The organism is Streptomyces sp. NPDC014891 (genome assembly GCF_043081085.1).
GTDB lineage: Bacteria > Actinomycetota > Actinomycetes > Streptomycetales > Streptomycetaceae > Streptomyces.
Window position 1 is genome coordinate 115,038 of record NZ_JBIBWF010000014.1, and the last position, 57,671, is coordinate 172,708.

The following is a 57,671-nucleotide window of genomic DNA, read 5'->3' on the forward strand; positions in this document are numbered from 1 at the left end:
GCCCAGCTCTTCAGGGCAGGTGGGGCCACTCTCCTCAACCCGCCGATGCTGCGCCCCGAGGTCTGACGGACCGGTGTCCCCGGCGCCCTCCGCGCCAACCCTGCGTGGAAAGTCCGAAATGTAGCGTTATCTTGCTGCGGTAGCGCCGCCCTGCCGCGGAGCGGTGTCACCTACCGCGAGAGAAGCGATGCTCCAGGCCATCGGACTGACCAGCACTCCCCGCCAAGACCGTCCGCCCGCGGTGGACGATCTGACCTTCGAGGCCCGGCCGGGTGCCGTGACCGCTCTTCTCGGCTCCGCGGGCTCGGGCAAGACCACCGCGCTCCGGCTCATGCTCGAACTCGAGCCGGGGCGCGGGACCACCTACTTCCGTGGGCGGCCGCTCCACCGCATCGCCCAGCCGCAGCGTGAGGTCGGCGTCCTGCTCGGCGACATCCCCGGCCACCCCTCCCGCACCCTCCGGGGCCAGTTGCGCATGCTCTGCGCCGCCACCGGGGTTCCCGCCTCGCGGGCCGAGGAGCTCACCCGAGCCGTCGGCCTCGACGGACTGGAGCGGCGCCGGATCGGCACCCTTCCGATCGGCGCCGATCGTCGACTCGGCCTCGCCTCGGCTCTGTTGGGCGACCCGCACACGCTGCTGCTTGACGAGCCCGGCGCCGGCCTCTCCGCGGCCGAGTGCGGCCGGCTGCACGAGTTCCTGCGGGCGCACGCGGACGGCGGCGGAACCGTGCTCTACACCACGGCGGACCCCAAGGACGCCGTCCGCAACGCCGACCGCGTCGTCACGCTGCACGCCGGGCGGCTCGTCGGCGACCAGGACGTGACCGAGTTCGCCCGTACCCGGCTGCGCCCCCGGGTCTCCGTCCGCACCCCGCAGGCCGCCCGGCTCGCCGCGGTGGTGACCCAGGAGGCCCGGGCCGCCCGGCGCCCCGTCGAGGTCGTCGCGGAGGACGGGAACCGGTTGTCCGTCTACGGGAGCGACTGCGCGGCCGTCGGCGACACGGCGTTCCGGCACGGCGTCCCGATCCACCGGCTCGCGGCCGAGACCGGCGACTCCGGTGCCCCGGCCGGCAGCGGTCGGGCCGCACCGCGCACCGCGCCGGGAGGCGGTCGTCCGGAGCCCGGCGGCTCGAGCCGCGGGGCCGGGACCGCCGACCCCGCATCGGCCGACGTGTCGCCTCGCGGTGCTGTCTCCCGCGACGCATCCCGCGACATCGGGGCGGGGGAGCCGGGCGTGGCCCGCCGGCCCGCCCGCTCCCCCCTGCGACCGCTGCGGTACGAGATCCACCGGCTGCTGGGCGTGCCGTCCACCCCGCTCGTCCTGGCCGCCGTCCTGCTCGTCTCGGTGACGCTCGCCCTGCTCCTCGGGCGAGGCGGGCGGGCCGCGCTGCCCGCGGTGCTGGCCGGCTGGCCCGCCCTCTCGCCGCTGCCGCCGGCGGCGCTCGGCGCCGGACTGCTCGGGGCCTTCTCCTTCGGCGAGGAGTACCGCTACCCGGCGCTCACCACGGGCCGGGGAGCCGTCCCGCGCAGGCCCGGTCTGCTGCTGGCGAAACTGGCCGTGGCGGCGGTCGTGGCGCTGCTGCTCGGCGTGGCCGTCGTCGTGGTGGATCTGGAGGTCCTGCGGTTCGTCTACGGCGGCGAGTTGATCGCCGTACCAAGGAACTGGCCGACTCTTGCGGCGAGTTGGCTGGGACTCATGGTCGGCTGCGCCTGGGCGGGCGTGCTGGGCGCCGGGGTGTTCCGGGCGGCGGCGGCCGGGGTCGCGGCGGTGCTCGCGGTGCCGGTCGCGTTCGTCCCGCTGATGCAGCTGGTGCTGACGGGGCCGTCGGTGCGGTCGGCCGCCGGACTTCCCGCGCGACTGCGGGAGTTCGCCGGACCGCAGTGGTCCCCCGCGGCGGACCGCTGGCTGGCAGGAGGGCTGAGGGTGCTCGGACAGCCCTCGGGGGTGGCCCTCTCCCTGACGTTGACAGGGTTGCTCTGCGCCTATGTGTTCACCGGCCTTCGCCGGAAGGCGCGTTGGTGATCACTTGCGGACCGAAAGCTTCCGGATCGCGGTCAACTCCCCCGGAAACTGACCGATATGTCCGATTCATCGTCAATTGTGTAGAGGTCGCCGATCACCCTTTCGTGTGCTTTTCACCAAAGACCTCAAGGGCCACGGAGGCAACGCCGACAAAGGATGCGTGAGTACCCTTGCGCACACCATGATGACCGCCGCCCGCTCCGTCGACTCCGGCCTCGGCGCCCCGGGCGATCTCGACCGCTACTCCTACGCGGAGGCGCCCGGCGCCGGCCGCGTGGGCCCGCCCTCCTGGGAGGGGGTGGACACCGACCTGGGCCGGGTCGGCCGCAGGAGCGCCGGCAACCGGGGCCGAGGCCTGCACGGGCAGCTCGTCCAGCAGCTCGGCCAGATGATCGTCTCCGGCGACCTCGGCGCCGACCGTCCGCTGGTCCCCGAGGAGATCGGCCAGCGGTTCGAGGTCTCGCGCACCGTCGTCCGCGAGTCGCTGCGCGTGCTCGAGGCCAAGGGGCTCGTGAGCGCCCGCCCGAACGTCGGCACCCGCGTCCGGCCCGTCAGCGACTGGAACCTCCTCGACCCCGACATCATCGAGTGGCGGGCCTTCGGCCCCCAGCGGGACGACCAGCGCCGCGAGCTCAACGAGCTGCGCTGGACGATCGAGCCCCTGGCCGCCCGCCTCGCCGCGGGGCACGGCCGCGAGGACGTCCAGCAGCGCCTCTCCGACATGGTCGAGATCATGGGCCACGCGTTCGCCCAGGGTGACGGCATCACGTTCTCGCGCGCCGACACCGAGTTCCACTCGCTCCTCATCCAGCTCGCCGGGAACCGCATGCTGGAGCACCTCTCCGGCATCGTCGGCGCGGCGCTCCAGGTGTCCGGCGGCCCCGCCACGGGCTGTGACCGCCCGAGCGAGGCCTGCCTCGCGCACCACGCCCGGATCGTGGACGCGCTGGCCGCGGGTGACGCCCTCGCCGCGGAGACGGCCATGCGGGCGCTGCTCACGGTCCACCCCGAGGTGGAGCGAGTCGTCCCCGCCCCCCGCGAACACTGACCCGCGGGCCGTGGCCGGGAGCGCGCAGGCGCGGACATCGCGTGCCGCCGGGTCCGAGCGGCGTCCGGGGAGCCCGGCAGGGCCTCCCCGGGCGGTGCCAGGATTCCGGCGGTGTGAATGTACGCTGATATACCCCTCTGCGTTGATGTGTCGCACATGAGGTGTGACTCGGGCCACGAAGATTGGGCGTAACACTCCTCCGAGCCGTGCGATGACCTAAGAGGTGACAGCCGAGGAAGGAATACAGCAGCCGATGGAGGCGCTGTGCAGTTCCCCGGTCCAGCCCGCGCCGTCGGCACATTCCCCGTCGACGGTCGTCGGCTCCAGCCCGATCCCGGGCGGGGCCGGAAGCCGTTTTCCATCGTTCCGAGAGGTTGTTCGTGTCGGCCAGCACATCCCGTACGCTCCCGCCGGAGATCGCCGAGTCCGAGTCTGTGATGGCGCTCATCGAGCGGGGAAAGGCTGATGGGCAGATCGCCGGCGATGACGTGCGTCGGGCCTTCGAGGCTGACCAGATTCCGCCAACCCAGTGGAAGAATGTTCTGCGCAGCCTCAATCAGATCCTCGAGGAAGAGGGTGTGACGCTGATGGTCAGTGCAGCGGAGTCGCCGAAGCGCGCCCGCAAGAGCGTCGCCGCGAAGAGCCCGGCCAAGCGCACCGCCACCAAGACCGTCACCGCCAGGACGACCGTCACGAAGACGACCGTCACGGCCGCCGCGGCGGCCTCCGCGGCGGAGGGCGCCGACCCGGCCGACGAGGCCGGATCCGCCCCTAAGGCGGCCGCGAAGAAGACCGTCGCCAAGAAGGCGGTGGCCAAGAAGACCGTCGCCAAGAAGGCCACGGCCAAGAAGGCCGCGTCCAAGAAGGACGCCGACGAAGCCGTCGAGGGCGAAGAGCTGCTCGAGGACGTCGCGGCCGGCAAGGGCGAGGAAGAGGAGCCGGAGGGCGAGAGCAAGGGCTTCGTCCTGTCCGACGAGGACGAGGACGACGCTCCGGCGCAGCAGGTCGCCGTCGCCGGTGCCACCGCCGACCCGGTCAAGGACTACCTGAAGCAGATCGGCAAGGTCCCGCTTCTCAACGCCGAGCAGGAGGTCGAGCTCGCGAAGCGGATCGAGGCCGGCCTGTTCGCCGAGGACAAGCTCGCGAACTCGGACAAGCTCGCGCCGAAGCTCAAGCGCGAGCTGGAGATCATCGCCGAGGACGGCCGCCGGGCCAAGAACCACCTCCTGGAGGCCAACCTCCGTCTGGTGGTCTCGCTGGCCAAGCGGTACACCGGCCGCGGCATGCTCTTCCTGGACCTGATCCAGGAAGGCAACCTGGGTCTCATCCGCGCGGTCGAGAAGTTCGACTACACCAAGGGCTACAAGTTCTCCACGTACGCCACCTGGTGGATCCGTCAGGCGATCACCCGCGCCATGGCCGACCAGGCCCGCACCATCCGTATCCCGGTGCACATGGTCGAGGTCATCAACAAGCTCGCGCGCGTGCAGCGTCAGATGCTCCAGGACCTGGGCCGTGAGCCCACCCCGGAGGAGCTGGCCAAGGAGCTCGACATGACCCCCGAGAAGGTCATCGAGGTCCAGAAGTACGGCCGCGAGCCGATCTCCCTCCACACCCCGCTGGGTGAGGACGGCGACAGCGAGTTCGGCGACCTGATCGAGGACTCCGAGGCGGTCGTCCCGGCCGACGCGGTGAGCTTCACGCTCCTCCAGGAGCAGCTGCACTCGGTGCTCGACACGCTCTCCGAGCGTGAGGCGGGCGTCGTCTCGATGCGCTTCGGCCTCACCGACGGTCAGCCGAAGACGCTGGACGAGATCGGCAAGGTCTACGGCGTGACCCGTGAGCGGATCCGCCAGATCGAGTCCAAGACCATGTCGAAGCTGCGTCACCCGTCGCGCTCGCAGGTGCTGCGCGACTACCTCGACTGATCCGTACCTCGGCAGGTCCGTGAGGGTGACGGACACGAGGCCGGAGCGGTACGCGGAAGGGCCCGGTTCCCCCCAGGGGAGCCGGGCCCTCCGGCTGTCCGCGGGGTGCACGGCGGCGCCGCGTGCTGGACGCTGGGTGAACGAACATCACCGGAGAGTCAGGAGGCTCCATGCGTGGTTCTCTCAGCCGAGCAGTGACGGGTGCTGTGGGCCTGATCGCGGCGGTGGCGGGGCAACTGGCCACCGCCGTCCCCGCGGCCGCCGACAGCGTCGTGGTGGGCGGTCAGCCGGCCCAGATCACGGACGCGCCGTGGGTGGTGGCGCTGTCCAGCCGTGACCGGTTCGGAGGTACGCGCGCGGGGCAGTTCTGCGGCGGCGTGCTCGTGGCGCCGAACAAGGTGCTCACGGCGGCCCACTGCCTGGGGCGCGAGGTCCTCGGCGGCGAGCCGTGGGAGGTGCGCGACTTCGTGGTCATCGCGGGGCGTGCCTCGCTGCGCGGGCAGGGCGGGCAGGAGGTGCGGATCTCGGACACCTGGGTCAACCCCGACTACGACCCGACGACGAACTCGGGCGATCTCGCGGTGCTGACGCTCGTGAGCCCGCTGCCGCAGTCGTACGTGGTCGGCGTCGCCCGGGCGGGGGACGCGGCGTACGCGCCCGGTACGGAGGCGGACGTCTACGGCTGGGGCGACACGACGGGCAGCGGGACCTATGCCTCCGCGCTGCGCACGGCGCGGGTGCAGGTGCTTCCGGACAGCTCGTGCGAGCGGGCCTACCCGGGCGGCTTCGGCGTCTCCTACCGGAGCGACACGATGCTGTGCGCGGGCGATCCGCAGGGCGGCAAGGACGCGTGCCAGGGGGACAGCGGCGGTCCCCTCGTGGCGAAGGGGGTGCTCGTCGGCCTGGTCTCCTGGGGCAGCGGCTGCGGGCAGGCGGAGAACCCCGGGGTCTACACCCGGGTCTCGGCGGTCCTGCCGGAGAGCTTCTGATCCACAGCGGACAGTGGCGGTACGAGAACGGGCGGCCACCCCCCTCGACTTACGGGGGTGGCCGCCCGCCGTCCGGTCAGTGGCCGGATCTGGGCTCGTCGTGGATGCGAGGCGTCAGTGGTCGTCGCCCTGGGTGCGGGCCGGCACGTCCGTCAGGCGGTCCGTCTCATCCTGTATCTCAACGGCGATCTTCTTGAGTTCCGGCTCGAACTTGCGACCGTGGTGGGCGCAGAAGAGCAAGTCACCTCCGCTGGTCAGGACGACACGCAGGTAGGCCTGGGCGCCGCAGCGGTCGCAACGGTCAGCGGCCGTCAGGGGGCTCGCGGGGGTCAGAACAGTAGTCACGTCGCCTCTTCTCTAGCTCGACGAGCTGTCGTACCAGGGTCAACATCCAACCAGGCCGAAAACGTTCCCGCTCGCGGCTTTTCCTTCAAACTTCTTCGCAGGTGGCTGTCTGCTGCCGGTTGGCGGCGAATGAGCCGTATTGCGTCGCTCTACGGATTTCGCGTTGCTTGTGTAGGTCAGTCCTCCCGGCGTGGTTGCCGGTTGTTGATGAGGACGTGCCCGGAGCCTAAATGGTTCATGCCTGGAAGGGAACGTGATGTTCGCGTCACCCCTTCGAGGGATCGAACATCCATACGAGGCTGGACTAGCATGAGGAATCGGGGAGGGTGGCGTGACAACGGCTCTACCAGGCATCGGTACCCTCTGACCGGTGACCGACGCCGGGCCTTACCCCACCGGGCCAGATTTCAAATTCAGCGAGGAGCGAACCGCGTGACCGCCGAAACGTCCGTGCCGTCCAGTGCGCTGCTGACCGCAGACCGTGACGCTTCCAACTACACCGCGCGGCACCTGCTCGTACTGGAAGGGCTCGAAGCGGTCCGCAAGCGCCCCGGCATGTACATCGGGTCCACCGACAGCCGTGGCCTGATGCACTGCATCTGGGAGATCATCGACAACTCCGTCGACGAGGCCCTCGGGGGCTACTGCGACCACATCGAGGTGATCCTCCACGAGGACGGCTCCGTCGAGGTCCAGGACAACGGCCGGGGCATCCCGGTCGACGTCGAGCCGAAGACCGGACTCTCCGGGGTCGAGGTCGTCATGACCAAGCTGCACGCCGGCGGAAAGTTCGGAGGCGGCTCCTACGCCGCCTCCGGCGGTCTGCACGGCGTCGGCGCCTCCGTGGTCAACGCCCTGTCGGCCCGCCTCGACGTCGAGGTCGACCGGAACAGCGCCACGCACGCGATCAGCTTCCGCCGGGGCGTCCCCGGCATCTTCACGGAGCAGGGCCCCGACAGCCCCTTCGACCCGGGCAACGGCCTGCGCAAGGGCAAGCGCGTCCCCAAGACCCGCACCGGCACGCGCGTGCGCTACTGGGCCGACCGGCAGATCTTCCTCAAGGACGCCAAGCTCTCCCTGGAGACGCTGCACCAGCGCGCCCGGCAGACCGCCTTCCTCGTGCCCGGCCTCACCATCGTGGTCCGCGACGAGCGGGACCTGGCGGGGGTCGGCAAGAGCGAGGAGACGTTCCGCTTCGACGGCGGGATCAGCGAGTTCTGCGAGTACCTCGCCCAGGACAAGGCCGTCTGCGACATCCAGCGGCTCACCGGACAGGGCACCTTCAAGGAGACCGTCCCCGTCCTCGACGAGCGCGGCCACATGACCCCCACCGAGGTCACCCGCGAGCTCGCCGTGGACGTCGCCCTCCGCTGGGGCACCGGCTACGACAGCACGGTCAAGTCCTTCGTCAACATCATCGCCACGCCCAAGGGCGGCACCCACGTCTCCGGCTTCGAGCAGGCCGTCACCAAGACGGTGAACGAGGTGCTGCGCTCGGCGAAGATGCTCCGTGTCGCCGAGGACGACATCGTCAAGGACGACGCCCTGGAGGGCCTGACGGCCGTCGTGACGGTCCGGCTCGCCGAGCCGCAGTTCGAGGGCCAGACCAAGGAGATCCTCGGTACGTCCGCGGCGCGGCGGATCGTGGCGAACGTGGTCGCCAAGGAGCTCAAGGCCTTCCTGACCTCGACCAAGCGGGACGCCAAGGCGCAGGCCCGCGCCGTCCTCGACAAGGCCGTCGCGGCCGCCCGCACCCGCATCGCCGCGCGCCAGCACAAGGAGGCGCAGCGCCGGAAGACCGCGCTGGAGTCCTCCTCACTGCCGGCGAAGCTGGCCGACTGCCGCAGCGACGACGTGGAGCGCAGCGAGCTCTTCATCGTCGAGGGCGACTCGGCCCTCGGTACGGCCAAGCTCGCCCGGAACAGCGAGTTCCAGGCCCTGCTGCCGATCCGCGGCAAGATCCTCAACGTCCAGAAGTCGTCCGTCTCGGACATGCTGAAGAACGCCGAGTGCGGAGCGATCATCCAGGTCATAGGAGCGGGCTCGGGTCGTACCTTCGACATCGACGCGGCCCGCTACGGGAAGATCGTGCTCTTGGTCGACGCCGACGTCGACGGCGCCCACATCCGCTGCCTGCTGCTGACGCTCTTCCAGCGCTACATGCGGCCGATGGTGGAGGCCGGGCGGGTCTTCGCCGCCGTGCCGCCGCTGCACCGGATCGAGCTCGTCCAGCCCAAGAAGGGCCAGGACAAGTACGTCTACACGTACTCGGACAACGAGCTGCGCCAGACCCTGCTGGAGTACCAGCGCAAGGGAGTCCGCTACAAGGACTCCATCCAGCGCTACAAGGGCCTGGGCGAGATGGACGCCGACCAGCTCGCGGAGACCACGATGGACCCGCGCCACCGCACCCTCCGCCGGATCAACATCGGCGACCTGGACGCGGCGGAGCAGGTCTTCGACCTCCTCATGGGCAACGACGTGGCGCCCCGCAAGGAGTTCATCACCGGCTCGGCGGCGACCCTCGACCGCTCGCGCATCGACGCCTGAGACGCTCCACCCGTGGGTGGCGCCGCACGCGCCACCCACGGGCCGATCCACACGACCCTCGACCACCGGACCGCGGCGTCGCCGGGGCCGCCTCCGGGCGTCGATGGCGTGGGGTCCGCCCGGGACAGCGGCGAGGCCGTCGCCCTGACCGCCGAACCCGCGCCCGACGTGGTCCTCATGGACCTGCGGATGCCGCACCTGTTCGCCAAGACCGGGGTGCGGGACCGGACGCAGGCCGTGCGGTACGCATATCAGCACGGTCTGGTCAGGCCACCTGGGAGGAGAGTCACCTGATGGGGTGAAGAGCAGGAGGAGAAGAGTCCGGGATCTTCCCGCTCTGTCCATCCTTGGGCACGCGGCCGAAACGGTTCGCTCGACAAGGAGAGTTGGTCGGTGGAGCAGGTGGACAAGCAGGAGGGGCTCGACGCTTCGGCGGTGCCCTTCGGGGACCCCTGGTACGGCGCGACGGCCGACGGCCGCGGCGAGCACGCGGGGGACGCAGCCCCCGGTGACGGCCCAGGCGACGCGGTGCCTCGGCAGCGGGTCCACAGCGCGGCGGAGATCTATCTGGAAGTGCAGCGGAGCCCCGCCTTCCAGGAAGTGCGCAGCCGCTACCGCAGGTTCGTCTTCCCGGCCGCCCTCGCCTTCCTCCTCTGGTACCTCGCCTACGTGGTGGCGGCGACCGCCGCTCCCGGGCTCATGGCGCGCCCGGTGGCCGGGGCGGTGAACGTGGCGATGGTGGCGGGCCTCGGGCAGTTCCTCACCACCTTCCTGCTGACCTGGGCGTACGCGCGCCACGCGCGGCTGCGGAGGGACCGGGCCGCGCTCGACCTGCGCTGGGAGACCCAGGAGATGACCCGAGGGGCGGGGCGGCCGTGAACGCGAACCACCAGACCCTGGCGCTGGTGCTGTTCAGCGTCTTCATCGCGGTCACCCTCGGCATCACCACCTGGGTGAGCCGCAACCGGCGGGGCTCGGCGGAGGAGTTCTACGCCGGGGGCAGGCTCTTCTCGCCGCTGGAGAACGGGTTCGCCATCGCGGGCGACTACATGTCCGCGGCCTCGTTCCTCGGCATCTCCGGACTGATCGCTCTCTACGGTTACGACGGCATGCTGTACTCCGTCGGATTCCTCGTCGCCTGGCTGGTCGTGCTGCTGCTCGTGGCCGAACTGGTCCGCAACTGCGGACGGTTCACCCTCGCCGACGTCGTCGCCGCGCGGATGGCCGAGCGCCCGGTGCGGATCGCCGCCGGCACCTCCTCGGTGGCCGTCTCCGTGCTGTACCTGGTGGCCCAGATGGTGGGGGCCGGAAGCCTGGTCGCACTGCTGCTGGGCGGGAGCAGCGAGGCGGCGCGCTCCTGGACGGTCATCGGCGTCGGCGCCCTGATGGTGATCTACGTGTCGCTCGGCGGCATGCGGGCCACCACCTGGATCCAGATCGTCAAGGCCGTCCTGCTCATGGCGGGCACGATCACGCTCACGGTGCTCGTCCTGCTGCGCTTCCACGGCGACGTGAACAGCCTGCTCTCCACGGCGGCCGAACGCAGCGGCCACGGCATGGACTTCCTCGCGCCGGGGCTCCGGTACGGGGGCGACTGGACGGCCCGCCTCGACTTCATCAGCCTCGGACTCGCCCTCGTCCTGGGCACGGCGGGGTTGCCCCACATCCTGTCGCGCTTCTACACCGTGCCGACCGCCCGGGCCGCCCGGCGCTCGGTCGTCTGGTCCATCGGGCTCATCGGCAGCTTCTACCTGATGACCATCGTGCTGGGCTTCGGCGCCGCCGCCCTGATCGGGCCCGACGAGGTCCGGGCCTCCAACGCCTCGGGGAACACCGCCGTACCGCTGCTCGCCCTCGACCTCGGCGGTGGCGCGGGTTCCACCGGCGGCACCGTGCTCTTCGCGATCGTCGCCGCCGTCGCCTTCGCGACCATCCTCGCCGTCGTCGCGGGGATCACCCTCGCCTCCTCCGCCTCCGTGGCGCACGACCTGTACGCCTCGCTGCGGCGCAGGCACGCGAAGCAGTACAGCGAGGTGTCCGTGGCCCGGGTCGCCGCCGCGGTGATCGGCGCCGCAGCGATCGGCCTGGGGCTGCTGGCCCGCGACCTCAACGTGGCCTTCCTCGTCGGCCTCGCCTTCGCGGTCGCGGCCTCCGCGAATCTGCCGGTGCTGCTGTACTCGCTGTTCTGGCGGCGCTTCACGACCAGGGGAGCCGTCTGGTCGGTGTACGGCGGCCTGATTCCGGCGGTGCTGCTCGTCCTCGTCTCACCGGTGGTCTCCGGCAGTCCGGAGTCGCTGTTCCCCGGTGTCGACTTCCACCTCTTCCCGCTGCAGAACCCGGGAGCGGTCTCCATCCCGCTGGGCTTCCTGGCCGGCTGGATCGGGACGGTGACGTCGCCCGAGCCGTCCGACGAGGCGCGTCACGCCGAGACCGAGGTCCGGTCGCTGACGGGCGCCGGAGCCGCCTGACGGCCCGCGGAGCCGGGCCGCGACGCCGGGAGGACGGGGCGGCGCGCCACTGGCCGACGGCCCCATGGACGCCGCTGCTCCCGGCCGGCTGCCGGGGGCGGCTCAGCCGGGGGAGGTGGAAGCCGTCCAGGCGTAGCGGTGCTCGGGGCGGCCCGTCTCGCCGTACCGGAGCGAGAGGCGCACCCGGCCGGTACGTTCGAGGAGCTTGAGATAGCGCTGCGCGGTCTGGCGGCTGACGCCGGACCGCTCGGCGATCTCCTGGGCGGACAGCGGCCCACCGGCGGCGAGCAGCACCTGGCGGACCAGCTCGGCCGTGGTGGGGGAGTGCCCCTTGGGCAGGTCCGGGGCCACGGAGCCCGCCGACAGCACGCCGAAGATCCGGTCCACCTCGGCCTGCTCGGCCTCGCCGCCGCTCTCCAGGGTGCTGCGGAGTGTCGCGTACGCCTCCAGCTTGGCGCGCAGCCCGGCGAAGTTGAACGGCTTGACCAGGTACTGGAGGGCGCCGTGCCGCATCGCCGCCTGCACGGTGGCCACGTCACGGGCGGCCGTCACCATGATCACGTCGCACTGGTGGCCGCGCGCGCGGAGCTCCCGTACGGCGGCGAGACCGTTCTCGTCGGGCAGGTAGTGGTCCAGCAGGATCAGGTCCACCGGGTGGGCGTCCAGGGCGGCGAGCGCCTCGGCGGTGGAGTGGGCGGTGGCGGTGACGCGGAAGCCGGGCACCTTGGCGACGTAGGCGGCGTTGATGCGGGCGACCCGCGTGTCGTCGTCGACGACCAGGACGTCGATCACCGGGCCTCCTCCACGGCCTCCGGAAGCGGTCCCCGGGCGGCCGGGGCCTGCCCGGGCTCCGACTCCCGCTCTGGCGGGTCCGGGAGCGGCTCGGGCTCGTTCAGGGCGTCCGGGAGGACGACCGTGAACTCCGCACCGCCGTCGGGCCCGGCCGCGACCCGTGCCGTGCCGCCCCGGCGCTCGGCGAGCCGGCGCACGAGGGGCAGTCCGAGGCCGCGCTTCCCGTGCGACGGAGGCTCCTTCGTCGACCAGCCCTCGGTGAAGATCAGCTCCCGGCGCTCCTCGGGGACCCCGGGACCGCTGTCCGTCACCCGCAGCAGGACCGTGTGCCCCTTGGTGCGGAACGAGACGTCGATGCGGGCGTCGGGGGTGCCGGCGACGGCGTCCAGGGCGTTGTCGACGAGGTTGCCGGCGACCGTGACCAGCTCGCGCGGGTCGACGAGCCGGTCCGGCAGCAGGGAGTCGGGGGCGAGGCGCAGCGAGGCGCCCCGCTCGGCGGCGACCGTGGCCTTGCCGACCAGCAGGGCCGCCAGGAGCGGGTCGTGGATCTTCTCCGTGACCTGCTCGGCGGTGGCCCGGTGCACCCCGACGACCTCCGTGACGTACTCGACCGCCTCCTCGTGCATCTCCAGTTCCAGCAGCCCCAGGAGGGTGTGCATGCGGTTGGCGTGCTCGTGGTCCTGGGCCCGCAGGGCGTCGATCAGGCCCCGGGTGGAGTCGAGCTCGCGCCCGAGCCGCTCCAGCTCGGTGCGGTCGCGGAGGGTCGCCACGGCGCCGCCGTCGTGCGTCGGCATCCGGTTGGCGATGAGCACCCGGTGCCCGCGGACGGTGAGCAGGTCCTCGCCGGTCACCCGGCCCGCCAGGACGTCGGCGGTGCGGCCCCGCCCGAGCACCTCGTCCAGCGGCCGCCCGGCGGCCTCGGGGCCCAGCCCCAGGAGGCGCTGGGCCTCGTCGTTCATCAGCCGGACGGATCCGGTGCGGTCCAGGGCCACGACCCCCTCGCGGATGCCGTGCAGCATGGCCTCGCGTTCGGCGAGCAGCGCGGAGATGTCGGAGAAGGCCAGGTCGTGGGTCTGCCGCTGAAGGCGCCGGGAGATCAGATAGGCGGCCAGGGCGCCGGCGGCGAGCGCGCCGCCCGCGTAGGCGAGGAGCCCCGGGATCGCCCCGAGGAGCCGGTCGCGGACGCTGTCGTACTCGATGCCGACGGAGACCGCGCCGACGATCCGGCCGTCCGCGTCCCGCAGCGGCGTCTTGCCGCGCGCCGAGCGGCCCAGGGTCCCGCTGTCGATCTCCATCACCGCCCGCCCGGCGAGCACGTCGGTGGGATCGGTGGAGACGCGCCTGCCGATCGCGGCCGGGTCGGTGTGGGACCAGCGCACCCCGCGGGTGTCCATGACGACCACGTACTCCGCGCCCGTCGAGGCCCGGATGCGCTCCGCCTCCGCCTGCACCGGCCCCCGGGCCGACGGCTCGCTGCCGGTGAGGTCCGCCGCCAGCCCGGGCGACGCCGTCGTCCCCGCGATGGCCAGGGCGCGCCGCATCGCCTGGTCGTCGAGCTGGGCGCTGAGAGGGGCCAGGAACAGCCCGGTGGCGAGCACCGTCACACCGGTCGCGATGGCCAGCTGCATCAGCAGGACCTGCGAGAACACCCGCCGCGGCCAGTCGAACCGCCGACGGCGCGCACGCGGGCGCGGGGGGCTGGTCTCTGCGGGGCTCATGCCGGAAACGGTAAGGGGGCGCGCCCCGGGAGCGGAAATGGCGCCGGCCCGGGTGTCCGTGCGGAAACCTATTCTGGGGATCCCACAGCCGTGGGACCCGACGGAACCGGAGGCACGTCCCTTGACCACGCAGCAGATCCCCGTCGTCGTCCTGGCCGGGTTCCTCGGGGCCGGGAAGACCACACTCCTCAACCACCTGCTGCGCAGCTCCCGGGGGACCCGCATCGGCGTCATGGTCAACGACTTCGGCGACATCGGCATCGACGCCATGAGGATCGCCGGCCAGGTCGGCTCCACCGTCTCCCTCGGCAACGGCTGCCTGTGCTGCGCCGTCGACGCGAGCGAGCTCGACGAGTACCTGGAGGTCCTCACCCGCCCCGAGTCGCGGCTGGACGTGATCGTGATCGAGGCGAGCGGCCTCGCCGAGCCGCAGGAACTCGTCCGAATGGTTCTGGCCAGCGAGAACGAGCGGATCGTGTACGGGGGCCTCGTGCAGGTCGTCGACGCGGCCGAGTTCTCCGCCACCCGGGAGCGGCACCCCGAGACCGACCGGCACCTGCCGATCGCCGACCTCGTGGTCGTGAACAAGACCGACCGGGTCTCCGCGGCCGAGCTGCGCGCCGTCCACGAGACGGTGGGCGGCCTCGCCGGGAAGGCCGTCGTCGTCGACGCCACCCACGGGCGGATCGACCCGGAACTGCTCTTCGACCGGGTCGCCCCCGAGGGGGAGATCGAAGGGCAGATGTCGATCGAGGACATCCTGTACGGCGACGGCGACGGCGACGGCGACGGCGAGGACGTGGGCGAGGGCGATCCGCACGTCCACCCGCACGCGTCGTACGAGACGGTCTCCCTGACCGCCGCGACGCCGCTCGACCCGCGCCGGCTGATGGCGTTCCTGGACGCGCGGCCCGAGGGCCTCTACCGGATCAAGGGCTTCGTCGACTTCGGTGCCGCCGACCCGGACAACCGCTACGCCGTGCACGCCGTGGGCCGCTTCCTGCGCTTCTACCCCGAGCGGTGGCCCGCGGACGAGGAGCGGCTCACCCAGCTCGTCCTGATCGGCTCCGGAGTCGACGCCGAAGGCCTGCGCAAGGAACTGGCGGAGTGCGAGCGCACCGGGCCGCAGGACGCCCCCGACGAGCACGGCATGTGGGGCGTCCTGCGGTACGTGCAGCAGACGGAGGAGGAGCCGGTCTGACCGGACCGCCGCGCGCGGCGCACGAGGCTCAGTAGGCCTCCGCGAGCTCCCCGGAATCCGCCTCGTCGTGCACGGGGCCGTCCGCACCGTCGTCCACGATGACCTTGCCCATCTCGGAGGACACCTGGGCCAGCAGGGCGGCCTTCCGGGCGGCGAAGAAGGCGTGGAAGTCGTCGAGCGCCATGAGTTCCGGCGCGACGAGGTGGGACCGGATGTGCCCGTGCACCACCTCCGGCGCCGACTCCGCGCTCTTGGCGAGCTTCACCAGGTAGTCGGAGGGCGCGTTGCCCCCGATGATCCGGTTCGTACGGGCGGTCAGGGGCGTCTTGTTGACGATGGAGTTGTAGCGCCCGGGGTCCTTGCCCGCCTCCTCGCACCACACCTTGGGGAAGATGTGGTGGATGTCGATCGACTCGTCGAAGTAGCCGGTGATCTCCGCCTTCTCACCGGTGCGCCAGTCCATGGCACCGGCCTTGAGCAGCAGTGCGTAGATGCCCTTGTACGCGGCGCTGTTGCGGGTCCGGAGCGTCAGCAGCCGACTGGGCGCGAACTCCGCGGCCGCGATCGTGCGGGGTTCCCCCGAGGTGCCCCTGATCCACCCCACGACATCCGGCAGGTCGTGGCTGAACCGGGTCTCGGTCGAGCCGCCGTACAGCTCGCCGAAGACCCCGCACCAGTACCAGCGGGCGAGCTTGTGCTGGGCCCCGGCGCTCTGCGCGTCCTCGCCCGCGAGGGCCAGGATCGCCGCGAGCGGGATGAGCTGGGTGCCGTACGGCAGGAACCTGGTGTCGAAGACGAACTGCTGGTGCAGGAACTTCGCCGCCTGCTTGAACCCCTGGACGACCAGCGGCGCGAAGCGCTGGTACTCGTCGAGGCGCAGCTCCAGCATGTCCTTGCGCTTGCAGCCGATGCGGGGAAGACGCTCCTCCGCCACGCCGCTCGCCTCTGCGTCGTCGCGCCGGGCGGCCGTGGCGAGCAGGGTCACCGACTGGAGGAAGTCGGTGTTCGACACGTCCTTGATGATCCGGTACTCCGGGGCCTGCCAGGACGCCCTGACCTCCTTCTCCCAGTGCCGCCTCAGGTCGAACTCGTCCGCGGCGAAGGTGGCGGTGAGGAGCTCGAAGACGGTGAGGGAGACGCCACCGGTGTTGACGTTCTCGAAGACCTGGCACACGGCCTGACGGGCCGTGTTCTTGCCGAGGGAGATGACGGGCACCTGGTAGCGGTCGAAGTTCCTGACGAAGACCTCCTCGAACCGTCCCCAGGCGCGCAGGCTCTCCTTGTCCCGGTCCCACCAGTACTCCTCGAAGCCCCTCCGCCAGTCGTACGGGTCGAGGACGGCGCTCAGCGGGAAGAGCTGGGCCTCGAACTCCTTCTCGCGGGTCGAGTAGTCGTGGAGCACCTCGCCGCGGAAGTTCTTGACGAGCTTGTCCTCCGGCAGGAAGCGGATCGCGTCCTCGCGGTCGGTCTGTCCGTCCAGGACCGCGCGCATGTCGACGTAGAACCAGCCGGTCACCCGGTGCTTGCGCAGGTCCTGGGTCACCACCGGCTTCCCGAGCTTGATCGACTGGAAGAGCGAGGTGAGACGCTGCTGGCCGTCGAGGACGAGGGTCTCCGGCTCCGTGCCCGGGGGCGGTTCCGCGCCCTCGATCGGCCGGTGCTTGAACCGGACGTCCCCGCCGGACTGCAGGGTCATGACCGTCCCGACCGGGAAGCCCTGCGACACGGACGCGAGCAGCGCGGTGATGTTCGGATGCGGCCACACCCAGCCCCGCTGGAACTCGGGGAGCTGCGCTCTTCCCTCCGCGACCTGCCGGAGCAGATCGCGGAGCGGGCGCTTGTCGATGCTGAATGCTTCGTCCGTCAACGCGGCCATCCTTCTCTCGGGCGTCAGACGTGCCGGAGCAGCCCCCCGGCCGGTCACCGGGCCGAGGCTACCCGGAGGCCGGGAGGCCCGTCCGGTGGTCCCGGGAGACGAGAGGCCCGTTCGATGAGGCCCGAGGGGGTGCGGTCCGTGCTCCTCGGACGGACGACAAGAGACCCCGGGCGCGCGGCCGTTCGCCGTGCGTGCGGGGTCTCTCGGCGGTCGGGGCGGTCAGGAGGCCGGGCCGGCCACCACGTCCACCGGGTGGGGGAGCGGGGTGCCCGAGCCGTCGCGGCGGGGGTCGACGGACGGGAGGTCCACCGGGGTGCCGGTCTTCCGGGCGGCGCGGGCCGGGGTGGTGCCCGCCCAGGCCAGGATCAGGACGTCCTCGCCCTTCAGGAAGCGCTGGCAGCGGACGCCGCCGGTCGCGCGGCCCTTGCGCGGGTACTGGTCGAAGGGCGTCAGCTTCGCCGAGGTGCCCGCCGAGGAGTCGAGCGTGCCCGTGGAGCCCGCGACGGTGAACACGACCGCGTCGGCCGCCGGGTCGACGGCCGTGAACGAGATCACGTCGGCCCCGTCCGCCAGCTTGACGCCCGCCATGCCGCCGGCCGGACGGCCCTGGGGCCGGACCTGCGCGGCCGGGTAGCGCAGGAGCTGGGCGTCGGAGGTGATGAAGACCAGGTCCTCCTCGCCGGTCCGCAGTTCCGTCGCGCCGACGATCCGGTCGCCGTCCTTGAGGGTGATGACCTCCAGCTCGTCCTTGTTCGCCGGATAGTCCGGCACCACGCGCTTCACCACGCCCTGGAGCGTGCCGAGGGCGAGCCCGGGGGAGCCCTCGTCGAGGGTGGTCAGGCAGACCACGGTCTCGTCGGCCTCCAGGGAGAGGAACTCGGAGAGCGGCGCGCCGCCGGCCAGGTTCGGCGCCGATGCCGTGTCCGGGAGCTGCGGCAGGTCGATCACGGCGATCCGCAGCAGCCGGCCGGAGGAGGTCACCGCGCCGATGTCACCGCGCTGGGTGGCGGCCACCGACGACAGGACGACGTCGTGCTTGGCGCGCGCGGCGTCCGGGTCGACCGGCGGCAGCTCCGCCGTCGCCGTACGGGCGAGCAGTCCGGTCGAGGAGAGCAGCACGCGGCACGGGTCGTCCGCGACCTCGAGGGAGACGGCCGCGACGGGCGCGCCCGCCGACTCGAGCAGCACCGTGCGCCGGTCCGTGGCGAACTTCTTCGCGACCGCGGCCAGCTCCGCCGAGACCAGCTTCCGCAGCTCCGCGTCGGAGTCGAGGATCCCGGTCAGCTCGTCGATCTCGCCGTTGAGCCGGTTCTGCTCGGTCTCCAGCTCGATCCGGTCGAACTTGGTGAGGCGGCGCAGCGGGGTGTCGAGGATGTACTGGGTCTGGATCTCGCTGAGCGAGAAGCGCTCGATGAGGCGCTCCTTGGCCTGCGCCGAGTTCTCGCTCTCCCGGATCAGGCGGATGACCTCGTCGATGTCGAGCAGGGCGACGAGCAGGCCCTCGACGAGGTGGAGCCGGTCGCGCTTCTTGCCGCGGCGGAACTCGGAGCGGCGGCGGACCACCTCGAAGCGGTGGTCGAGGTAGACCTCCAGGAGCTCCTTGAGGCCGAGGGTCAGCGGCTGGCCGTCGACCAGTGCCACGTTGTTGATGCCGAAGGACTCCTCCATCGGCGTCAGCTTGTAGAGCTGCTCCAGGACCGCCTCGGGCACGAAGCCGTTCTTGATCTCGATGACCAGGCGCAGGCCGTGATTGCGGTCGGTCAGGTCCTTGACGTCCGCGATGCCCTGGAGCTTCTTGGAGCCGACGAGGTCCTTGATCTTGGAGATGACCTTCTCGGGGCCGACCGTGAACGGCAGCTCGGTCACGACGATGCCCTTGCGGCGGGCGGTGACCGTCTCGACGCTCGTCGTGGCGCGGATCTTGAACGAGCCGCGACCCGACTCGTACGCGTCCTTGATGCCGGCGAGGCCGACGATCCGGCCGCCGGTCGGCAGGTCGGGTCCGGGCACGAAGCGCATCAGCGTCTCGAGGTCGGCGCCCGGGTGGCGGATCAGGTGGCGGGCGGCCGCGACGACCTCGCCGAGGTTGTGCGGGGGCATGTTGGTCGCCATGCCGACGGCGATGCCCGAGGCGCCGTTGACCAGGAGGTTCGGGTAGGCGGCGGGCAGTGCCACCGGCTCCTGCTCCTGGCCGTCGTAGTTCGGCGAGAAGTCGACCGTGTCCTCGTCGATGGACTCCGTCATGAGCAGGGCGGCCGAGGCCATCCGCGACTCGGTGTACCGCATGGCGGCCGGCGGGTCGTCGTTGCCCAGGGAACCGAAGTTGCCGTGGCCGTCGACCAGGGGGAGGCGCATGGAGAAGGGCTGCGCCATGCGGACCATGGCGTCGTAGATCGAGGCGTCGCCGTGCGGGTGGAGCTTGCCCATCACCTCGCCGACGACCCGGGCGCACTTGACGAAGCCCCGGTCGGGCCGGAGCCCCATCTCGTTCATCTGGAAGACGATGCGCCGCTGGACGGGCTTCATGCCGTCGCGGGCGTCCGGCAGCGCACGCGAGTAGATCACCGAGTACGCGTACTCGAGGAAGGAGCCCTGCATCTCGTCGACGACGTCGATGTCGAGGATTCGCTCCTCGAACGCGTCGTCCGGCGGCGGTGTCTTCGTGCTGCGGCGGGCCATCGCGGCTGCGGCTCCTTCACCAACAAGGTTGATCTGACGCGGACCATTGTGGACCGTGCCACCGACAACGCCGACCGCGACCCGGAAGAGGGACATCTCCCGGGGTCGGGAACTTCGCCAGGTGTCGGCGCGCTTGCATACAGTGGCAGGACTTTTTCACATCGCGATCGAAGGGACGTACATGCCCATGGGTCACACGGCCACGGCCGAGGCCGGCTCCGGCGGCCTGACAGCGACCGAGCACCGGTTGGCGAACGGCCTGCGCGTGGTGCTCTCAGAGGACCACCTGACCCCGGTCGCCGCGGTCTGCCTCTGGTACGACGTCGGCTCGCGGCACGAGGTCCCGGGCCGCACGGGCCTCGCCCACCTCTTCGAGCACCTGATGTTCCAGGGCTCGAAGCAGGTCCACGGGAACGGGCACTTCGAGCTCGTGCAGGGGGCCGGCGGCTCGCTCAACGGCACGACGAGCTTCGAGCGCACCAACTACTTCGAGACCATGCCCACCCACCAGCTGGAGCTCGCGCTCTGGCTGGAGGCCGACCGCATGGGCTCGCTGCTCGCCGCCCTGGACGACGAGTCCATGGAGAACCAGCGGGACGTCGTCAAGAACGAGCGCCGCCAGCGCTACGACAACGTGCCGTACGGCACGGCCTTCGAGAAGCTGACCGCCCTGGCCTACCCGGAGGGGCACCCGTACCACCACACGCCGATCGGCTCGATGGCCGACCTGGACGCGGCGACCCTGGAGGACGCGCGGAACTTCTTCCGCACGTACTACGCCCCGAACAACGCGGTGCTGTCGGTCGTCGGGGACATCGACCCGGAGCGGACCCTCGCCTGGATCGAGAAGTACTTCGGCTCCATCCCCGGCCACGACGGCAAGCCCGCGCCCCGCTCGGGCGAGCTGCCCGAGGTCATCGGCGAGCAGCTGCGCGAGGTCGTCGAGGAGGAGGTGCCGGCGCGTGCGCTGATGGCCGCCTACCGGCTGCCGCACGACGGCACGCGCGCGTGCGACGCGGCCGACCTGGCCCTGACGGTCCTCGGCGGCGGCGAGTCCTCCCGGCTGCACAACCGCCTGGTCCGCCGCGACCGCACCGCCGTCGCCGCCGGCTTCGGCATGCTGCGGCTGGCCGGCGCGCCCTCGCTGGGCTGGCTGGACGTCAAGACCTCCGGCGGGGTCGAGGTCCCGCAGATCGAGGCGGCCGTCGACGAGGAGCTCGCCCGGTTCGCCGCCGAGGGCCCCACGCCCGAGGAGATGGAGCGCGCGCAGGCGCAGCTGGAGCGCGAGTGGCTCGACCGGCTCGGCACCGTCGCGGGCCGTGCCGACGAACTGTGCCGCTTCGCGGTGCTGTTCGGCGACCCGCAGCTCGCCCTGACGGCCGTCGACCGCGTCCTTGCGGTCACCGCCGAGGAGGTGCAGGCCGTCGCCGCGGCCACGCTGCGCCCCGACAACCGCGCGGTGCTGGTCTACGAGCCCGTGGCGACCGAACAGAGCGACAGCGACGAGGAAGAGGGGGCGGACCAGTGACCGACGCTGCCGCGTCTTTGACGAGCATGGACTTCCACCCGCAGCCGACGCCCGGCGACGCCCGGCCCTGGGCCTTCCCGGCCCCGGACCGCGGTGCCCTGGACAACGGTCTGACGTTGCTGACCTGCCACCGCCCCGGCCAGCAGGTGGTGGCCGTGGAGATCTTCCTGCCGGCCCCGCTGGACGCGGAGCCCGCCGGTCTCGACGGTGTGGCCACCATCATGGCCCGGGCCCTGTTCGAGGGCACGGACCAGCACAGCGCCGAGGAGTTCGCGGCCGAGCTGGAACGCTGCGGCGCCACGCTCGACGCGCACGCCGACCACCCGGGCGTCCGGGTCTCTCTGGAGGTTCCCGCCTCCCGGCTGTCCAAGGCGCTCGGTCTCGTCTCCGAGGCCCTGATCGCGCCGGCGTTCCTGGAGACCGAGGTCGAGCGCCTGGTGCGCAACCGCCTCGACGAGATCCCGCACGAGACGGCCAACCCGTCCCGCCGCGCCGCCAAGCAGCTCTCCAAGGAGCTGTTCCCGGCGGAGGCCCGGATCTCCCGGCCGCGCCAGGGCACCGAGGAGACCGTCGCGGCGATCGACGCCGCCGCGGTCCGCGCCTTCTACGAGGCGTACGTGCGTCCCGGCACGGCCACCGCCGTGGTCGTCGGCGACCTGACCGGTGTCGACCTGGACAAGGTCCTCGCCGAGACGCTCGGCGCGTGGTCCGGCGAGCCGGCCGAGCCGCTCCCGATGCCGCCGATCACCGCCGACGACACCGGACGGGTCGTCATCGTGGACCGCCCCGGCGCCGTCCAGACCCAGCTGCTGATCGGCCGGATCGGGCCCGACCGGCACGACAGCGTCTGGCCGGCCCAGGTCCTGGGCGCCTACTGCCTCGGCGGCACCCTCACCTCGCGGCTCGACCGGGTCCTGCGCGAGGAGAAGGGCTACACGTACGGGGTGCGCGCCTTCGGGCAGGTGCTCCGCTCGGACGGCCGGGGGAACGGCGCCTCGATGCTCGCCATCAGCGGTTCCGTCGACACGCCCAACACCGGTCCGGCTCTTGACGACCTGTGGAAGGTGCTGCGGACGCTGGCCGAGGAGGGCCTGACCGACGCAGAGCGGGAGACGGCCGTGCAGAACCTGGTGGGGGTCGCGCCGCTCAAGTACGAGACGGCCGCCTCCGTCGCCGCGACGCTCTCCGACCAGGTCGAGCAGCACCTCCCGGACGACTACCAGGCGCAGTTGTACGCCCGGCTGGCCGGGACGGGCACGGTCGAGGCGACCGCGGCCGTGGTCAGCGCGTTCCCCGTCGACCGTCTCGTCACCGTGCTCGTCGGCGACGCGTCGGAGATCGCGGAGCCGGTGCGGGCGCTCGGGATCGGCGAAGTGACCGTCGTGACCGGCTGATTCACGCGGTCCGCAGGACGGGGAGGACCCCGACGGCCCGGCCCGTCGGGGTCCTCCCCTTTGTCCGTATTGGGGCAAGGGTTGGCTTTTGCCTTGTGGCATGTCTTACAAAATGCCTGTCCGGTTGGTGATTGAAAGACGATCCGCATAGCGTCAGGCCGTCTGTTCGTCAGTTGCACGTGCCGCACCCGCGGCATCGGACAGACATCGCCGAGTCCCCGTCAGGCGCGAGCCTGGGGAGCCGGGGACCCACACGCAGTCCCTGGGGTGAATCGGGCGCCTTCGTCTCGTACGGAGGGGCTCGTAGGAGACCTTCCTGCTCCGAACCCGTCAGCTAACCCGGTAGGCGAGAGGGAAGGAAAGGACCAGCCCCTACATGGCGTTCACCCGTGCCACCGGGAAGCATCGTGCTCCGAGCCGGATGGCGCGCCGCGGCGCGGGCATCGCCGGCGCGGCGACCCTCGCCACCGCCGGCGTCATCGGCACCCTGGCCTCCCCGGCGCTCGCCGCCGACACGGACGACCGCTCCCTCGAGGACACCGGCCTCACCAAGGTGATCACCGAGGACGACCTCGCCGAGCGGATCGACGCCCAGGCCGCCGCCCAGGAGCGGGAGGCCTACGAGATCGCCGCCAAGGCCAAGGCCGAGGCCGAGGCGAAGCGCAAGGCCGAGGCCCGCGCCAAGGAGATCCGCGAGGCCGAGCAGCGCGCCGCCCGCGAGGCCGAGCGCCGCCGCCTGGCCTCCTTCCAGCTCCCCGTCGACGGCTCGTACGTGTCCACCGGCTACAAGACCGGCGGCTCGCTCTGGTCCTCCGGCAGCCACTCCGGCGTCGACTTCCACGCCGCCTACGGCAGCACCGTGGTCTCCGTCGGCTCCGGCACCGTCGTCGAGGCCGGCTGGGGCGGCGCGTACGGCAACAACATCGTCATCCGGATGAACGACGGCACGTACACCCAGTACGGTCACCTGTCCTCCATCGGGGTCTACGTCGGCCAGACCGTCGAGCCCGGTGAGCGGATCGGCATCTCGGGCTCCACCGGCAACTCGACCGGACCCCACCTCCACTTCGAGGCGCGGACGACCGCCGAGTACGGCTCCGACGTCAACCCGGTCGCGTATCTGCGCGCCCGCGGCGTCAACGTCTGACCCGACGCCCCGGGCGGCTCCTCGCGCCGCCCCCACCGCATCGCAAAAGCCCCGGCTCGTACAGAGCCGGGGCTTTTCGTCGCGCGCGGCACATCGATATTCCGCCGGGGCATCGGAAATTCCGGCGCGCTGCAATAGAGTCGCAGATCGGGCGCAGAACAGGCGCCGGTTAATTGACTCGCGCGGACCAAGGCGGAGGTCGGACATGCGCATTCCCGCGCACTCGGTATGCACGGCGATCCGGGACGACATCGTCACGGGCGTCTTCGAGCCGGGCGCCCGGCTGACCGAGGACCAGCTCGCCCGCCGGTACGGGGTCTCCCGGGTTCCGGTCCGCGAGGCCCTGCGGACCCTGGAGTCCGAGGGCTTCGTGGTCACCCGCCGGCACGCCGGGGCGCAGGTCGCGGAGCCCACCGAGCAGGAGGCCGCCGATCTGCTCGACATGCGGGCGCTGCTCGAACCGCTGGGGGCCGCCCGTGCCGCCCAGCGGCGCACGGAGGCGCATCTCAAGGTGCTGCGCGGCCTGGTCAGGCTGGGGCAGGAGCGGGCCAGGCGGGGGCAGGGCGAGGATCTGCGTTCACTCGGGGGCTGGTTCCACGAGACGCTGGCCCAGGCCTCCGGCAGTCCGGCCCTGACGGCCCTGCTGACCCAGCTGCGGCACAAGATCGCCTGGATGTACGCGGTCGAGCAGCCCGAGCGGCCGGTGGACGCCTGGGCCGAGCACGGGGCGATCGTGGACGCCGTGGCGCGCGGCGACGCCGAGCGGGCCAGGACGCTGACCGCGCTGCACGCCGAGCGCACGCAGCCGCTGCACCGCCTCAGGAAACCGGCCGGCGGCCGTGTGAGGGTTTCGCAACATGCAGTCAACACGGCGGGTTCCCGGAATTAACGCGCGCATCGTATACATGGAATAGGAATTCGAGGCCGTCGCTCCGCGCTGCCCGAAAAGGCCGCGGGAGAAATCAGAAAAGGCCGTGACCGCCGGAATTCCGGCGGTCACGGCCTTTTCGCCGTGCGGTGGGTGTCGACCCGGATCAGACGGTCTCGGGAAGCTCGTCCAGGCCCTCGGCGACCAGCTTCGCCAGACGGTCCAGAGCGGCCTCGGCGCCGTCGGCCTCCGAGGCGAGGACGATCTCCTCGCCGCCCTGCGCGCCCAGGCCGAGCACCGCGAGCATGGAGGCGGCGTTGACGGGGGTGCCGTCCGACTTGGCGATCGTCACCGGAACGCCGGAAGCCGTGGCGGCACGGACGAAGATGGACGCGGGGCGGGCGTGCAGGCCCTCGGCCCAGCCGACGTTGACGCGGCGCTCAGCCATGGTGTTGCCCTTCAAGTCTCAAGCGGGTTGTCTAGACCAGTCTCTCACGGGATGCTCCGTGCTCGCGCCGACCTTCGGCCCGGATCGGACCGCCCTTCGGCCCTCCCCGCCCTACGGGGCGTGCTCCCTACCTTGCACGGCCGACCCCCGCCGCGCGAGCGATGCCGCCGCCGTGTCGCGGTCCGTGCCGCCACCGGGGCGCGACCCGTGCCACCGCCGATCCGCGGCCGTAGGCTGACCCCATGCAGAGCGCGTCGGACCAGCCGCCGGAGCACGACTACCCCGACCACTGGGAGGCGGACGTGGTGCTCCGCGACGGCGGCACCGCGCGCATCCGGCCGATCACGGCCGACGACGCCGACCGCCTCGTCAGCTTCTACGAGCAGGTCTCGGACGAGTCGAAGTACTACCGCTTCTTCGCCCCCTACCCCCGGCTCTCCGCCAAGGACGTGCACCGCTTCACCCACCACGACTTCGTGGACCGGGTGGGCCTGGCGGCGACCGTCGGCGGCGAGTTCATCGCCACGGTGCGCTACGACCGCATCGACGACCGCGGCATGCCCGCCTCCCTCCCCGCCGACGAGGCCGAGGTCGCCTTCCTCGTCCAGGACGCGCACCAGGGACGCGGCGTCGCCTCCGCCCTGCTCGAACACATCGCGGCGGTCGCCCGGGAACGGGACATCCGGCGCTTCGCCGCCGAGGTGCTCCCCGCCAACACCAAGATGATCAAGGTGTTCACGGACGCGGGCTACACCCAGAAGCGCAGCTTCGAGGACGGCTCCGTACGGCTCCACCTCGACCTGGAGCCCACCGACCGCTCCCTCGCCGTGCAGCGCGCCCGGGAGCAGCGGGCCGAGGCCCGCTCCGTGCAGCGACTCCTCACGCCCCGGTCCGTCGCGGTCGTCGGCGCCGGGCGCGCCCCGGGCGGCGTCGGCCGGACCGTCCTGCGCAACCTCCTCGGGGCCGGGTTCACCGGACGCGTGTACGCGGTCAACGCCGCCCTCGGCGAGGGCGGCGGGGCCGTGGAGTTCGACGGCGTCCCCGCCCACCCCTCCGTCGCCGCCATCGGCGAGCCGGTCGACCTCGCGATCGTCGCCGTTCCCGCCGAACGGGTGCCGGAGGTCGTCGCGGACTGCGGCGAACACGGCGTCCAGGGGCTGGTCGTCCTCTCCGCCGGCTACGCCGAGAGCGGTCCCGCGGGCCGTGAGCGGCAGCGCGAGCTGGTGCGGCAGGCCCGCTCGTACGGCATGCGGATCATCGGCCCCAACGCCTTCGGCATCATCAACACGGCCGCCGACGTCCGCCTCAACGCCTCCCTCGCCCCGCAGACGCCGGCCGCCGGGCGGATCGGGCTCTTCACCCAGTCCGGCGCGATCGGCATCGCCCTCCTCGCCGGGCTGCACCGGCGGGGCGCCGGGCTGTCCTCCTTCATCTCGGCGGGCAACCGGGCCGACGTCTCCGGCAACGACTTCCTCCAGCACTGGTACGACGACCCCGGGACCGACGTCGTCCTCCTCTACCTGGAGTCGATCGGCAACCCCCGGAAGTTCACCCGCCTCGCGCGCCGCACCGCCGCCGTCAAACCGGTCGTCGTCGTCAAGGGCGCCCGGCACAGCGGCAGCGCGCCCCCCGGTCACCGCGTGCCCGTCACCCGCATCCCGCACGCCACCGTCTCCGCGCTGCTCCGCCAGGCCGGCGTGATCCGCGTCGACACCGTCACCGAGCTGGTGGACGCGGGCCTGCTGCTCGCCGCCCAGCCGCTGCCCGACGGACCCCGCGTGGCGATCCTCGGCAACTCCGAGTCCCTCGGGCTGCTCACCTACGACGCCTGCCTCACGGAGGGGCTGCGTCCGCTCCGGCCGCTCGACCTGACCACGGCCGCGGAGCCCGCGGACTTCCGGGACGCGCTGGCCGCGGCGCTCGCGGACGAGACCTCCGACGCGGTCGTCGTGACCGCGATCCCGTGGGTCGGCGAGAACGGCGCCACCGAGTTCGGCGACGGCGAGGTCCTCGCGGCCGCCCTCCGCGAGGCCGTGGCCTCCGCCCAGGCCCCCACCAAGCCGGTCGTCGTCGTGCACGTCGAGATGGGCGGCCTCGCGGAGGCCCTCGCCGTCGCCACGAGCACCCGCCCGACGGCCCCGGGCCGCACCGGCGGCACGGACCCGACGCCCCGGCCGGCCGCGCCGGGCACCGGAACCCCGGCGGGGGCGGCCCCGGGGACGCCGGGAGAAGCCGGTCACGGAACGTCCGGTCACGGCGCCCCGACCGGTGCGAGCCCCGGCGTCCGGGACGGTGCGAGCCCCGGCATCCCGGACGGGTCCGGACCGGCCGGATCCGGTCCGGCCCGATCCGGTCCTGGCCTCCCGGCCGGACACGACCGCGGCGTGCCGCCCGGTCACGACGCCGGCGCCCCGGGGCCCGTCCCGAGCGCGACGGCGGCCCCCGGAGCGCCGACCGGCGCGGCCGCGTCCCCCCGACCGCCGGCCCCCGGCCACCCCGGCGCGGCCCCCGCCCCGGCTCCCGCGACCGATTCCGCCTCCGCCGCCGTCCCGCCCGCCGCCATCCCCTCCTATCCCGCCGCCGAGCGGGCGGTGCGGGCGCTGGCCGAGGCCGTGCGGTACGGGGAGTGGCGGCGGCAGGCCGTCGATCCCGGGCGGGTGCCCGAGTACGAGGACATCGACGAGGCGGGGGCGGCGGCGCTCATCGGGCGGGTGCTCGGCGGCGAGGACGCCGATCCCCGCGGTGTGACCCTCGACACCGCCCAGGCGGGGGAGCTGCTCGGGCGGTACGGGATCACCGTCCGCCCCACCCTGCCCGCGCCCACCCCCGACGCGGCCGTCGCGGCCGCCGCCCGGCTCGGCTACCCGGTGGCCCTGAAGACGACCGCGCCCCACCTCCGCCACCGCCCCGACCTCGGGGGCGTACGGCTCGATCTGGCGTCCGAGGGGCAGCTCCGCACGGCCTACGCCGAGCTGACGGAGGTCCTGGGCAAGCCGGAGGAGCTGCTGCCGGTCGTCCAGGCGATGGTGCCCCGCGGCGTCGACACCGTCGTCCGCTCCGCCATCGACCCCGCGGTCGGCGCCGTCCTCTCCTTCGGCCTGTCCGGGGCGGCGTCCGAACTGCTCGGCGACACGGCCCACCGGCTGGTGCCGGCCACCGACCGGGACGTCGCCGACCTGGTCCGCTCCCTCCGCACCGCGCCGCTGCTCTTCGGCTGGCGCGGCTCCGCCCCCGTCGACACCCCCGCCCTCGAAGAGGTCCTGCTCCGGGTGTCGCGGCTGGTCGACGACCACCCGGAGGTGGTCGCCGTCTCCCTGGAACCGGTGGTCGTGGCGCCCCGCGGACTGTCCGTCCTCGGCGCCACCGTCCGGCTGGCCCCGCCGCCGCCCCGCACCGACCTCGGCCCGCGCAGCCTGCCGAGCTACTGAAGGGCCTGAGGGGGGCCCGCAGCCCCGTAGGATGGAGTCCATGGCGAAGACCGGTACGACGACCCAGGGGCTGCGCGCGGCGATCGAGCGCAGCGGCTACTACCCGGCCCTCGTGGCCGAGGCGGTGGAGGCCGCCGTCGGCGGCGAGGCCGTCGCGTCGTACGTCGTGCACCAGGAGACCACCTTCGACGCCAACGAGGTCCGGCGCCACGTCACCGTCCTCGTCCTGACGCCGCACCGCTTCATCGTCAGCCACACCGACGAGCAGGCCGCCGACAGCAGCTCCCCGACGCCTTACGCCACGACGTCCACCGAGTCCGTGAAGCTCGACCGGATCTCCTCGGTCGTCGTCAGCCGCGTCGTCGCCAACCCGGAGTCGTACACCCCGGGCACGCTGCCCCGCGAGGTCGTCCTCACCATCGGCTGGGGCGCCGTCTCCCGCATCGACCTGGAGCCGGCCGCCTGCGGCGACTCCAACTGCGACGCCGACCACGGCTACACGGGCAACGCCACCGCCGACGACCTCAGCCTCCGGGTCAGCGAGGCCGGCGACGGCCCGGACACCGTCCGGCAGACCCTCGTCTTCGCCCAGGCCCTGTCCGAAGCCATCGCGGCCACCGCCGCCCCGACCCGCTGATGGTGCAGCCGACCGCCGCGACCCACGGCTGGCCCGACGACCCGGTTCCGCTGGCCCCGGAGACCGCGCCGGTCCCCGAGTACACCTTCGGCTCGCTCGGCGACGTCCTGCCGACGCTCGTCGCCGGTCAGGGCGTGCCCGGCTTCGACGCCCGGATCTCCGAGCTCTCCCCGGCCGACCGGAACTGCGTCTTCCTGATCGACGGGCTCGGCTGGGAGCAGATCAAGGCCCACCCGGACGAGGCCCCCTATCTGACCTCGCTCCTCGGCTCCTCCCGCGGGGGCACCGGCCGCCCGGTGACCGCGGGCTTTCCCGCGACCACGGCCACCTCGCTCGCCTCCGTCGGCACCGGCCGCTACCCCGGCACCCACGGGCTGCCCGGCTACACCGTCCGCGATCCCGGCACCGGCGAGCTGATGAACCAGCTCCGGTGGAAGCCGTGGACCGCCCCGCACGTGTGGCAGCCCTATCCCACCGTCTTCCGGCTCGCGCACGAGGCCGGGGTCCACACCGCGCAGGTGTCCTCCCCGATCTTCGAGCAGACCCCGCTCACCAAGGTCGCGCTCAGCGGCGGAACGTTCCACGGGCGGCTCTCCGGCGAGGAGCGCATGGACTTCGCCGCCGAGCAGCTCGCCGCCGGCGACCGCTCGCTGGTCTACACGTACTACAGCGAACTCGACGGCGCCGGACACCGCTTCGGCATCGACTCCGACGCCTGGCGCGGCCAGCTGATGTTCGTCGACCGGCTCGTGCAGCGGCTCGCCGAGCAGCTGCCGCCCCGCTCGGCGCTGTACGTCACGGCCGACCACGGCATGGTCGACATCCCCTTCGACGAGCAGCACCGCATCGACTTCGACGAGGACTGGGAGCTCCGCGCGGGCGTCGCGCTCCTCGGCGGTGAGGGCCGGGCCCGGCACGTCTACGCGGTCGCAGGCGCCGAGGCGGACGTCCTCACCTGCTGGCGCGAGGTGATCGGGGAGCAGTTCTGGGTCGCGAGCCGCGACGAGGCGATCTCCCTCGGCTGGTTCGGCGACGAGATCGACGAGCGCGTGTACGGGCGGATCGGCGACGTCGTCGCCGCGGCCCACGACGACGTGGCCATCACCGCGTCCGTGAACGAGCCCCACGAGTCGGCCATGGTCGGCATGCACGGGTCCATGACCCCCGCGGAGCAGCTCGTCCCCCTCCTGGAAGTCCGCTCCTGACCCTCCGGAACCCCGGACGCCCACCCCCCCTCCACGCCCCGAAAGGTCCCCGCCCCGTCATGCCCGAGCTGGTCTTCTTCTCCGGAACCATGGACTGCGGGAAGAGCACCCTGGCACTCCAGATCGCCCACAACCGCGACGCGCGAGGGCTCCAGGGCGTGATCTTCACCCGTGACGACCGGGCGGGCGAGGGCAAGCTCTCCTCCCGCCTCGGCCTGGTGACGGAGGCGGTGGAGGCGCCGCAGGGCATGGACCTGTACGCGTACCTCGTCACCCAGCTGTCCCAGGGCGGCAAGGCCGACTACGTGATCGTCGACGAGGCCCAGTTCCTCGCCCCGGAGCAGATCGACCAGCTCGCCCGGGTCGTCGACGACCTCGAACTCGACGTCTTCGCCTTCGGCATCACCACCGACTTCCGGACCCGGCTCTTCCCCGGCTCGCAGCGGCTCATCGAGCTGGCGGACCGCATCGAGCAGCTCCAGGTCGAGGCGCTCTGCTGGTGCGGGGCCCGCGCCACGCACAACGCCCGCACCGTCGGCGGCGCGATGGTCGTCGAGGGCGAGCAGGTCGTCGTCGGCGACGTGAACCGGCCCGCCGAGGAGATCGGCTACGAGGTGCTGTGCCGGCGCCACCACCGGCGCCGGATGACCTCGGCCGCGGCGCGCGCGGGAGCCCTCTCCCCGGACGTGCTGCCGGTCAACGGCTGAGCCGTCCCCCGCGGCCGGTCCGTACGACGGGACCGGAGCGGGAGGAGAACGGTATCGGGGCGCTCGACTCTGGCGGAGTGGTTCTCTGCAGGAGGAGTCTTTCGATGAAACATCCCCCGGACCGGATCGACGTGGCCGAGGGGCTGCGCCACATCCTTCAGGAGCTGTCCGCCATCGAGCGGTCGGTCGAGGGCGAGCGCACGGGTCTGCCCGATGCCCGTACGGACGGAGAGGGGCCCTGGGACGGGCCCGAGTTCACCGTCGAGACCGTCAGCGACAACAGCATGCACACCGTGGTGGACATCAGGGCGCTCAGCGGTCCCGGCCAGTCCCCGCCCGACCGTGCGGGGCCGGGCGAGCAGGAGGTCGCCGCACTGCGCGCGACCGTGCGCGCGCTGCTCGACCTCGCGGACATCGGCTCGGGGCGGGTCCGGACCACCGTGGTCCTCACCGAGCGGGGGCCGCGGGTGGTCAGTTGCCGGCTGGGCGGCGGCGCGACCGTCTTCGCGCGTGAGCCGGGGGCCGGGACGACGGGCTGAGGAGTCCTCGGCGGCGTGGCCGCACCCGGGCCGACCTGGCGGTTCCCGGGTGCGTTCCCCTGCCGTACCGGCGGGCGGTATCGGCTCGGGAACGGTCCGGGAACGGGTCGCCGGAGAGTACGTGGTGTCGGGAAGCAGAACCGCAGAAACCACGTAAAGGGGATAGGCCATGGGACGCAGGTCGACTGGACTCGCCGGGATCGTCGCCGCCGCCGCCCTCGCCCTCGGGCTCGGGGTCACGGTGGAGGCGGGTCACCAGCAGAGCCGGCCGGCCGGCGTGCAGATCCAGGCCGACGACCAGGGCCCGACGGTGATCGGCAAGGGCGGGGTCGTCCAGGCGGGTGCGTCGGACGACCAGGGTCCGACGGTGGTGAAGCCGGGTGTCGTTCAGGCGGGTGCGTCCGATGACCAGGGTCCGACGGTCGTGAAGCCCGGGGTCGTCCAGGACGGTGCGACCGACGACCAGGGGCCGACCGTCATCGGTCAGGGTCTGCTCGCCGTCTGATCCCCGCTCGGTGCGGCGGCCGCGGCGGCCGTGCCCGGACGGCTCCCGGCCGGCCCGGCGCGTCAGCCGCGGCGGCGCTCCGCCGGGACGCCCATCTCGCCGAACAGCTCCTCCGCCGCCCGCTCGTTGCGCCCCGCCTCGTCCGCGAGGCCGAGGGCGGCCTGGGCGCGGGCCATGCCGGACAGGGCGTAGGCCATCTCGATGCGGAAGTCGAGGGAGTGCGCCACCTCGTGGGCGCTCTCGTGCAGGCCGAGCGCGGCCACGTACTCCTTGCGCTTGTACAGATACCGGCCGACGGTGTTCTCGACCTTGGCCCGGCGCAGTGGAGAAACGTTTGGCCCGATGGTTTCGATGGCCCGGTCCGCGTACTGGACCGCCTGCTCGTCCCGGCCGAGGCGCTGGGCGACCTCCGCGAGGAGCGCCAGGGCCAGGGCCACCTGCCCCGGATCGCTGTTCTCGGTCGACAGGGCCCGTGCCCGCGCGAGGCACGTGTCGGCGGCCTCGTCGTCACCGAGGCAGGCGTGTGCGAAGGCGAGGTCCGTGAAGGCCACCAACTTGTTCTCGTGCTGGCCGAGTTCGTCGCAGAGCGCGATCGCCCGGCGGGCCGCGGACGCCGCCTCCTCGTGCCGCCCCCACTGCTCGTACAGGGTGCTGAGCAGGGTGAGGCTCTCCGCCTCCGCCCGGCTGGCGCCCAGCTCGTGCTGGTGCGCGATCGACTTCTCCAGATGGGACAGCGCCTGCGGGAACCGGCCCAGCAGACTGTTCAGCTGGCCCAGCGCGCCCTCGCTGTGGGCCAGCGTCTGGACGTCCCCGAGCCGTTCGGCGACGTCCCGGCCCTCCGTGGCGACCTCGATGCCCTCCGCGAAGCGTCCCAGCTTCCAGCACGCGACGCCCAGATTGGACAGGCTCACCCCCAGCAGTGGCAGTTCCCCGAGCCGGCGCGCGGCGGCCACCGCGAGGAGCCCCATCGAGCGGAACTCCTCCAACTGGCCCCGGGCACTGAGCTGGAAGGCCAGATTGCGGCTCAGGAACACGGTGTGACGGTCGTGGCCGAGCCGGTCGGCCAGGCCCACCACCCCCAGCAGGGACCCCTGCTCCCGGGCGAACCACTGCTCGGCCCGCCCGCCGTCCGCCAGCCGTGGCAGCCGCGGCAGCCACGCGTCCGCGTCCTCCACCTCCGCCACCCCGGTCGGGATGCGGCGCCTGCCCGGGAACATCACCCGGCAGGCCGACTCCGTCGCCGCCAGGTAGTAGTCGAGCAGCCGGCGCGCCGACGCGGAGTCGTCCACCTCCGTCGCCGGCGACCTGAGGCTCTGCGCGAAGCTCCGCACCAGGTCGTGGAAGGTGTACAGGCCGATCTCCGGCTGCTTCAGCAGGTGGACGTCCAGGAGGAGTTCGAGGATGTCCTCCGCGTCGGCCGGATCGGTCTCCAGGAGGGCGGCCGCCGCGTACACGTCGAGGTCGCCCCCGGGGTGCAGCGCCAGACTGCGGAACGCGGTCCGGCAGTCCTGCTCCAGGGCCTGGTACGACAGGCGCAGGGTGGCGGCGACACTGCGCTGCCCCGAACTCAGCTCGTCCAGCCGCCGCGTCTCGTCCCGCAGCCGGTCCGCCAGGTAACGCAGCGTCCAGCGGGGTCTGTTGCGCAGCCGGGCGGTGGCGATCCGCAGCGCCAGGGGCAGCCGGCCGCACAACCGCGCCAGCTCGGCGGCCGCCTCCGGCTCCGCCGCGTACCGCTGCTCGCCCAGCGTCTCCGCCATCAGCGCCGCGCACTCCGCCGGCGACATCACGTCGATCGAGATCCACTGCGCCGAGTCCAGGTCCACCAGCCGGGCCCGGCTGGTGACGAGGACCAGGCAGCCCGGCGTGGTCGGCAGCAGCGGGCGCACCCCGTCGGCGTCGGCCGCGTTGTCGAGGAGGAGCAGCAGCCGCTTCCCCGTGACGGTCGACCGCCACAGGGCCGTACGGCCCGCGAGGTCCTCGGGGATGCGCGAGCCCGGCACGCCCAGGGCGCGCAGCAGGCTGTCGAGCGCCCCGCCGGCGGTCACCGGCTGCTCGCCGGGGGTGTAGCCGCGCAGGTCGATGTAGAGCTGGCCGTCGGGGAACTCGGAGGCCAGCGAGTGCGCCGCGTGCACGGCCAGCGAGGTCTTGCCGCTGCCGCCCATGCCGTCCAGGGCCACGATCCGGGAGTGCCGGGCGCAGTCCCGGCCGGCCGAGTCGAGCAGCTCCCGCAGCTCGTCGCCGCGGCCCGTGAAGTCCGCCAGGTCGTACGGCAGGGTGCAGGGGGCCTCGGCGGGCACCGCCTCCGCTAAGACGGCCGGGGCCGCGGCCGGCGGGGGAGCGGGGGCGGCCAGCTCCGGACTGTCGCGCAGGATCCCCTCGTACACCTTGGTCAGCCGGGGGCCGGGATCGACGCCCAGCTCCTCCACCAGGAGTTCCCGGACCCGGCCGTACTCCTCCAGCGCCTCTGCCTGCCGGCCCGAGCGGTACAGGGCCAGCATCAACTGGGCGCGCAGCGACTCGTGCAGGGGGTGCGCCTGCACCAGGTCCCGGAGGTCGACGACGAGTTCCGCCGTCTCGCCGAGCCCGAGACGGAGCTCGAAGAGCTGCTCCGCGGCGGCGAGCCTGCGCTCCTCCAGCGCCGTGGCCGCCGCCTCGATCACCGGGCCGCCCGCGCCCGACAGGATCGGACCGCGCCACAGGCCGAGAGCCCGGCGCAGATCCGCCACGGCGTCGACCGCCCGGCCCTCGCCCGGCGCGTCCCGAGCGGATCTCACAAGAAATCCGAACTCCGTCAGGTCGAGCTGCTCCGGGGCCAGGACCACCCGGTAGCCGGGACCGTCGGTGACGATGACCTCGCTGCCCGAGGGGATGCGCCGGCGGAGGTCGGCGACCGCCTTCCGGACCTGGTGCGAGGCCGTCGCCGGCGGGTCCTCGGCCCAGGCCGACTCGACCAGCCGGCCGATCGTCAGCACCCGTCCCGGCTCCAGGAGCAGCGTGCCCAGCACGCGTTCCTGGATGAGGCCCCCCAGCCTCAGACGCGAACCGCCGGCCCAGCCCTCCAGGGGCCCCAGCACGTTGAATCTCAGCGCTTGCTCCTCGGCACCGGTCATCGCCGCGAGCACCCCCCAGGTCTTCCGGCCACGCCCTCGGCGCCGGGTTTTGCGGATCCTAGCCCGTTCCCGCGACCCCCGGGAACGAGGCGGTACGCGATCGGTAAGCGGTTCCCGGACCGTGGGAACCACGAGGCCGACTCCTGCACGGCCCTCGCGACCGAGGACCCCCCATGCAGCAAGGAGACTGGTCATGACCGAACAGGCATCGCCGGACGGACTCGCCGAGCAGCTGCGGGCGGCACGGCAGTGGGCCGGCATCACCCAGGAGCAGCTGGCCGGCCTGTCGACCGTCAGCGTGCGGGCCATCCGGGACCTGGAGCAGGGACGCGTGCGCCACCCGCGCCGCGAGACGCTCCGGCTGCTCGCCGGGGCCATGCGGCTGAGCGACGCCCGCCGGGCCGCCCTGGAGCTGGCCGTCGAAGGGGCCGAGGCCGGCACGGTCATGCGGGAGGCGTACGGCGCCGAGCTCGCCCCACCGCCCAAGCCGCTGCGCAGACTCGTCGGCCGCGCCGAGGAACTCCGCGCCCTGACCGGTCTGCTGGCCACCGAGCACGAGCGGCTCGTCAGCGTCGTGGGTCTGGCCGGCATCGGCAAGACCCGGCTGGCCCAGGAGGCCGCCCTGCTGCTCCACGGCCGCGACCGGACCCCGGTCGTCTGGGTCGACATGGCCGGGACCGGGACGCCGCCCGCCGGGCCCGCGGGGACCCGCAGCCCGCGCTCCGCCCTGACGGGCTGGGCCCGCTCCCTGGCCCTCGGCGGCCGGGGCCTCGACGAACTCGCCTCCGTGATACGCGGCCGGGACACCCTGCTGGTCCTCGACGGCCACGACACCGGCCCCCACATATCGCCCCAGCTCCTGGAACTGCTGCACGTCTGCGAGCGCCTCACGGTGCTGATCACCACGCGCGAGCCGCACCGCACCCCGGGCAACCGGATGCTGCCGCTCGGCCCGCTGCCCGTGCCCGACCCGGAGCCCGGGGCGTCCGCCGGGGGGACCGGCGCGCCGGGCGGCTCCCTGACCGCCGGGCAGCCGGCCGTCGAACTCATGCTGTCGTACGTCGCCCACATGCGCCCCGACCTGATGCCCGGCGACTCGCTGGTGCGCACGGTGGCCCGGATCAGCCGGGCCCTCGACGGGGTGCCGCGGGCGATGGAGGCGGCCGCCTCCTGGCTGCTGCTGCGTTCGCCCGCGGAACTGCTGCGGATCGCGCGGACCGCGCCCCTCGACGTCGTCGACGACGTGACCGCCGCGGACCCCGGCGGCGACGCGGCCGGCGAGGGATTGGCCGCGCTGCTCGCGGACGCCGTGGCCCGGCTCGACGACGGGCCCGCCGCCCTGCTCGGCGACCTGAGCCTGCTGCCCGACGGCTGGAGCGCCGACGAGGCCGCGGCCGGCCTGTCCGCGACCCCGGCGGGCGTGGTGCGCGACGTCCACGCGCTGATGCTCCGCGGCCTGGTGCGGCGCCTGCCCGGCGAGGAGGACGGCGCCCCGCGGTTCGGGGTGCTCCACCTGGTGCGGCAGCTCGCCGCCGAGCGCGCCGCCTCCCTCGTACCGGCGACCGCCCTCGTCTCCTCCTGACCGGCCGGCGTCCGCCCCGCCCCGTTCCCTCCTCCCGCCCCTCGCCTTCCTCCCTCCTCCTTCTCGTCCTCACCGTCCTGGAAAGGTCCGTCCGCCATGCGCAACCTGATCTCGCTCGCCGATCTGAAGCCCGAGCAGCTCGCCCGTATCGTCGCCCGCGCCGTCGAGTTCGGCACCGGCCGCGTCGACGACCGGCCGCTCGCCGGACGGCAGGTCGGCGTCTACTTCCGCAAGTCGTCCACCCGGACCAGGACCTCGTTCTGGAGCGGCGCCACCCGGCTCGGCGCCGACGTCATCACCTTCGGCCCCGACGAACTCCAGCTGACCACCGGGGAGACCGTGGAGGACACCAGCCGGGTCCTCGGCCAGTACCTCGACGCCCTCGTCGTCCGCACCAACGGGGACGTCGCGGAGATGCGACGCCTCGGCGGCAGCCCCGACCTCGCCGTGGTGAACGCCCTCAGCCTCGACGAGCATCCGACCCAGGCGATCGCCGACCTGACCACGCTGGCGGAGCACTTCGGAAGGCTCGACGGCCTCCACGTCCTCGTCGTCGGCGAGGGCAACAGCTCCGGCGCCGCCCTCGCCCTCGCCGGCGCGCTGACCCCCGGACTGCGGATCACCCTGCTGAGCCCGGAGGGATACGAGGTGCCCAAGAGCACCATGGACCTCGTCGACGAACTGAGCGGCGGCAGCCACCAGGTGCGCCGGATCACCGACCCGGCGGAGGTCGACGGCCCCGTCGACGCGGTCTACACGAGCCGCTGGCAGACCATGGGCGTACCCAAGGCGGACCCGAACTGGCTCGACGCGTTCGAGGGGTTCGCCATCGACCGCGCGTTCTTCGAGCGGTACAGCGGCCCGGACACCGTCTTCCTGCACGACCTGCCGGCCGTCCGCGGCCAGGAGGTCACCGACGAGGTCCTCGACGGCGAGCGCAGCCTCGCCTGGCGGCAGGCCCACCACAAGATGACCGCCGCCATGGCCGTACTGGAGTGGTGCGTCGTCGGCGAGGAGTGAGACCTCAGGCCGACGGCGCTCGTCCGGGCCCGGCCCCTCGGGCCCGGGAACGGGACGGGGGCGGCGTCGGTACCGGGTTCGTGGAACCCGGTACCGACGCCGCCCCCGCGGGTGCGTGGCGGACGTCAGCCGCCCATCGCGTCGACGACCGAACGGGGCCGCAGATCCGTCCAGTTGGCCTCGATGTAGTCGGCGCACTCCTGCTTGCCGCCCTCTTCGCGGACCAGCTGCCAGCCCTCCGGGCGGCGGATCCGGGCGGGCCACAGCGAGTGCTGGCCCTCGTCGTTGGCCAGGACGACGAAACGGCCGTCGGCGTCGTCGAACGGATTGGTTGCCATGGCTTCACCTCTGTGGGTTCCGTGGAACGGGGATCCGGTGCCGCACCGGTGCCTCGACGCTATGAGACCGCCTCCGCCGGTTCGGGCAGCCCGGGCGGCAGTTCGGCGGCAGCCCGCCCCCGCCCGCGCCCTCCGGCCGGCCGCGCGGGCGGGGGCCTACACGAGGACCCGCGACACCTCGTCGGCGCGCGTGACGGCGATGCCGGTGGCGACCGCGGCCGCCCGTACCGAGCCGAGCGCCTCGCGCAGCAGCTCCGTCCGGAGCCGGGGCTGGTCGGCCAGCTCCGGCCGGTCGGCGTCGATCAGCTGCACCGCCGCCTCCAGTACGGCGAACTTGGCCTCGCCCAGGGGCTCGTGACGGTCGGCCTCGGTCATGACGTCGCGCAGGGCCGCGGCCAGTTCCGCGGCGGGGGCGATCTGGGACATGGATCCACTCCTCAGGGTTCTCGGACGCGCGTGCTCCCGTGTTCCGCTCCGGCCCAAGGGGCTGCGCAGCGGCGGAACCCGACTGTAGGGCGGGCCGGAGGGGCGGCGGCGAAGGGCACCGGCAACTGCCGCCCGGCTGCCGCCCGGGGCGCCGGTCGGCGGGGTGCCGCGTTCCTACGATCGATGCCGAAGGGACGTTCCGAGCGATCCAGGACCTCCTTCCCCCACTTGTCACCCCACGATGTGGACGAAGTGATGATGCAGACTGCGGAATGGGCGTCCCGGGAGCGATCCGGGCCGCTGGACGTCGTTGTCACCGGACTGCCGTCCGATGCGCACACCTGGAATCTCGTTTTCATCCAGCTGCTGATCGAGGACCTGGGACACCACGTCGTCAACCTGGGCCCCTGCGTCCCCCAGGACGAGATCGTCGAGTCCTGCGGCAAGTACCAGCCCGATCTGCTGGTCGTCAGCACGGTCAACGGCCACGGCTTCCAGGACGCCGAACAGCTCATCCGGGCGATCCGCTCGCGCTGGGAACTCGCCGGCCTGCCGGCCGTCATCGGCGGCAAGCTGGGCGTCCTCGGCGCAGAGCAGCGCGCCGGGCACGACCGCCGGCTGCGCGAGGCCGGCTTCGACGCGGTGTTCCAGGACGGCCCGGAGCAGGGCGAGGACGAGGGCCTCGGCGCCTTCGCGGCGTTCGTCGCCCGACTCGACGCGGAACGCGGCCCGTTCGCCCCCCTGGCGGACGGCCCCGCGACCGCCGGCCTCGTCCCCTCCGGTTCCGCCCCGGTGGCCTCCGCCACCTCCCTCGAAGGGGTGGCAGGGTGACCTCCTTCGGCCGCTTCGTGGCCGCGGCGCACGCGAGGGGCGCCCTCGTGGTCCAGCCCCGCATGGGCTTCTCCGCGCCCGCCCGGATGAGGGCCGGGCTCGCGGCCACCAAGGCCGCCACGGACGCCGTCGCCGGCACCCTCACCATCGACAGCTACACCCGGGTCTGCGACGAGCCCTCGGCCGTCCGGGCCCTGGGCGAGGGCATCCCCCTCAACGGCTACCCGATCACCTCGTACAGCCCGAGCACCTCGCGGTGGGTCCTGGACGGCCTCGCGGACGAGACCTTCCCCGTGCAGGTCCGGCACGGCTCGGCGAGCCCGCAGCGGATCGTCGCCGCACTCGCCCGCCTCGGCCTCACCGCGACCGAGGGCGGCCCCGTCTCCTACTGCCTGCCGTACGGACGCACGCCGCTCGTCGACTCGGTCCGCAACTGGCGGGAGACCTGCGAGCGGCTGGCCGCCCTGCGCGCCGACGGGGCCGAACCCCACCTGGAGAGCTTCGGCGGCTGCATGCTCGGCCAGCTCTGCCCGCCGGGACTGCTCGTGGCCCTCAGCGCCCTGGAGGGTGTCTTCTTCCACCGCGCCGGACTTCGCTCCGTCTCGCTCAGCTACGCCCAGCAGACCAGCCCCGAACAGGACCGGCAGGCGATCCGCGCACTGCGGCGGCTCGCGGCCGAACTCCTCCCGGACACCGACTGGCACGTCGTCGTCTACACCTACATGGGCGTGTACCCGAGGAGCACCCCCGGAGCCCACGCCCTCCTCGCCGACTCCGCCGAACTCGCGGTCCGCGCGGGGGCACAGCGGCTCATCGTGAAGACCGCCGCCGAGGCCCACCGCATCCCGACGGTCGCCGAGAACGTCCGGGCCCTGCGCATCGCCGCGGAGGCGGCCCGCCGCGCCGCCGCCACCGCGGGCGCCGAGGACCACGAGGGGGCCGCCAACCCCGTGTACGCGGAGGCCCGCGCGCTCGTCGACGCCGTCCTCGACCTGCACACCGACCCCGGCAGCGCGCTCCTGAAGGCCTTCGAGCGCGGCTACCTGGACGTCCCCTACTGCCTGCACCCCGACAACGCCGGCCGCTCCCGTAGCCACATCGACGCGGCAGGCCGCCTGAGCTGGTCGCACATCGGAGCCATGCCCATCGGGCGGGTCGCCGGACGCAGCAGCGCCCGGCTCACCGCGAACGGACTGCACGACGCGCTGACCTTCGTCCAGCGCCGATACGACCACCCCGACACCCGCACCGAGGACGCCGGCACCACCCCCGCCGACGTCCCACTCCTCCAGGAGGTATGACCGTGACCGCCATCATCGCCGAGGCCGTGGACGAGGCGCTCCTGCCGTTCCCGGCGTCGCCCGACGCGCACCTCACCGATCCGCTGACCCGGGCCACCCTGCGCGTGCAGAGCCGCATGCTCGCCGCCACCCGCGCCTTCCTGACCGGCCGCGGCTTCCAGGAGCTGCTGCCGCCCGTCATCGGCCCGGTCACCGACCCCGGCATCCGGGGCTCCAAGCAGGTGGACGTCGACTTCTACGGCCACAAGTACAAGCTGATGACGAGCGCGATCCTCTACAAGCAGGCCTCGCTCCTCGCCTTCGACAAGATCTTCTACATCGCGCCCAACGTCCGGCTGGAGCCCCTGGAGACGGCCGTCACACACCGGCACCTCGCCGAGTTCCACCAGATCGACGTCGAGATCCGCGACGCCCGCCGCGAGGACGCGATGGACCTGGCCGAGCAGCTCGTCGGCCACGTCGTGGCCGAGGTCCTCAGCGGCATGCCGGCCGAGCTCGACGTGCTCGGCCGCGACACCGACGCCCTCCGCGAGGTCTTCGCGGGCGCCTTCGGACGCGTCGGCCACCAGGCGGCCACCGCCGAGCTGATCGGCCTCGGCCACCCCCAGGACCCCGCCGCCGAGATCGACTGGCAGGCCGAGGAGATCGTCTCCGCCCGCGCCGACCGCCCCTTCTTCATCACCGACTACCCCAAGGGCTCCCGCGGCTTCTACGACAAGGAGGACGCCGAACAGCCGGGCGTGCTCCGGAACTTCGACCTCATCGCGCCCGAGGGCTACGGCGAACTCGCCAGCGGCAGCGAGCGGGAGCACGACTACGCCACCCTCGTCACCCGCATGCGGGAGACCGGCGAGAACCCCGCCAAGTACGGCTGGTACCTGGACCTCGCCCGCCGCGGCATCCCCGCCAGCTCCGGCTTCGGCATCGGCCTGGAGCGCTTCACCCGCTACGTCACCGGCCGCCAGGCCGCCTGGCAGGCCAGCGCCTACCCGAAGCTCCCCGGGGTGGTGTCCGCGTGACCACGGCACTCGTCGCGGACGGCTTCCCCGAGGAACAGGTCCGCCGGCGCGCCCGGCACGGCGCCGGAGCCGTCTTCCCGGCCGAGGCGGACTACGGCACCGGGCTGCTCGGCGCCGCCCCCCGCGGCCTCCCCGCCGCTCCCGGCCCGGCCGCCGGGCCGGGCGGGCACGACCCGGACGACGAGCTGGAGCGGATCCGGATCGTGCCGCCCGTCTTCATGCCCGAGCGGCTGAAGAAGCTCATCGACCTCGCCCGCGAACCCCTGTACAGCGACGTCGAACTCGACACCGTCGTCGGCGGGTTCACCAGCCGACTGCCCCTGTACGTGTCGGCCTTCGGATCCACCCGGGCCGCCAGCCACGACCTCGGCGAGGCCGCCGGACGCCAGGCCGGAGCCCTCGGCATCCCGCTGGTCATCGGCGAGAACGTCGTCCCCGTCAACGGCTACCGCAGCGCGGACGAGGCCGGCGCCTCCCCCCTCCTCGGCCGGATCGCCGCCTACGCCGCGGCGGCCGACGACGAGCACGGCGGCGTCGTCGTCCAGCAGTCCACCGAGGACGCCGACGCCGAGGTGTGGAACCTCGTCTACAGCGATCCGGTCACGGAGCCCCTGCTCGCCACCGGCCGCCTCGCCTTCGAGCTCAAGGTCGGGCAGGGCGCCAAGCCCGGCCTCGGCGGACTCACCCTCCTGGACCGGGAGACCGCGGGCCAGGTCGCCGAGCAGTACTCCCTCGACGAGGTGTTCGGCGCCGGCGGGGACCGGGTGCTCCGGGTCGCCAGCCCCGGCACCTTCACCGAGGAGATCCTGCGCCAGCAGATCCGCCTCATGCGCAACAACTTCCCCCGCGCCCGCGTGTGGGTGAAGCTGCACCCCGGCCGCGACGTGGCCCACGCCGCGGCCACCGCCTGGGCGGCCGGCGCGGACTCCGTCACCGTCGACGGCGCGGAGGGCGGCACGGCCTGGGCCCCCACCGGCTTCCTCGCCCACGTCGGCCTGCCGCTCGCCGACTGCCTGCGCCGCGTCGGCCGCACCGATCACTGCCTCCTCGCCAGCGGACGCATGTGGGAGGGCACCCGGGCCGTCAAGGCCCTCGCCCTCGGCGCCCGCGCCGTCGGCCTCGGCCGGGCCGCGCTGCTCGCCGTCGACGAGGACCGCGAGGCGGGCCTGACCCGGCTCGTCGAAGCCCTCGCCCTCGAACTGCGGATGCTGACCAGCGCGGTCGGCAAGTACCACGTGAACGCCCTGGACCCGGAGGACCTGCTCCTGCCGGGCCGGTGGGAGCGGGGGCCGGCGGCCCCCGGCGCCGCCTAGCCGGACCGCCAGGTCCGCGAGGCCCGGTTCCGCCTCAGCACCACACACGCGATTCCCAGTCGTGGCCGTACGGGACGTCCGGCACGCCGCGAGACCCGTATCCGCCCGAACCTTCGAGAATGGTGTCGAGAAGATGTCTCACCAGCACTCCGTCCAGGCTCCCGCCGTCGACATCGACGCGTACAACAGCACCGCCGTGCGGCTCCCCGAGGGCGCGCTGCACGAGCTGTTCGCCGCCCAGGCCGCACGGACGCCGGACGCCGTGGCCGTGGTGTGCGGGGAACGCGAACTCACCTACCGCGAGCTGGACTCGGCCGCCACCGCGCTGGCGCACCGCCTGCGGGAGCGGGGGGTCCGCTCCGGCGACCGCGTCGGCCTCTTCCAGGACAGGTCCCCGGCCTACGTCGTCGCGATGCTCGCCGTGCTCAAGGCGGGCGGCGCGTACGTGCCGCTGGACCCGCGTCAGCCGGAGGAGCGGCTCGCGTTCATCCTCGCCGACACCGGGTCCGTGCTCCTCCTCACCGACCGCGACCCGCGGGACGTGGCCTTCGCCGGCGACCTGCCGGTGGTCCGGCTCGCGGAGGACGTGACGGACCCGGAGTGGGACGAGGCGGCGGCGCTCGACGTGCCGGTCCACCCGGACCAGTTGGCGTACGTGATGTACACGTCGGGTTCGAGTGGTGTGCCCAAGGGGGTGGCGAACACTCATCGGAACGTGGTGGAGCTGGCGTCGGACCCGTGGTGGGGTGCGGGTTCGGGGGAGCGGCACCGTCGGGTGCTGGCGTATTCGCCGCTGGCGTTCGACTCGTCGACGTACGAGTTGTGGGTGCCGTTGCTGAGCGGCGGTACGGCGGTGGTGCTGGCGGCGCCGAAGGTGGACATCGCCGAGCTGGCCCGGGAGATCACCCAACAGGGCATCACCGCGGTCTACTTCACCACGGCCCTCTTCGACGCGATGGCGTCGGAGGCGGTGGAGTCGCTGGCGGGTCTGCGGGAGATCTGGACCGGTGGGGACGTGCTGTCGGTGTCGGCGTTGCGGCGGGTGCTCGACTCCTGCCCGGACACGTCCGTGGTGCACGCGTACGGGCCCACGGAGTCCACGGTGTTCTGCAGTTATCAGGCGTTCGGGCCTGGTGAGCGGGTGGTGGAGCGTCTGCATCTGGGGGTGCCGATGGCGAACACCCGGATGTACGTGCTGGACGCGGGGCTGCGGCCGGTCGTGCCGGGTGTGGTCGGTGAGCTGTATGTGGCCGGCAGTCATCTCGCCGAGGGGTATGTGGGCCGCGCGGCGCTGAGCGCGGAGCGGTTCGTGGCGGATCCGTTCGGTCCGGCGGGTGAGCGGATGTACCGGACGGGTGACCTGGCGCGGTGGAACGAGTACGGCGAGATCGTCTTCGAGGGGCGTGCGGACCAGCAGGTGAAGCTGCGCGGGTTCCGTATCGAGCCCGGGGAGATCGAGACCGCTCTCCTGGCGCATGAGTCGGTGGCGCAAGCGGCGGTGATCGTCCGCGAGGACCGGCCGGGCGACAAGCGCCTCGTCGCCTACGTCGTCCCCGCCCTCGACACCCGCGTCGACACCGAGGCCCTCCACCGGCACAGCACCGAGCGCCTGGCCGAGTACATGGTCCCCTCCGCGTTCGTCGCGCTCGCCGCACTTCCCCTGACCGCCAACGGCAAGCTCGACCGCCGTGCCCTGCCGCAGCCCGTGGCGGGCGGCGAAGGCGACGGCCGGGCCCCGCGCAACCCCGTCGAGGAGGTCCTCTGCGGACTCTTCGCCGACGCCCTCGGCGAGCCCGCCGTCTCCATCGACGACGACTTCTTCCGCCTCGGCGGACACTCGCTCCTCGCCACCCGCCTCGTCGGCCGGGTCCGCACCGCCCTCGCCACCGAACTCTCCCTGCGCGACTTCTTCCTCCACCCGACCGTCGCCGCCCTCGCCCGGCTGATCACCGCCGACGCCGGGCAGACCCTCCGCCCCGCGCTCACCGCCGCCGACCGGTCCGACGACCGGCTCCCGCTCTCCGCCGCCCAGCGCCGCCTCTGGTTCCTCGACCAGATGGAGGGCCCCTCGGCCACCTACAACATCCCCCTCGCCGTGCACCTCACCGGCGCCGTCGACCCGGACGTGCTGCGGCAGGCGCTCGCGGACGTGATCGCCCGCCACGAGATCCTCAGGACCAGCTACCCGGTGGTCGGGGGCGAGCCCCGCCAGCACATCGCCGACCCCGAGCGGGTCACCGTGCCGCTCACGGTCGCCGCCGTCACCGAGGACGAACTGCCCGCGCGGCTCGCGGAGGAGACCGGGCACCTCTTCGACCTCGCCGCCGACCTCCCGCTGCACGCCGTGCTCCTCGAACTCGCGCCGACCCGGAGCGTGCTCGTCCTCGTCGTGCACCACATCGCCTCCGACGGCTGGTCGAACACGCCGCTCATGCGGGACCTCGGCGCCGCCTACACGGCCCGCACCCAGGGCGCCGCCCCCGCCTGGGAGCCGCTGCCGGCCCAGTACGCCGACTACTCCCTCTGGCAGCGGGAACTCCTCGCCGACCACGAGGAGAGCCAGCTCGCCCACTGGCGGCAGGCGCTCGACCGGCTGCCCGCCGAGGTGACGCTGCCCACCGGCCGGCCCCGCCCGGTCGTGGCCTCCTACCGCGGCGCCACCCACACCGTGCACTGCCCGGCGGAGACCCACCGGGCCCTCAGCACCCTGGCCAGGGAGCACGGGGTGACCATGTTCATGGTGGCGCAGGCCGCGACCGTGGCCCTGCTGTCCCGCTCCGGAGCGGGCACCGACATCCCCCTCGGCTCGCTCGTCGCCGGGCGGACCGACGAGGCCCTGGAAGACCTGGTCGGGTTCTTCGTCAACACCCTCGTCCTGCGGACCGACGCCTCGGGCGACCCGACCTTCCGCGAACTCCTCGACCGCGTCAGGGAGACCGACCTCGGCGCCTGGGCGCACCAGGACCTGCCCTTCGACCGGCTCGTGGAGGCCCTGAACCCCGAGCGGTCCGCCAGCCGCCACCCCCTCTTCCAGGTCATGCTCACCCTGGCCGAGGCCGCCGAGGCGACGCCCCGGCTGCCGGGCGTCCGCGCCGAGACCCGCCAACTGAGCGCGGGGATCGCCAAGTTCGACCTCACGGTCAACTTCTACGAGCACCGCGACCGGCTCGGCCACCCCCACGGCCTCGACATCGTCCTGGAGTACGCCACCGACCTCTACGACCCCGAGGCCGTCGAGGCGGCCGGCGAACGGCTGGCCCGGGTCCTGGACGCCGTCGTCGCCGACCCGGACGTCAAGGTCGCCGACATCGAGCTGCTCTCCGAGACCGAGCGCCGCCGCCTGCTCGCCGACTACAACGACACCGCCGTCCGCCTCCCCGAGGGCGCGCTGCACGAGCTGTTCGCCGCGCAGGCCGCGCGGACGCCGGACGCCGTGGCGCTGGTGTGCGGGGAGCACGAGACGACGTACCGCGACCTCGACCGCGCGTCGGACGCGTTCGCCGCCCGGCTCGCCGCGCACGGAGTCCGGCCGGGTGGCGCCGTGGGCCTCCTCCTCGACCGCTCGGCGGAGTTCGTGGTCGCGGCCCTCGCCGTGCTCAAGGCGGGCGGCGCGTACGTGCCGCTGGATCCGCGTCAGCCGGAGGAGCGGCTCGCGTTCATCCTCGCCGACACCGGGTCCGCCCTCCTCGTCACCGACCGCCCCGCCCAGGACGTCGGGTTCGCCCGGGACCTGGACACGCTGCCGGCTCCCGACCTGCGGTCCCTCCTCGCCGAGACGCATGTCCCGGCGTCCCGACCGGTCGTCCATCCCGACCAGTTGGCGTACGTGATGTACACGTCGGGTTCGAGTGGGGTGCCCAAGGGGGTGGCGAACACTCATCGGAACGTGGTGGAGCTGGCGTCGGACCCGTGGTGGGGTGCGGGTTCGGATTCGCGTTCCGGGGAGCGGCATCGGCGGGTGCTCGCGTACTCGCCGCTGGCGTTCGACTCGTCCACGTACGAGTTGTGGGTGCCGTTGCTGAGCGGCGGTACGGCGGTGGTGCTGGCGGCGCCGAAGGTGGACATCGCCGAGCTGGCGCGGGAGATCACCCAACAGGGCATCACGGCGGTCTACTTCACCACGGCCCTCTTCGACGCGATGGCGTCGGAGGCGGTGGAGTCGCTGGCGGGTCTGCGGGAGATCTGGACGGGTGGCGACGTCCTGTCGGCCCCGGCGCTCCGCCGGGTGCTCGACTCCTGCCCGGACACGTCCGTGGTGCACGCGTACGGGCCCACGGAGTCCACGGTGTTCTGCAGCTACCAGGCCTTCGGGCCCGCCGAGCGGGTGGTGGAGCGCCTTCACCTGGGGGTGCCGATGGCCAACACCCGGATGTACGTCCTGGACGCGGGGCTGCGGCCGGTCGTTCCCGGGGTGGTCGGTGAGTTGTACGTCGCCGGCAGCCATCTGGCCCGGGGGTACGTGGGCCGCGCGGCGCTGAGCGCCGAGCGGTTCGTGGCGGACCCGTTCGGTCCGGCGGGTGAGCGGATGTACCGGACGGGTGACCTGGCGCGGTGGAACGAGTACGGCGAGATCGTCTTCGAGGGGCGTGCGGACCAGCAGGTGAAGCTGCGCGGGTTCCGTATCGAGCCCGGGGAGATCGAGACCGCTCTCCTGGCGCATGAGTCGGTGGCGCAGGCCGCGGTGATCGTCCGCGAGGACCGGCCCGGCGACAAGCGCCTCGTCGCCTACGTCGTCCCCGCGCCGGGTACCCGCGCCGACACCGACGGCCTGCGGAGGCACGCCGCCGGGCGCCTGGCCGAGTACATGGTCCCCTCCGCGTTCGTCGAGCTCGACGTCCTCCCGCTGACCGCCAACGGCAAGCTCGACCGCCGTGCCCTGCCCGCGCCGAGGCTCGGCACCGGGCCCGGCGGCCGGCAGGGCCGCACCCCCGTCGAGGAGGTCCTCTGCGGACTCTTCGCCGACGCCCTCGGCCTGCCCGCCGTCTCCATCGACGACGACTTCTTCCGCCTCGGCGGACACTCCCTGCTCGGCACCCGGCTGGTCAGCCGCATCCGGCACACCCTGGGCGCCCAGGTGTCCGTGCGGGACCTCTTCCGCCGCCCCTCCGTCGCCGGACTCGCCGCCTTCCTCGCCGACCCCGGCGCCGACGGGCAGAGCCGGCGCCCGGCCCTCGTGGCGGGCGAGCGGCCCGCACGGGTGCCCCTCTCGCCCGCCCAGCGCCGTCTCTGGTTCCTCGACCAGCTGGAAGGCGCCTCGGCCACCTACAACATCCCCCTCGCCGTCCGCCTCACCGGACTCCTCGACGCCGACGCGCTGCGGCTCGCCCTGGCCGACGTCGTCGGCCGTCACGAGGCGCTCCGCACGCTCTTCCCCGCCGAGCAGGGCACGCCCCACCAGGTGGTCGTGCCGGCCGCCGAGGCGCGCCCCGAGCTCCCCGTCATCCCGGCGACCCGCGACGCACTGGCCGCCGTCCTGCGCGACCTGTCCGCCACGACCTTCGACCTGGCCCGCGAACTCCCCGTCCGGGCCGACCTGGTGCGGCTCGCGGACGACGAGCACGTGCTGCTCCTCGTCACCCACCACATCGCCTCCGACGGCTGGTCGAACACGCCGCTCATGCGGGACCTCGGCGCCGCCTACACGGCCCGCACCCAGGGCGCCGCCCCCGCCTGGGAGCCGCTGCCCGTCCAGTACGCCGACTACGCGCTCTGGCAGCAGGCCCTGCTCGCCGCCGACGAGGAGCGGCAGCTCGACCACTGGCGCGAGGCGCTCGACCGGCTCCCGGAGGAGGTCACGCTCCCCGCCGACCGGCCGCGCCCCGCGACCGCCTCGTACCGGGGCGCCTCCCTCACCGTCCAGTGCCCCGCCGACCTGCACACCGCGCTCACCCGGCTGGCCCGCGAGAACGGCACCACCCTCTTCATGGTGGCCCAGGCGGCCACGGCGGTCCTCCTCTCGCGCTCCGGCGCCGGCGCGGACATCCCGCTCGGCTCCCCCGTCGCCGGACGGACCGACGAGGCGCTGGAGGACCTGGTCGGCTTCTTCGTGAACACCCTGGTGCTGCGCACCGACGTGAGCGGCGACCCGACGTTCCGGGAGCTCCTGGAGCGGGTGCGGGCCACCGACCTGGCCGCCTGGGCCCACCAGGACGTGCCCTTCGACCGGCTCGTGGAGGCCCTCAACCCCGAGCGGTCCGCCGCCCGCCACCCCCTCTTCCAGGTCATGCTCTCGGTCACCGACGCGGAAGGCCCCGTACCCCACCTCCCCGGCCTGCGCGCCACGTCGGAGTTCACGGCGCTCGACATCGCCAAGTTCGACCTCACGTTCACCTTCCACGAGCACCGGACGGCCGACGGCGGTCCGGCCGGCCTCGGCATCACCGTCGAATACGCCACCGACCTCTACGACGCGGCCGGCGTCTCGGCCGTCACCGCCCGCCTGGTCAGGCTCCTCGAAGCGGCGGCCGGCGCCCCCGACGTCCCGATCGGCGACCTCGACGTCCTGGCCGCCGACGAGCGCACCCGGCTCCTCGACACCTGGCACGGCGCCCGCCGGACACGCTCCGCCGCCTCGCTGCCGCAGCTGTTCGCCGCGCAGGTCGCCCGCACCCCGGACGCCGTCGCCGTCACCCTCGCGGGCGAGCGGCTGACGTACGCGGAACTGGACCGGCGCGCCAACCGGCTGGCCCACCGCCTGATCGCCGAGGGGGTGCGCCCCGGATCGCGCGTGATCCTCTTCCTGGAACGCTCCCTGGACGCCGTCGTGTCGATCCTCGCCGTGGTCAAGGCGGGCGCCGTCTACGTCCCGCTCGACACCCGCTACCCGGCGGACCGCATCGAGCTGATCGTGCGGATGTCCGGCCCGAGCCTGCTCCTCACCGACCGCGAGCGCGTGGACCTCGAACTCCCCGCGGGCGCCCGCGCCCTGACGGTCGGCGGGGCCGACGTCCAGGACCTGCCGGACACGGCCCCCGCGGTCGACGTCCACCCTGAACAGCTCGCCTACGCGATGTTCACCTCGGGCTCGACGGGCGTGCCCAAGGGCGTCGCCGTCACCCACCGGAACGTCGCCGAGCTCGCCGCCGACGCCCGGTTCGCCGGCGGAGCCCACCGCCGGGTGCTCCTGCACTCCCCGCTCGCCTTCGACGCGACGACGTACGAGCTGTGGGCTCCCCTGCTGTCCGGCGGCACCCTCGTCGTCGCCCCTCCCGGCCTGCTCGACACGGCGGCGCTGGCGAAGGTCCTGGCGGAGGAGTCGATCACGGGTCTGTGGCTGACGGTGGGGCTGTTCCGCCTGGTGGCGGAGGAGGATCCGGGGGCGTTCCGGGGGCTGGGCGAGGTGTGGACGGGCGGTGACGTGGTGCCGCCGGAGGCGGTGCGCCGGATCATGGACGCCTGCCCGGAGCTGACCGTGGTGAACGGCTACGGTCCGACGGAGACGACGACCTTCGCCACCTCCCACGAGATCCGCCGCCCCTTCGACTACGACGGCGCGCTGCCCATCGGCCGCCCCCTCGACAACACCCGCCTCTACGTCCTCGACGACCACCTCGGACTGGTCGCGCCCGGCGTCCCCGGGGAGCTGTACATCGCGGGCACCGGACTCGCCCAGGGCTACCTCGACCGGCCCGCCCTCACCGCCGAACGGTTCGTCGCCGACCCGTACGGACCGCCGGGCTCCCGGATGTACCGGACGGGCGACCTGGTGCGCTGGTCGCGGGAGGGCGAGATCGAGTACCTGGGGCGGGCGGACCAGCAGGTGAAGCTGCGCGGCTTCCGCATCGAGCCGGGGGAGATCGAGTCGGCGCTGGTCGCCCACCCGTCGGTGGCGCAGGCCGCGGTGATCGTCCGCGAGGACCGGCCGGGCGACAAGCGGCTCGTCGCCTACCTCGTCGGACCCGACGGCACCGCCCCCGACCCCGACGTGCTCCGGGGCCACGCCGACGGGCTCCTCCCCGACTACATGGTCCCGTCCGCCTTCGTGGTCCTGGACGCCCTGCCCCTCACCTCCAACGGCAAGCTCGACCGCCGCGCCCTGCCCGCACCCGCCGTCACCGGCAGCGGCACCGGCCGGCAGCCGCGCAACCCGCGCGAGGAAGTCCTGTGCGGGCTGTTCGCCGACGTCCTCGGCGTCCCCGCCGTCACCGTCGACGACGACTTCTTCCGCCTCGGCGGGCACTCCCTGCTCGCCACCCGGCTCGTCAGCCGGATCCGCACCGCCCTCGGGGCCGAACTCCCGGTCCCCGCCCTCTTCGAGAACCCGAACGTGGCCGCCCTGGCCGAGCGACTCGACCGCGCCGAGACCGCGCGACCCAAGCTGCGGCCGATGCGCCGGATGGGAGCCTCCCAGTGATCCCCCTGTCATACGCCCAGCAGCGCCTGTGGTTCCTCGCCCAGCTCGAGGGCCCGTCGGCGACCTACAACATCCCGCTGGCCCTCCGCCTCACCGGCACCCTCGACACCGAGGCGCTGACCCGGGCCCTCGGCGACGTCGTCGCCCGGCACGAGAGCCTGCGCACCGTCTACCCGGAGAGCGACGGCACGCCCCATCAGGAGATACGCGGGACCGACGAGGCACGGATCGACCTGCCCGTCCTCACGGCCACGGAGGAGACCCTCGCGGACGTCCTCGCCGCCGAGTCGGCCCACGTCTTCGACCTCGCCGTCGACCTGCCCGTCGAGGCGCGGCTGATCCGGCTCGCGAAGGAGGTCGCGGACGCCGACGACGAGCACGTCCTGCTGGTCGTCATGCACCACATCGCCTCCGACGGCTGGTCCGTCGCCCCGCTGCTCCGCGACCTCGCCCACGCCTACCGGGCCCGGGTCGCCGGCCGCGCACCCGAGCAGGACCCCCTGGAGATCCAGTACGCCGACTACACCCTCTGGCAGCACGAACTCCTGGGCGAGGCCGACGCCGAGGACAGCGTCATGGCCCGGCAGATCGCCTACTGGCGCGAGCGGCTGGCCGGCCTCCCCGCGGAGGCCACCCTCCCGGCGGACCGGCCGCGCCCCGCCGTCGCCTCCTACCGCGGCGACACCCGCACCCTGCACTGCCCGCCCGCCACCCACGCCGCCCTCGTCGAACTGGCCCGGGGCAGCGGTGCCACCCTCTTCATGGCGGCGCAGGCGGCGCTCGCCACCGTGCTGGCCGCCTCCGGCGCGGGAACCGACGTCCCCGTCGGCTCCCCGGTCGCCGGACGGACCGACGAAGCCCTCGACGACCTGGTCGGCTTCTTCGTGAACACCCTGGTGCTGCGCACCGACGTGAGCGGTGACCCGACGTTCCGGGAGCTCCTGGAGCGGGTGCGGGCCACCGACCTGGCGGCCTGGGCCCACCAGGACCTGCCGTTCGACCGGCTCGTCGAGGCCCTCGACCCCGAGCGCACCGGCGACCGCCACCCCCTCTTCCAGGTCATGCTGACCCTGGTCCAGGCCGGCGCGGCGAACTCCGGTACGGCCGCGGACTCCGACACCGGCTTCCCCGGTCTCCGGACGCGCGCCGAGTACGCGCCCACCAGCACCGCCAAGTTCGACCTCACCGTCGGGTTCGACGAGCACCTCACCGTGGACGGCCGCCCCGGCGGCCTCGACATCACCGCCGAGTACGCCACCGACCTGTACGACCCCGAGACCGTCGAGGCCCTGCTCGCCCGCCTCGGCCGGCTGCTCGCCGAGGCCGTCGCCCACCCCGACACACCGCTCTCCGGGCTCGATCTGCTCGACGGGGCCGAGCGCACCCTGCTCCTGGACACCTGGACGGGCCGCCCCACCCCCGTACCGGACGCCTCCCTCGCGGAGCTCTTCGCCGCACAGGCCGCCCGCACCCCGGACGCGGTGGCCCTCACCCAGGCCGGCACCGACCGCACCTACGCCGAGGTCGACGCCCTCACCAACCGCTTCGCGCACCGCCTCCGCTCGCTGGGCGTGGGACCCGAGACCGTCGTCGCCGTCCTCATGGAACGCTCGCCCGACCTGGTCCTGTCGCTGCTCGCCATCACCAAGGCCGGCGGTGTGTACGCCCCGCTCAACGCGGTCGACCCGGCCTCCCGGCTCTCCCTCATCCTCGCCGACACGGCCGCGCCGGTCCTCCTCGTCGACCCGGCGTTGTCCGACCACGACATCCTCACCGAGGCGGACGGCGTCCGGATCGTCCTGGTCGACGGGCTCGACCGCGACCCGGAGCTCGACGCCCACCCCGAGACGGCGCCCGAGGTCGCCACGCACCCCGACCAGTGGCTGTACGTGATGTTCACCTCGGGCTCGACGGGTGTGCCCAAGGGCGTCGCCGTCACCCACCGGAACGTCGCCGAACTCGCCCTGGACCACCGCTGGACCAGGCCCGCCCACGGACGCGTGCTCTTCCACTCCCCGCACACCTTCGACGCGACGACGTACGAGCTGTGGGCCCCGCTGCTGACCGGCGGCGCCGTCGCCGTCGCCCCGACGGGTGTCCTGGACACGGCGGCCCTTGCGGGGGTGCTGGCGGAGGAGTCGATCACGGGTCTGTGGCTGACCGTGGGGCTGTTCCGGCTTGTGGCGGAGGAGGACCCGGCGGCCTTCGGCGGTCTGGGCGAGGTGTGGACGGGCGGCGATGTCGTGCCGCCGGAGGCGGTGCGCCGGGTCATGGATGCCTGCCCGGAGCTGACCGTGGTGAACGGCTACGGTCCGACGGAGACGACGACCTTCGCCACCTCCCACGAGATCCGCCGCCCCTTCGACTACGAGGGCGCGCTGCCCATCGGCCGCCCCCTCGACAACACCCGCCTCTACGTCCTCGACGACCACCTCGGACTGGTCGCGCCCGGCGTCCCCGGGGAGCTGTACATCGCGGGCGCCGGACTGGCCCGCGGCTACCTCGGCCGCCCGGCCCTCACCGCGGAGCGGTTCGTCGCCGACCCGTACGGACCGCCGGGCTCCCGGATGTACCGGACGGGCGACCTGGTGCGCTGGTCGCGGGAGGGCGAGATCGAGTATCTGGGGCGGGCGGACCAGCAGGTGAAGCTGCGCGGCTTCCGCATCGAGCCGGGGGAGATCGAGTCGGCGCTGGTCGCCCACCCGTCGGTGGCGCAGGCCGCGGTGATCGTCCGCGAGGACCGGCCGGGCGACAAGCGGCTCGTCGCCTACCTCGTCGGACAGAGCGACAGCGGCCCCGCCGGAGAGCTCGACACGGCCGCCCTGCGCCGACACGCCGCTGACGCCCTGCCCGAGTACATGGTGCCGTCCGCGTTCGTCGTCCTGGACGCCCTGCCCCTCACCGGCAACGGCAAGCTCGACCGCCGCGCGCTGCCGCAGCCCGTCCTGACCGGCGAGAGCGACGGCAGGGCTCCGCGCAACCCCGTCGAGGAGGTGCTCTGCGGCCTCTTCGCCGACGTCCTCGGCCGCGCCTCCGTCACCGTCGACGACCACTTCCTGCGGCTCGGCGGGCACTCGCTGCTCGCCACCCGGCTGGTCAGCCGGATCCGCACCGCCCTCGGCGCCCGGATCACCGTGCGGGACGTCTTCCAGCACCCGACCGTCGCCCAGCTCGGCGAGCTGGTCGCCGCGGGCAACGGCGAGCCGGCCCGGCCCGCCCTGACGGTCCAGGACCGCCCCGAACGGGTGCCGCTCTCCTCGGCCCAGCAGCGCCTCTGGTTCCTCGACCAGTTGGAAGGGCCGTCCGCGACCTACAACATCCCGCTGGCCGTCCGGCTCACCGGCGCGCTCGACGTGGAGGCCCTGCGCCGCGCGCTCACCGACGTCGTCGGGCGCCACGAATCCCTGCGGACCGTCTTCCGCACCACCGGCGGCGAGGCCCACCAGCACGTCCTGCCCGCCGACGGCATCGACGTCCCCCTGCCGACGGTGGCGGTGACGGAGGAGCAGCTGCCCGGGCTGCTCGCCGACGAGAGCGCCGAGGTCTTCGACCTGACCTCGGAACTCCCGCTCCGCGCCGCCCTGTTCACCCTGGCCCCGGACGATCACGTCCTCACGGTGGTGACCCACCACATCGCCTCCGACGGCTGGTCGAACGCCCCGTTCTTCGCCGACCTCGGCCGCGCCTACGAGGCCCGGGGCGCCGGCGCCGCGCCCGACTGGGCGCCGCTCCCGGTCCAGTACGCCGACTACACCCTGTGGCAGCGCGAGCTCCTCGGCGCGGAGCAGCAGCCCCAACTCGACCACTGGCGGCAGGCGCTGGCGAACCTCCCCGAGGAGGCCACCCTGCCGGCCGACCGGCCCCGGCCCGCCGTCGCCTCCTACCAGGGCGCCACGCTCACCGTGTCCTGCCCCGCCCCGGTCCACCGGGCGCTGACCGGGCTCGCACGGGAGACCGGCACCACCGTCTTCATGGTGGCCCAGGCCGCCGTGGCCACCGTGCTCTCGCGGTGTGGTGCCGGCACGGATGTCCCGATCGGTTCGCCGGTCGCGGGGCGGACGGATCAGGCTCTCGACGATCTCGTGGGCTTCTTCGTCAACACGTTGGTTCTGCGGACGGATGTGGGTGGTGATCCCACCTTCCGTGAGGTGTTGGGCCGGGTGCGGGAGACGGATCTTTCCGCGTGGGCCCACCAGGACCTTCCGTTCGACCGGTTGGTCGAGGTGCTCAATCCTGAGCGTTCGGCTTCCCGGCATCCGTTGTTCCAGGTGATGCTCACCGTGGGTGACACGGCGGTGGGCGCGCCTGGACTGGGTGGTCTGCGGGCGGAGTTCGTGGCTCCGGAGCTGCGGATCGCGAAGTTCGACCTGACGTTCGCCTTCGGTGAGCGGCGTACGGCGGACGGGAGCCCGGACGGGCTCGACATCACCGTCGAGTACGCCACCGACCTCTACGAGCACTCCACGGCCGAGAGCGTCGCGCACCGCCTCGCCCGCCTCCTCACCGACGCGGTGACCGACCCGGACCGGCCGATCTCCCGGCTTGCGCTCCTCGGCGACGAGGAGGACCGGCGTCTCGCCGAGTGGGCGGGACCCGCCACCACGGCGCCCCGTCTCGGTCTGGACGGTCTGTTCGCGGGGCAGGCGGCGCGGTCGCCGGAGGCGACGGCGCTGGTCTTCGAGGACGAGGTGGTGTCGTACGGGGAGTTGGACGTGTGGTCGAACCGGCTGGCCCGTCATCTGACGGGCCGGGGTGTACGGCCGGGTGATCTGGTGGGTGTGCATGTGGAGCGTTCGCCGCAGATGGTGGCCGCGCTGTTGGCCGTGCTCAAGACCGGCGCCGGGTACACGATGCTGGACCCGTTGTTCCCCGTGGAGCGTCTCAACGGCGTCCTGGCGCAGGTCGCGCCGGCGGCCGTCCTCACCCAGTCGCACCTCGCCTCGCTGTCCACTGAGGCGGTGGTCGTCGATCTGACGGCGGAGATCGCCGAGGTCAGCGGGCTCTCGGGAGCCCCGGTGGAGACGGGCGGCTCGCCCGAGTCGGTGGCGTGCGTGATGTTCACCTCCGGTTCGACGGGTCTGCCCAAGGGGGTGATGGCCTCGCACCGTGCGCTGGCCGCGACGTTCGTGGGTCCGGACTATCTGGCCTTCGGGCCGGAGCAGACGTTCCTGCAGTGCTCGCCGGTGTCCTGGGACGCGTTCGCCCTGGAGGTGTTCGGTCCGCTGCTGCACGGCGGAGTCTGCGTCCTCCAGCCCGGCCAGCACACCGACCCGTACCTCGTCGCGGAACTGGTCGAGAAGCACCAGGTCACGACCCTTCAGATGTCCGCGAGCCTCTTCAACCACATGCTCGACGAGTACCCCGCGGTCTTCGGGGAGATCCGCGAGGCCATGACCGCGGGAGAGGCCGCCTCTCCCGCCCACGTGGCCCGCGCCCTCGCCGATCACCCCCAGTTGCATCTGCTGAACGGGTACGGTCCGGCGGAGAGCATGGGGTTCACGACGGTGTTCGTGATCGAGCCGGGCGCGGCCGCGGGTGCGGCGAGCATTCCGGTGGGCGGTCCGCTCTCGGGCAAGCACGCCTACGTGCTGGACGCGAACCTGGAGCTGGTCGCACCCGGTGTGCCGGGGGAGTTGTACGTCGCCGGTCATGGTCTCGCGCACGGTTACATCGGGCAGCCGGCTCTCACCGCGGACCGGTTTGTGGCGAACCCGTATGGTCCGGCGGGGGCGCGGATGTACCGGACGGGTGACCTGGCCCGCTGGAACAAGCAGGGTGCCCTGGAGTACCTCGGTCGTGGCGACGAGCAGATCAAGCTCCGGGGCTTCCGGATCGAGCCGGGCGAGATCGAGGCGGCGCTGATGGCCCACCCGGCGGTGGTGCAGGCCGCCGCCGTCGTACGCGAAGACCGCCCCGGCGACAAGCGGCTCGTCGCGTACGTGGTGGGGGAGGCGGCTCCGGAGGAGCTGCGCCGGCATGTCGCCGCCCGCCTGCCCGAACACCTGGTGCCCTCGGCGTTCGTGGTCCTGGAGGCCCTGCCGCGTACGGTCAACGGCAAGCTCGACCGCCGTGCCCTCCCGGCCCCCGACGACAGCGCCGCCGCCGAGGGCGGTCGGGCGCCCCGCAACCCCGCGGAGGAGATCCTCTGCGGACTCTTCGCCGACAACCTCGGACTCGCATCCGTCGGCATCGACGACAACTTCTTCCACCGCGGCGGACACTCCCTCCGCGCCACCAAGCTCACCTCCAGGATCCGCGACGCCTTCGGCGTACGCCTCGGCGTGCGGGAGGTCTTCCAGCACCCGACCGTGGCACGGCTCGCCGAGCTGATCGCGCGGAGCGGCGGCGACGAGGA

General features: G+C 73.1%; 37 protein-coding genes and 1 riboswitch (2 of these 38 cut by a window edge). Of the genes, 28 read left to right on the forward strand and 9 right to left on the reverse strand.

Annotated elements, in window-relative coordinates; translation table 11 throughout:
* The 5 genes from ACF09E_RS32190 to ACF09E_RS32210 all read left to right on the forward strand — a co-directional run.
* On the forward strand, positions 1–66 hold the end of the coding sequence (locus tag ACF09E_RS32190; RefSeq protein ID WP_392209312.1) for an NUDIX domain-containing protein. The gene continues 771 nt to the left of window position 1, outside the view; only the last 66 of its 837 coding nucleotides appear in the window; its start codon lies off the left edge, out of view; it ends in the stop codon at positions 64–66.
* A 121-nt stretch (positions 67–187) separates the two neighbouring features.
* Entirely contained in the window at positions 188–2,023 is a 1,836-nt protein-coding gene (locus ACF09E_RS32195; RefSeq protein WP_392209314.1) for an ATP-binding cassette domain-containing protein, read from the forward strand.
* 160 nt (positions 2,024–2,183) lie between these two features.
* A complete protein-coding gene (locus ACF09E_RS32200) occupies positions 2,184–3,071 on the forward strand; it encodes a FadR/GntR family transcriptional regulator (RefSeq protein WP_392209315.1) in 888 nt (295 codons plus the stop codon).
* 380 nt (positions 3,072–3,451) lie between these two features.
* Positions 3,452–4,999, forward strand: coding sequence for an RNA polymerase sigma factor (locus tag ACF09E_RS32205; RefSeq protein ID WP_392209317.1), 1,548 nt, complete (start codon positions 3,452–3,454; stop codon positions 4,997–4,999).
* A gap of 170 nt (positions 5,000–5,169) precedes the next feature.
* Positions 5,170–5,988, forward strand: a complete 819-nt coding sequence (locus tag ACF09E_RS32210) for a S1 family serine peptidase (RefSeq protein WP_392209319.1) — start codon at positions 5,170–5,172, stop codon at positions 5,986–5,988.
* Between the two features lie 114 nt (positions 5,989–6,102).
* On the opposite strand, the gene ACF09E_RS32215 is transcribed toward ACF09E_RS32210, so the two are convergent.
* Positions 6,103–6,333, reverse strand: coding sequence for a hypothetical protein (locus ACF09E_RS32215; RefSeq protein WP_015036683.1), 231 nt, complete (start codon positions 6,331–6,333; stop codon positions 6,103–6,105).
* A 432-nt stretch (positions 6,334–6,765) separates the two neighbouring features.
* On the opposite strand from ACF09E_RS32215, the gene ACF09E_RS32220 reads away from it, so the two are divergent.
* The 4 genes from ACF09E_RS32220 (at position 6,766) to ACF09E_RS32235 (ending at position 11,351) form a co-directional block, all read left to right on the forward strand.
* Positions 6,766–8,883, forward strand: coding sequence for a DNA topoisomerase IV subunit B (locus ACF09E_RS32220; RefSeq protein ID WP_361846409.1), 2,118 nt, complete (start codon positions 6,766–6,768; stop codon positions 8,881–8,883).
* Between the two features lie 12 nt (positions 8,884–8,895).
* Positions 8,896–9,177: a response regulator transcription factor gene (locus ACF09E_RS32225; protein ID WP_392209321.1), complete on the forward strand. Its 282-nt coding sequence runs from the start codon at positions 8,896–8,898 to the stop codon at positions 9,175–9,177.
* 99 nt (positions 9,178–9,276) lie between these two features.
* Positions 9,277–9,762 carry a DUF485 domain-containing protein gene (locus tag ACF09E_RS32230; RefSeq protein ID WP_392209323.1) on the forward strand — a complete coding sequence of 162 codons (486 nt, stop codon included), beginning with the start codon at positions 9,277–9,279 and terminating at the stop codon, positions 9,760–9,762.
* Entirely contained in the window at positions 9,759–11,351 is a 1,593-nt protein-coding gene (locus tag ACF09E_RS32235) for a cation acetate symporter (RefSeq protein WP_392209325.1), read from the forward strand. The genes ACF09E_RS32230 and ACF09E_RS32235 overlap by 4 nt, the downstream gene beginning before the upstream one ends.
* Positions 11,352–11,453: 102 nt before the next feature.
* Here the strand turns inward: ACF09E_RS32235 and ACF09E_RS32240 are convergent, their stop codons facing one another.
* Both ACF09E_RS32240 and ACF09E_RS32245 read right to left on the reverse strand, forming a co-directional pair.
* Positions 11,454–12,143, reverse strand: coding sequence for a response regulator (locus ACF09E_RS32240; protein ID WP_392209327.1), 690 nt, complete (start codon positions 12,141–12,143; stop codon positions 11,454–11,456).
* On the reverse strand, positions 12,140–13,861 hold the full coding sequence (locus ACF09E_RS32245) for an ATP-binding protein (RefSeq protein WP_392209329.1): 1,722 nt from the start codon (positions 13,859–13,861) through the stop codon (positions 12,140–12,142). The genes ACF09E_RS32240 and ACF09E_RS32245 overlap by 4 nt, the downstream gene beginning before the upstream one ends.
* 121 nt (positions 13,862–13,982) lie before the next feature.
* Here ACF09E_RS32245 and ACF09E_RS32250 point away from each other — a divergent pair, with 121 nt between their 5' ends.
* Entirely contained in the window at positions 13,983–15,062 is a 1,080-nt protein-coding gene (locus ACF09E_RS32250; RefSeq protein WP_392209331.1) for a CobW family GTP-binding protein, read from the forward strand.
* 28 nt (positions 15,063–15,090) lie between these two features.
* Here the strand turns inward: ACF09E_RS32250 and ACF09E_RS32255 are convergent, their stop codons facing one another.
* Both ACF09E_RS32255 and ACF09E_RS32260 read right to left on the reverse strand, forming a co-directional pair.
* Positions 15,091–16,929 carry a DUF262 domain-containing protein gene (locus ACF09E_RS32255; RefSeq protein WP_392209333.1) on the reverse strand — a complete coding sequence of 613 codons (1,839 nt, stop codon included), beginning with the start codon at positions 16,927–16,929 and terminating at the stop codon, positions 15,091–15,093.
* A 228-nt stretch (positions 16,930–17,157) separates the two neighbouring features.
* Positions 17,158–19,617 (reverse strand): DNA topoisomerase (ATP-hydrolyzing) subunit A, encoded by a 2,460-nt coding sequence (locus tag ACF09E_RS32260; protein ID WP_392209335.1) that lies wholly within the window; start codon positions 19,615–19,617, stop codon positions 17,158–17,160.
* A 181-nt stretch (positions 19,618–19,798) separates the two neighbouring features.
* Between ACF09E_RS32260 and ACF09E_RS32265 the strand changes: the two genes are divergently transcribed.
* The 4 genes from ACF09E_RS32265 to ACF09E_RS32280 all read left to right on the forward strand — a co-directional run bounded on the left by ACF09E_RS32265 (position 19,799) and on the right by ACF09E_RS32280 (position 24,575).
* Entirely contained in the window at positions 19,799–21,145 is a 1,347-nt protein-coding gene (locus ACF09E_RS32265; protein WP_361846389.1) for a pitrilysin family protein, read from the forward strand.
* 26 nt (positions 21,146–21,171) lie between these two features.
* A complete protein-coding gene (locus ACF09E_RS32270; protein ID WP_392209483.1) occupies positions 21,172–22,539 on the forward strand; it encodes a M16 family metallopeptidase in 1,368 nt (455 codons plus the stop codon).
* A 198-nt stretch (positions 22,540–22,737) separates the two neighbouring features.
* Positions 22,738–22,903, forward strand: a riboswitch (cyclic di-AMP (ydaO/yuaA leader).
* Between the two features lie 12 nt (positions 22,904–22,915).
* Positions 22,916–23,686 (forward strand): M23 family metallopeptidase, encoded by a 771-nt coding sequence (locus tag ACF09E_RS32275; RefSeq protein WP_392209337.1) that lies wholly within the window; start codon positions 22,916–22,918, stop codon positions 23,684–23,686.
* A gap of 205 nt (positions 23,687–23,891) precedes the next feature.
* A complete protein-coding gene (locus ACF09E_RS32280; RefSeq protein ID WP_392209339.1) occupies positions 23,892–24,575 on the forward strand; it encodes a GntR family transcriptional regulator in 684 nt (227 codons plus the stop codon).
* 145 nt (positions 24,576–24,720) lie between these two features.
* Here the strand turns inward: ACF09E_RS32280 and ACF09E_RS32285 are convergent, their stop codons facing one another.
* Positions 24,721–25,002: an HPr family phosphocarrier protein gene (locus tag ACF09E_RS32285; protein WP_015036698.1), complete on the reverse strand. Its 282-nt coding sequence runs from the start codon at positions 25,000–25,002 to the stop codon at positions 24,721–24,723.
* 242 nt (positions 25,003–25,244) lie between these two features.
* Between ACF09E_RS32285 and ACF09E_RS32290 the strand changes: the two genes are divergently transcribed.
* From ACF09E_RS32290 to ACF09E_RS32315, 6 genes are all read left to right on the forward strand, one after another.
* Complete coding sequence (locus tag ACF09E_RS32290) at positions 25,245–28,430, forward strand: GNAT family N-acetyltransferase (RefSeq protein ID WP_392209341.1); 3,186 nt, start codon at positions 25,245–25,247, stop codon at positions 28,428–28,430.
* Positions 28,431–28,470: 40 nt separating this feature from the next.
* Complete coding sequence (locus tag ACF09E_RS32295) at positions 28,471–29,067, forward strand: DUF5998 family protein (RefSeq protein ID WP_361858623.1); 597 nt, start codon at positions 28,471–28,473, stop codon at positions 29,065–29,067.
* Positions 29,067–30,272: an alkaline phosphatase family protein gene (locus ACF09E_RS32300; RefSeq protein WP_392209343.1), complete on the forward strand. Its 1,206-nt coding sequence runs from the start codon at positions 29,067–29,069 to the stop codon at positions 30,270–30,272. The genes ACF09E_RS32295 and ACF09E_RS32300 overlap by 1 nt, the downstream gene beginning before the upstream one ends.
* A gap of 59 nt (positions 30,273–30,331) precedes the next feature.
* Positions 30,332–30,979, forward strand: coding sequence for a thymidine kinase (locus ACF09E_RS32305; protein ID WP_148006500.1), 648 nt, complete (start codon positions 30,332–30,334; stop codon positions 30,977–30,979).
* 104 nt (positions 30,980–31,083) lie between these two features.
* Positions 31,084–31,518: a hypothetical protein gene (locus tag ACF09E_RS32310; RefSeq protein ID WP_392209345.1), complete on the forward strand. Its 435-nt coding sequence runs from the start codon at positions 31,084–31,086 to the stop codon at positions 31,516–31,518.
* Between the two features lie 169 nt (positions 31,519–31,687).
* On the forward strand, positions 31,688–32,023 hold the full coding sequence (locus tag ACF09E_RS32315; protein WP_392209347.1) for a hypothetical protein: 336 nt from the start codon (positions 31,688–31,690) through the stop codon (positions 32,021–32,023).
* Between the two features lie 62 nt (positions 32,024–32,085).
* Here ACF09E_RS32315 and ACF09E_RS32320 read toward each other — a convergent pair whose 3' ends face one another.
* On the reverse strand, positions 32,086–35,133 hold the full coding sequence (locus tag ACF09E_RS32320; protein ID WP_392209349.1) for a BTAD domain-containing putative transcriptional regulator: 3,048 nt from the start codon (positions 35,131–35,133) through the stop codon (positions 32,086–32,088).
* Positions 35,134–35,326: 193 nt separating this feature from the next.
* Here ACF09E_RS32320 and ACF09E_RS32325 point away from each other — a divergent pair, with 193 nt between their 5' ends.
* Positions 35,327–36,715 (forward strand): helix-turn-helix domain-containing protein, encoded by a 1,389-nt coding sequence (locus tag ACF09E_RS32325; protein WP_392209351.1) that lies wholly within the window; start codon positions 35,327–35,329, stop codon positions 36,713–36,715.
* A 96-nt stretch (positions 36,716–36,811) separates the two neighbouring features.
* On the forward strand, positions 36,812–37,735 hold the full coding sequence (locus ACF09E_RS32330; RefSeq protein ID WP_392209353.1) for an ornithine carbamoyltransferase: 924 nt from the start codon (positions 36,812–36,814) through the stop codon (positions 37,733–37,735).
* Between the two features lie 125 nt (positions 37,736–37,860).
* Here ACF09E_RS32330 and ACF09E_RS32335 read toward each other — a convergent pair whose 3' ends face one another.
* Both ACF09E_RS32335 and ACF09E_RS32340 read right to left on the reverse strand, forming a co-directional pair.
* A complete protein-coding gene (locus ACF09E_RS32335) occupies positions 37,861–38,073 on the reverse strand; it encodes an MbtH family protein (protein WP_392209355.1) in 213 nt (70 codons plus the stop codon).
* Positions 38,074–38,229: 156 nt separating this feature from the next.
* Entirely contained in the window at positions 38,230–38,499 is a 270-nt protein-coding gene (locus tag ACF09E_RS32340) for a hypothetical protein (protein ID WP_392209357.1), read from the reverse strand.
* A gap of 255 nt (positions 38,500–38,754) precedes the next feature.
* On the opposite strand from ACF09E_RS32340, the gene ACF09E_RS32345 reads away from it, so the two are divergent.
* The 6 genes from ACF09E_RS32345 to ACF09E_RS32370 all read left to right on the forward strand — a co-directional run.
* Positions 38,755–39,330: a cobalamin B12-binding domain-containing protein gene (locus ACF09E_RS32345; protein ID WP_392209359.1), complete on the forward strand. Its 576-nt coding sequence runs from the start codon at positions 38,755–38,757 to the stop codon at positions 39,328–39,330.
* A complete protein-coding gene (locus tag ACF09E_RS32350; protein WP_392209361.1) occupies positions 39,327–40,631 on the forward strand; it encodes a methylaspartate mutase in 1,305 nt (434 codons plus the stop codon). The genes ACF09E_RS32345 and ACF09E_RS32350 overlap by 4 nt, the downstream gene beginning before the upstream one ends.
* A complete protein-coding gene (locus tag ACF09E_RS32355; RefSeq protein WP_392209363.1) occupies positions 40,628–41,650 on the forward strand; it encodes an asparagine synthetase A in 1,023 nt (340 codons plus the stop codon). Before ACF09E_RS32350 ends, ACF09E_RS32355 begins: the two co-directional genes overlap by 4 nt.
* The gene (locus tag ACF09E_RS32360; protein WP_392209365.1) at positions 41,647–42,963 is read left to right on the forward strand and encodes a glutamate synthase-related protein; all 1,317 of its coding nucleotides are present in this window, start codon (positions 41,647–41,649) and stop codon (positions 42,961–42,963) included. The genes ACF09E_RS32355 and ACF09E_RS32360 overlap by 4 nt, the downstream gene beginning before the upstream one ends.
* A gap of 133 nt (positions 42,964–43,096) precedes the next feature.
* The gene (locus ACF09E_RS32365) at positions 43,097–51,316 is read left to right on the forward strand and encodes an amino acid adenylation domain-containing protein (RefSeq protein ID WP_392209367.1); all 8,220 of its coding nucleotides are present in this window, start codon (positions 43,097–43,099) and stop codon (positions 51,314–51,316) included.
* On the forward strand, positions 51,313–57,671 hold the 5' portion of the coding sequence (locus ACF09E_RS32370) for an amino acid adenylation domain-containing protein (RefSeq protein ID WP_392209369.1). Its footprint extends 3,952 nt past the window's final position; only the first 6,359 of its 10,311 coding nucleotides appear in the window; its start codon is at positions 51,313–51,315; the stop codon falls past the right edge of the window. The genes ACF09E_RS32365 and ACF09E_RS32370 overlap by 4 nt, the downstream gene beginning before the upstream one ends.

Bases quoted from the DNA above. Each gene is read 5' to 3' on its own strand.
- ACF09E_RS32195 (WP_392209314.1), top strand. From the start codon at position 188: ATGCTCCAGGCCATCGGACTGACCAGCACTCCCCGCCAAGACCGTCCG.
- ACF09E_RS32210 (WP_392209319.1), top strand. From the start codon at position 5,170: ATGCGTGGTTCTCTCAGCCGAGCAGTGACGGGTGCTGTGGGCCTGATC.
- ACF09E_RS32245 (WP_392209329.1), bottom strand. From the start codon at position 13,861: ATGAGCCCCGCAGAGACCAGCCCCCCGCGCCCGCGTGCGCGCCGTCGG.
- ACF09E_RS32260 (WP_392209335.1), bottom strand. From the start codon at position 19,617: ATGGCCCGCCGCAGCACGAAGACACCGCCGCCGGACGACGCGTTCGAG.
- ACF09E_RS32265 (WP_361846389.1), top strand. From the start codon at position 19,799: ATGCCCATGGGTCACACGGCCACGGCCGAGGCCGGCTCCGGCGGCCTG.
- ACF09E_RS32270 (WP_392209483.1), top strand. From the start codon at position 21,172: ATGGACTTCCACCCGCAGCCGACGCCCGGCGACGCCCGGCCCTGGGCC.
- ACF09E_RS32275 (WP_392209337.1), top strand. From the start codon at position 22,916: ATGGCGTTCACCCGTGCCACCGGGAAGCATCGTGCTCCGAGCCGGATG.
- ACF09E_RS32280 (WP_392209339.1), top strand. From the start codon at position 23,892: ATGCGCATTCCCGCGCACTCGGTATGCACGGCGATCCGGGACGACATC.
- ACF09E_RS32285 (WP_015036698.1), bottom strand. From the start codon at position 25,002: ATGGCTGAGCGCCGCGTCAACGTCGGCTGGGCCGAGGGCCTGCACGCC.
- ACF09E_RS32290 (WP_392209341.1), top strand. From the start codon at position 25,245: ATGCAGAGCGCGTCGGACCAGCCGCCGGAGCACGACTACCCCGACCAC.
- ACF09E_RS32295 (WP_361858623.1), top strand. From the start codon at position 28,471: ATGGCGAAGACCGGTACGACGACCCAGGGGCTGCGCGCGGCGATCGAG.
- ACF09E_RS32300 (WP_392209343.1), top strand. From the start codon at position 29,067: ATGGTGCAGCCGACCGCCGCGACCCACGGCTGGCCCGACGACCCGGTT.
- ACF09E_RS32305 (WP_148006500.1), top strand. From the start codon at position 30,332: ATGCCCGAGCTGGTCTTCTTCTCCGGAACCATGGACTGCGGGAAGAGC.
- ACF09E_RS32310 (WP_392209345.1), top strand. From the start codon at position 31,084: ATGAAACATCCCCCGGACCGGATCGACGTGGCCGAGGGGCTGCGCCAC.
- ACF09E_RS32315 (WP_392209347.1), top strand. From the start codon at position 31,688: ATGGGACGCAGGTCGACTGGACTCGCCGGGATCGTCGCCGCCGCCGCC.
- ACF09E_RS32320 (WP_392209349.1), bottom strand. From the start codon at position 35,133: ATGACCGGTGCCGAGGAGCAAGCGCTGAGATTCAACGTGCTGGGGCCC.
- ACF09E_RS32325 (WP_392209351.1), top strand. From the start codon at position 35,327: ATGACCGAACAGGCATCGCCGGACGGACTCGCCGAGCAGCTGCGGGCG.
- ACF09E_RS32330 (WP_392209353.1), top strand. From the start codon at position 36,812: ATGCGCAACCTGATCTCGCTCGCCGATCTGAAGCCCGAGCAGCTCGCC.
- ACF09E_RS32335 (WP_392209355.1), bottom strand. From the start codon at position 38,073: ATGGCAACCAATCCGTTCGACGACGCCGACGGCCGTTTCGTCGTCCTG.
- ACF09E_RS32340 (WP_392209357.1), bottom strand. From the start codon at position 38,499: ATGTCCCAGATCGCCCCCGCCGCGGAACTGGCCGCGGCCCTGCGCGAC.
- ACF09E_RS32345 (WP_392209359.1), top strand. From the start codon at position 38,755: ATGATGCAGACTGCGGAATGGGCGTCCCGGGAGCGATCCGGGCCGCTG.
- ACF09E_RS32355 (WP_392209363.1), top strand. From the start codon at position 40,628: ATGACCGTGACCGCCATCATCGCCGAGGCCGTGGACGAGGCGCTCCTG.
- ACF09E_RS32365 (WP_392209367.1), top strand. From the start codon at position 43,097: ATGTCTCACCAGCACTCCGTCCAGGCTCCCGCCGTCGACATCGACGCG.